Below are 57671 nucleotides of genomic sequence, written 5' to 3' on the forward strand. Positions count from 1 at the left end.
TGCCATGGGCGCTGGATATGCACTTGCAGATGTTCGCGCTTGAAAATCAGCAATGGCTGAATGACAGCAAATGTGCGGATAGCCAGGCGTTGCATGCGGCCATTGTGCAAGCGGATGAGGTTTGGGTAAGCAATGTGGCTGGTGCTGAATGGCAGCAGTCACTGGATGCGGTGAAAGAAAAAGTCACGCTGATCAAAGCGTCACCGGGCGCATTGGGTTTAAATAACAGTTACGGTATGCCGGCGCAATTAGGCAGCGACCGCTGGTGCAGTTTGCTGGCTGTTTGGCGATTGCATAAACAGGATGCACTGGTGGTCACTGCAGGCACGGCGATGACGATGGATGCCCTCATTATCCAACCTGATGCTGAAGAACGCACCGCCACTTTTGCAGGGGGTAGCATACAGCCGGGATTAAATCTGATGTGGCAAAGTTTACAGCAAGGCACTGCGCAGCTGGATTATGAATATCCGCACAATACCGCGCTAGCGAATGGCTTCGCCCGCAATAGCCAGCAGGCAATGTGGGCCGGTTGCGTGCAGGCATTGATTGCGCCGATGACCAGCCAGTTTATAGAGTTGCAATCCATGACCGACGGGCGTCAGCCCGCATTGGTATTAAGTGGTGGCGATGCGGTCATCTTGCAGAGATATTTACCAGATGCATTGTCATTGAATGCCATTATTGTGGATAATCTCGTATTAAAGGGGCTGGCCTGTTTGGCTGAAAGTACATAACAATGAAAAGACTATTCTGGATACTGCTGGTGCTAAATCTGGTCGTGTTTGCCTATTTCAAGAGCGATGCTTTGTCACCTGCAGTGAGTAGCCTAAAGCCTGAGGTTCATCCCGAACAAATCAAGCTGCTAAGCGCCAGCGCGCTGGAATCTTACCCCAAGCGTACGGTGGCTCCCGCGCAAGACACTTCATTGGTTGCCAGCCCGCCACCTGCTGAAGCCGGTACTCCCGCTGCACCTGCAACTGAATCTAAAGTTGCTGACAAAAAAGATCCAGTCAAAACAGCCGAAACACGTCCCGCAGCTCCAGGCGTCTGTTATGAATGGAGCAGCTTTAATACGGCGAGAGTCAACGAAGCCGTTAATCTGGCGCAACAATTAAATATCAAAACCCAGGTGGGCCAGACGGTATACGGTCCTGAAAATATCCGCTACTGGATTTATAAGCCACCAATGGCTACCGCCGAAGCGGCGCAAACTAAAGCGGATGAGCTACGTAAACTGGGCGTGGAAGACTTCTTTATCGTTCAGGATGACCCGAAATGGCGTAACGCCATTTCTTTCGGCGTGTTCCGCGATGAGAAACTGGCTGACAAATTGATGGAAGACCTGAAAGCCAAAGGTGTCAGGTTGCTGATCAAATCTACCCGCAATGGCGGGCAAGGACAGGCCGCTATTAAACTGCAACATGTGAATGCCCAGCAATTTTCCAGTTTGCAGAAATCACAATCGAAGTTCCCGGATGCCGTATTGAAGGAAATACCTTGTCAGTAATTCTTTAACGGATTCAACAAAAAGCCCGCATTCGCGGGCTTTTTATTGTGTGAAAACTTGAACTGTTAACGCTTTTTAGGCGGTAACATATCCGTAATTGTGCCTTCTTTAAGCTCAGCAGCAAAACATACGGTTTCAGATAAGGTAGGGTGTGCGTGAATGGTTAAACCCAAATCATGCGCATCAGCTCCCATCTCAATCGCCAGCACTGCTTCAGCCAATAATTCACCCGCATTGATACCGACAATGCCGGCGCCAATCACACGATGTGTGTCTTTATCAAAGATCAGCTTGGTTGCGCCTTCGGTACGTGCAATGGATAAAGCACGACCACTGGCTGCCCAGGGGAAACTGGCTTTTTCGTATTCTATGCCTTTGGCTTTGGCGTCGGTCTCGGTCAAACCGACCCAGGCGATTTCCGGGTCGGTGTAAGCGACGGATGGAATCACGCTGGCAACAAATTCAACTTTGTGGCCGGCAATGACTTCGGCCGCCACTTTCGCTTCATGCGTTGCCTTGTGGGCTAGCATAGGTTGACCAACGATATCGCCAATGGCAAAAATATGGGGTACATTGGTACGCATTTGTTTGTCGACAGCGATAAAGCCACGCTCATCGACTGCAACGCCTGCATGTTCAGCGCCTATATTTTTACCATTTGGACGGCGGCCGATAGATACCAGCACGCGGTCATATTTCTGGGCTTCTTTAGGGGCGTTGGCGCCTTCGAAGTCTACATAAATGCCATCGGCTTTGGCCTCAAGTTTTGAGACCTTGGTCGATACCATAATACTTTCAAAGCGTTTTTCCATACGCTTCTGCAGTGGACGGATCAAGTCTCGGTCAGCGCCAGGAATCAGCCCATCCATAAATTCAACGACGCTGACTTTGGTGCCGAGCGCGTCATAAACAGTGCCCATTTCGAGACCGATAATGCCACCGCCAACTACCAGCATCCGGCCTGGAATATCTGCCAGTGCCAATGCGCCAGTGGAATCCATAATACGTTCGTCATCCGGCGCGCCAGGGAATTTAGTTGCTTGTGAGCCTGCGGCGATAATGGCGTTTTCAAAACCGACCAGTGTCACTTTGCCATCTTCCGCAGTCACTGCAATCTGGTTAGGGCTGGTAAATTTGCCCAAGCCGGTGATGACAGTCACGCCACGCGCTTTTGCCATTTGTGCCAGGCCGCCGGTCAGTTTGTTAACCACGTCATTGGATTTCCAGTCACGCAGCTTGTCCAGGTCAATATTGGGTTTGCCGAAGCTCAGGCCGTGGTGTTCAGTTTCTTCTGCTTCGGTGATGACTTTAGCGGTGTGAAGCAATGCTTTGGAAGGGATACATCCTACATTGAGACATACGCCGCCCAAGGTTGGATAACGCTCAACCAGCACTACCTTTAATCCAAGGTCGGCCGCGCGGAAAGCGGCTGTATAGCCGCCTGGGCCTGAGCCAAGTACCATCACCTGGCAGGTAACATCATGATTGCCAGTAACAACGGCAGGTTGTGGAGCAGGCGTCTTGTTTTCAGTTGCTGCTGGAGCAGTTGCAGGAGCTGATGCCGGTGCAAGGGCTGCCGGTTTTGTTTCTGTTGCAGCCTCAGCGGCAGTTTCTATTAACAAAATCAGGCTGCCTTTGGCGACTTTATCGCCAACCGCAATTTTCAGTTCCTTGACAACACCCGCGTGAGATGAGGGAATATCCATGGAAGCTTTGTCAGACTCAACTGTGACCAGTGAATCTTCTTTAGCGATGGTGTCGCCGACGGCAACTAACACTTCGATGACATCGACGCTGTCAAAATTGCCGATATCCGGCACCACTACTTCAACCATTTGACTCATGAAAACCTTACGTTCAAAAGAATTCTGCTATTTTAACACCAAAAAAACGATATCAGTTTTAGCGTGTTCTGCTGGCTTAACGGTTAGTCACCGGAATTTTCCCATTTGCAGGTGCTGAAAGCAGGAGTGGTTTTTGCGTGCAGATTTCATGACCGTAATTACCGCCGGTATCATCAGGCTCATAATAGTCATTCTTGAATGACCAGAGCTTGCCTGCTTTGGTGAATTGGCCAAGGCCGGTAGAGAATTCTGCAAACTTAGCATCAGACAGTTTAAATGTCATGGCAAGTTGTTTATTGCGCGTAATCGCTTGCCCGGTGTAGCTTTGTTTGTTTTCGGTATGGGTGGCCAGATCATACACTGCGATTTGTGAAGTGCTGTTGCGCCGGTTTTTTTTCAGGTAGATGGTGACTTCATAATCGCCGACAGTGATGTTGTTACCTTTGCAAAGGTATTCACCACTGTAATCGATTGTCGGGGCAGGGGCCGCCGAAGCAGGCATTGAAAAAGCGGATAGCAAACAAATTGCTGTCAAACAGGATTTAACGTTCATATGACTTCTGAGATAATTATTTGGCGAGAAAGTGTTTAAAAGTATGCAGTTTAAACCATACTTTTTGAATATCGTTTCATCATAATTCCAATTGCCCAAATTACCAAGTCTCTTTTGCCAATCCCGGGTGATCGCTTAATCGCGTGTAAGGCGCATGCTAGGGATATTTGTGAGAGAATACAGGCTCTTTCTCAAGAATTAATTGTCAGAATCCACTATGGTGCAACGTTCGTTTTTCCGTATTCCAGCGTTATTTTGGGCAAGCCTGTTTCTGATTGGAACACTTATCTATATATGGCGACTGCAACAACCACAGCCATTGATCGAAGTGCCTTCAGACGTTCTGCCGTTGCAATGTGTTTCGTATGCACCTTATTACAAGCCTGGCATGAACCCTACGCTTAAAGGTACTTTTGTCGATCCGTTGCAGATTGAACAAGATCTGCAAGCGTTGTCCAAAGTCACCAAATGTGTGCGTACTTATTCCGTTTCCCAAGGGCTGGATTATGTACCCAAGGCCGCGCAGAAGTATGGGATGCAGGTGATTCTTGGAGCTTGGGTGGGCTGGGTCGATGCCGACAATATGAAAGAACTTGAGCTGGCAGTGCAACAGGCAAATCAATACCCTGACACGGTGCGTGGCTTGGTGGTCGGTAACGAGGTGTTATTGCGTGGTGAGCAGACTGAAGCCAAGATGCATGAATACCTGCAATGGGCCAAACAGCGTACCAAAGTGCCTTTAACCTATGCGGATGTATGGGAGTTCTGGTTGAAGTATCCGACACTAGAACAAGAAGTCGATTTCGTGACAGTACATATCCTGCCTTACTGGGAAGATAAACCAGTGGCGATTGACCAGGCGGTTGCGCATACGGCATCCGTGATGGGGCATTTAGGCACTGTGTTCAAAAAACCGTTATTGATCGGTGAAACTGGTTGGCCTTCACAAGGGCGTCAACGTTTCCGTGCCAAACCGAGTGTGGTAAACCAGGTGCTGTACGTACGCGGATTTTTGCAGGCCGCCAAGCAAACCGGCTGGCAATACAATATTATTGAAGCCATGGATCAACCCTGGAAGCGCGAACTGGAAGGTACGGTAGGTGGTTTCTGGGGTATTTTTAATGACCAGTTGCAACCAAAATTCAATTTGCAAGGTCCAGTATCAGAACGCTCTGATGGCTGGGTGCCTTATATCATCGCCCTGGTTTTAGCGGCCGGTGGTGTAGGTTGGGGATTCCACAAACAATTGCCGAATAGCCAGAAAACCTTGTTAGGCGTGGTGGCTGCCGGTTTAGGCCTGCACGGTTTTTTACAAGTCGATTATGTGCAACTGGCCGCACGCAATACATTAGAGTTTGCTGCTTTGGGCGGGTTTATACTGCTGGGCTGGGCTTTAGTGCTACTGCAACTGCGTCATTGGTTAGGCTTAACCCCAAAATCATGTATTGAGCAATGCCTGTTACGGCTATTTGCGATAGGCTTGTTTTTGACCAGTGCCGGATTGGCTTTTAATGGGCGCTATCTTGATTTCCCGTTAATTCTGTCATGGTTACCTTTGATTGCCTTGCTGATCTCGCTGCTCACTGTAGAAGAACCTGATGCGACTTTTGCACCGGGCCCGCAGACAGGTATCTGGTTCACCGTGGTGATGGTACTGCTCGCAGCAAATCTGTCTGTGGCTGTGGCGATGATGGAGCCTGGTAATCTCACCGCCTGGTGGTGGAGTGCCGTGTGCGGCCTCGCCTTGTTTGTATTGCCGGCCAAAAGCATGCAGCTGGGCCATAAAGCCGACTGCGCTAGATCCGTTTAAAGAACAAATTGTTTAAGAAGGTGTAATAAGTGATGGTGTCTTGGTTTAAAAAACTGGTTCCTGGCCTGGTATTTGCCATTCTGTTTTCTGCATTACACTTTGGGCTTTGGGCGCTGACTAACCGTGCGTTACCACTGATCAATGTCAAGCCCGCTGTCAATGGCTTCGCCTACAGTGGCTACCGAGGCAATCAGAGTCCACTGGATGGGCAACATCCGAACACTGCCGAACTGGCAGAAGATCTGGACCTGATGTCCAAACATACGAAACATATTCGTATGTATTCTTCACTCGATTTGAATGAGACGATTCCACTCGCTTCCAGACGGAATATGAAGGTCATTGCCGGGGCCTGGATCGATACCGATGGTGCCAAAAACACGCGTGAAGTGTCAGCGTTGCTTGAGAAGATCGAAAACTACAGCAACATTGATCGTGTGATTGTCGGTAACGAATCTTTACTGCGTAATGATTTACCTACGGAAGCATTGATCAAATACCTGGATTTTGTCAGGGAACACAGTACGGTCCCTGTCTCAACCGCTGAGCCTTGGCACGTATGGCTCAAACACCCGGAACTGGTTAAACACGTGGATTATATTGCAGTGCATTTGCTGCCCTACCACGAAGGCGTCCCTGTTGAAGGTGCTGTGCAATACACCATCGAGCGTTATAACCAGTTGATGGCGGCTTTCCCACGTAAGAAAATAGTAATCACCGAGGTGGGCTGGCCTAGCCGTGGGCCTTCTATCGGTGCTTCTGTTGCCAGCGAGGTGAATCAGGCGCGTTTTATCCGTGAATTCCTGGCACGTAATTCGATTGAAGACCTCGATTTTTATCTGATGGAAGCTTTCGACCAGCCATGGAAAGTAGCGCTGGAAGGGTGGGCAGGTGCCTATTGGGGCATGTATAACGCTGACCGCCATCAAAAATATTCCTTACAAGGCGCAGTCCCGCCAAACACGCGCTGGATTGCCAAGGCAACATGGTCAACCGTGCTGGCATTTATTCCGATGATGTTTATCGCCTGGCGCTTCAAGCACTGGGGCATTGGTGGTGTATTGTCGATGGCGATATTGTTCCAGGCGTGTATCACCACGCTGACCATCGCCTGGAACCTGCCGGGAGATTATTACTACACGCTGCGTGATTTTGTCGTGCTGATAGGCTTGATTCTTGCCATTGCGCTGACTTCGATGGTGCTGATGATTTATGCCGCAGAGTTCAGTGAAGTGATGTTCAAACCGCAATGGCGGCGCCTGTTCAAACGTGCCACGCCTTTGCCAGCGGATGAAGAGCTGTTCGTTTCTATCCATTTGGCCTGCTATAACGAACCGCCGGATATGGTGATTGCCACCATCGAGAGTCTGCGCAACTTGCATTACACACAATACGAAGTGATTGTGGTTGATAACAATACCAAAGACGAAGCCAAGTGGAAGCCGATTGAAGCGTATATGGCAAACCTGCCGGACAACTTCCATTTTTACCATTTACCCTCGTGGCCGGGCTTTAAAGCCGGGGCATTGAATTTCGCATTGGATAAAACACATCCGGATGCCCAGGTTGTCGGCGTAGTCGATGCAGATTATGTGGTAACCACTGACTGGTTGTCTGACCTGGTACCGCATTTCCGCGAGACACAAGTTGCTGTAGTACAGGCACCCCAGGCGCACCGTGAATGGGAAAACCAGTTCTTCCACCGCATGTGTAACTGGGAGTTCGAAGGCTTTTTCCGTATCGGCATGCATCACCGCCATGAGCGTAATGCGCTGATCCAGCACGGTACGATGACGCTGATCCGCCGTGAATCATTGCAAACGCTTGGCGGCTGGTCTGAATGGTGTATTTGTGAAGATACCGAACTCGGTTTGCGTTTGCTCGAAAACAAAATGGAGTTGCGCTATATCGATGAAACGTTTGGCCGTGGCCTGACGCCTGCAAACTTCAAGGCATTAAAATCACAGCGCAACCGCTGGGCTTTCGGCGCCATGCAGATCCTCAAGCACCATATGCCCAAGTTGCTGGGTAAATCGACCCTGGATTTCAGCCAGCGCTATCACTTTCTCACCGGCTGGTTTGGCTGGTTTGGTGAAGCGTTGCAACTGATATTTACCCTTGGCTCCGTGTTATGGACGGTTGCCATGCTGGTATTCCCGAAACACTTTAGTCTGCCGGTAGTCGTCATGATTGTGCCTATCCTGTGTTTCCTGGCCATCAAGGCAATTCTGGGGCCGGTGCTTTACCGTAAAACCATGCATTGCAGCTGGACCGATATTTTTGGTGCTTCGCTGGCCAGCCTCGGTTTATCTCATGCCATTGCCAGGGGGATTATCGGTGGCCTCACTCACAAAGCAGGCGTGTTCGTGGTTACCAACAAAACCAAGGGTAAACTCAGCAACTGGCAATTGATTGATCCAATTAAAGAAGAATTACTGATCCTTATCCTGCTGGTTTTAAGCGGTTCAGCCATGTTGTACGCGCGTGGGTTCAGTAATCTGGATGCGCAATTATGGGTTTCCATGCTGGCATTGCAATCGTTACCTTACTGGAGTGCGGTCGCTTGCCAGTGGATTTCAGAAAAGCGTTAGGAATACCGAAACACGCTAGCAGTTGCAGTCAAACGCTCATCAATTCAGAGATACGCGTGATTTCAGAATAACGTTAATCGATTCCAACAATCGATTAACGTTCTATTTAACTTAAGGTTTTGGCAGGTTAAAAACAACAACGAATAGCATTTTGTCAGAGGCCTTTTTTCAGGATGATGTTTGATGAATGAAAAACCGCTTATCTACAAAGGCCGCGCGGCGAGTAGTAACCAGGTTAGCCGCTTTGACCCGCACACCCGCGAATCGCTCGATGATGGCTGGGGCAGCCTGGATGAAGAGCCGCCACCGCTACGCACTGAAGTGATGCTGGACGCGGCCAAGTCAGTCATCAACTACATTCAATCGCCAGACTTACCTTTTGACCGCACCCTGAATCCTTACCGTGGTTGTGAGCATGGCTGCATTTATTGCTATGCCCGTCCTACCCATGCTTTTTTAGGCATGTCACCAGGGCTCGATTTCGAATCAAAATTACTGATGAAACCGGATGTGGTGGATCTGCTTAAAAAGGAATTGGCCCATCCCAAATACAAATGTGCACCGATTGCCCTGGCGATGAATACCGATGGCTACCAGCCGATTGAACGGGAATATCAGCTTACGCGCCAGGTGATAAAAGTGCTTAGTGAAGCGAATCATCCTTTCAGCATGGTCACTAAATCGTCATTAGTCGAACGCGATATTGATTTGATAGCGCCTATGGCTGCCAAAGGCCTGGCCACTATTTACCTCAGCATTACGACTTTAGACAGGCAGATTGCGCGCCGTCTGGAACCACGTGCTGCTGCGCCTGAACGACGCTTTGAAACCTTGCGCAAATTAAGCGAGGCGGGAATACCTACAGGTGTCATGGTCGCACCGGTGATTCCGGCATTGACTGATAGTCACATGGAGCAAATCCTCGAAAAAGCGTATCAGGCTGGTGCAAGAAAAGCAGGTTATGTTTTCCTGCGTTTGCCGCACGAACTGACTAATTTGTTTGAAGAATGGTTACAACAGTACTTTCCGTTAAAAGCACAGCATGTCATGAGCCTGGTTAAGCAAAGCCGTGGTGGTAAGAGTTATCAAAGTGATTTTGGCAAGCGTATGCGTGGCAAAGGAATTTTTGCGGATTTGCTGGCGAACAGATTCAAGCTAAGTTGCCAGAAACTGGGCATGTCCGGCGAGCGGACCGGTTTTCGTACAGATCTGTTTAAAGTGCCAGAATCCTGGCGTCATAAACCCACTAGCGCACAGTTGGTGCTGTTTTAAAGTTTTATATGTCTGATTTGCTATTTGTTTACGGAACGCTGCGTAAAGGTAATTCGAATAAGATGGCAGAATATCTTTCCGTGCACGCTGAATTTTTAACGGAAGGCTGGTTTCAGGGGCATATGTACCAGATCAGTTATTATCCCGGAGTGATTGCCTCTGATGATATCAATGACCGTGCATATGGTGAGCTTTACAGGTTAATTGATCCGGAAACCGCGTTGGCGATATTAGATGATTATGAAGAGTGCAGTGCGCAGCATGCGCAACCTGCTGAATACAAGCGTATCACCACACCTATTAGTACCATGGATGGGAACATATTCGAACAGGTCTGGATTTATCTTTATCAATGGCCAATCACTGACAAGCTACTTATCAAAGAAGGTGATTTTATGAAACTGCTTGTAGAATCTTAAAAAAATAAAGGGCGCTGAATGCGCCCTTTATTTTTGTAATGTCAAAGAATTACAGCAACAAACGTCTTACATCACTTAGCATCACACGCAGGTGGCTGGTGAATCTTGCGCCATCAGCCCCATCAATCACACGGTGATCGTATGACAGTGACAATGGCATGATCAGGCGTGGATCAAACCCGCCTGAATCTTTGTTATAGACTGGTTGCATCGCAGCACGTGAAACCCCCAAGATCGCCACTTCAGGGCAGTTGATGATAGGGGTGAACATGGTACCGCCGATACCGCCCAGGCTGGAAATGGTAAAGCAACCGCCTTGCATTTCTTCAACCTTCAGCTTGCGCTCACGGGCTTTGGCAGACAGGTCAGCCAGGTCGCGTGCAATATCCATCACATCTTTCTGGTTGACGTCACGTACCACTGGCACGACCAAACCATCCGGCGTGTCGCAGGCAAAGCCAATGTTGTAATATTGCTTGAGGATAAGGCTATCACCTTCAGGTGACAGTGATGCATTGAAGTTAGGGTATGTGCGCAATGCATTAACCACTGCCTTCATCAGGAAAGCCAGCAATGTCAGCTTCACGCCGCGCTTTTCAGCTTCGACCAGCATAGATTTGCGGAAATCTTCCAGATCTGTGATGTCAGCTTCGTCAAATTGGGTGACGTGCGGAGCGGTGACCCAGTTACGGTGCAAGTTGGCACCGGACAGTTTTTTGATACGTGATAAAGGTTTGTTTTCGATTGTGCCAAACTGGCTGAAATCGATTACCGGCATAGGCAATGTGCTTAAGCCTGTACCAATGCCCATATTTTCACTACGCGGCTTGGATAGCTCGCCTTTGACATAGGCTTGCACGTCACTTTGCACAATACGGTTCTTGGGGCCAGTTGCCTTAACCAATGACAGGTTCACACCCAGTTCACGCGCAAATTTGCGTACGGAAGGGCTGGCATGTGCCAGCTTGCCTGTTGCACCTACGCTGGATTCAGCAACCGGATTTGGTGTGGATTGCGGTTGCACGACCTGCGGCGCTTCAGCGATAGGGCGGCTAGGCTCTGGAATCGCGACTGTTTTTTCATCTACCTTAACCGTGGCCACTACAGGCGTAGCGGTTGGTTGTGGTGCTGATTTCTCAGCCGGAGCCGCTTCGCCAGCGGTATCCAAGGTAATGATCAACGCGCCTTGCTTGGTTTTATCGCCCACATTAATGTGGATTTCTTTGACGACACCAGCAAGGGATGAGGGGATATCCATCGAGGCTTTGTCAGACTCAACGGTGATCAAAGAGTCTTCTTTTGCCACCGTGTCACCCACGCTGACCAGGACTTCAATGACGTCTACACTGTCAAAGTTGCCAATATCTGGCACGAGAACTTCTTTTAAGCTCATGTGTTAAACCTTTTATAAAAACGCGGTACTGCACTAAGCAGCACCGATAATGGCAAATTAAATCGTTGTCGGGTTAGCGCGGCTGATATCAATATTGTATTTCTTGATCGCCTCAGTGGCTTTTGTCGCTGGCAATTTGCCGTCGTCAGCCAGGGCTTTCAACGCGGCTAATACGACGTAGTAGCGGTCAACTTCAAAGAAACTGCGCAATGCTTCACGGGAGTCAGAACGACCGTAACCATCTGTACCCAGTGTTACAAAACGGTTGCTGACGTAGTTGCGGATCTGGTCGGCAAATGAGCGCATGTAGTCGGTAGACGCAATCACCGGTCCTTCTGCATTAGCCAGTGACTGTGCCACGTAGCTTAGTTTTGGCTTGGCTTCAGGATTCAGCAGGTTTTGACGCTCGGCATCAATACCGTCTCTACGCAATTCAGTAAAGCTGGTTACGCTCCAGATATCGGCAGACACGCCCCAGTCTTTTTCCAGTAATTCGGCCGCAGCAATCACTTCACGCAGGATCACGCCGGAACCCATCAGTTGTACTTTTGGGCCTTTGGCTTTGGATTTACTGAAGCTGTACATGCCTTTCAGGATGCCTTCGGCACTGCCTTCCGGCATCGCTGGATGGCTGTAGTTCTCGTTCATCAGGGTGATGTAGTAATACACATCTTCCTGGTTTTGCACCATGCGGCGCATGCCTTCCTGGATGATCACGGCCAGTTCGTAAGCAAAGGTCGGGTCATAGCTGATGCAGTTCGGGATTGTCGCTGACATCAGGTGGCTATGGCCATCTTCATGCTGCAAGCCTTCGCCGTTCAATGTGGTACGACCTGCGGTTGCACCTAGCAGGAAGCCACGTGCACGGCTGTCGCCAGCGGCCCAGGCAAAGTCGCCGATACGCTGGAAACCGAACATTGAGTAGTAAATGTAGAACGGGATCATCTGGGTGCCGGTGACGCTGTAAGACGTCGCAGCTGCCAGCCAGCTGGCGAATGAACCAGCCTCGTTAATGCCTTCTTCCAGGATCTGTCCGCTTTGTGATTCCTTGTAGAACATCACCTGGTCAGAATCCTGTGGTTCGTACAACTGGCCGACAGAAGAGTAAATACCCAGTTGGCGGAACATGCCTTCCATACCAAAGGTCCGGGCTTCATCCGGCACAATAGGCACTACGTATTTACCAACCTGCTTGTCTCTCACCAAAGTGGACAGGATACGCACAAACGCCATGGTGGTAGAAATTTCACGCTCACCGGTAGCGCCTAGCATATTTTCAAAGGCAGATAGCTCAGGCACGGTCAGTTCGTTACCTTTACGGCGACGGGCTGGTACAAAGCCACCCAATGCCGCGCGACGTTCCATCATATACTTGATTTCCGGGCTATCTTCGCCTGGATGGTAGTAAGACAAGCTTTCTACCTGTTCATCAGTCAATGCCAGGTCAAAGCGGTCACGGAAAGCTTTCAGTGAAGAAATGTCCATGCTTTTTTGCTGGTGAGTAGTGTTCTGGCCTTCACCGGCGTCGCCCATGCCATAACCCTTCACGGTTTTCGCCAGAATGACGGTTGGTTGACCTTTGTGATTTACCGCTGCGTGATAGGCAGAATAGACTTTATGCGGATCATGACCGCCACGGTTCAGGCGCCAGATGTCTGCATCAGACATCGCAGCCACCATTTCGCGCAGCTCAGGGTACTTGCCAAAGAAGTGTTCACGCGTATACGCGCCACCTTTTTGCTTGAAGTTCTGGTATTCGCCATCCACGCATTCTTCCATGCGTTTGCGGAGAAGACCATCTTTGTCCATGGCCAGCAATGGATCCCAGTAAGAACCCCAGATGACTTTGATCGCATTCCAGCCCGCACCACGGAAGTTGGATTCGAGTTCCTGAATAATCTTGCCGTTACCACGCACCGGGCCGTCCAGGCGTTGCAGGTTACAGTTAATGACGAAAATCAGGTTATCCAGGCCTTCACGCGCGGCCAGTGAAATCGCGCCTTGTGATTCCGGCTCATCCATCTCTCCATCGCCGCAGAATACCCATACTTTACGGTCAGCAGTGTCTGCAATGCCGCGGTTATGCAGATATTTGAGGAAGCGTGCCTGGTAAATACCAGCCAGTGGGCCTAGCCCCATAGACACCGTTGGAAACTGCCAGAAATCAGGCATCAACCATGGGTGAGGATAGCTGGAAAGACCATTGCCGCCGGTTTCCTGGCGGAAGTTATCCATTTGCTCTGCTGTGATACGGCCTTCCAGGAAAGCACGTGCATACACGCCTGGGGACGAATGGCCCTGGAAATACACACAGTCGCCACCAAAACTTTCGTTTGCAGCGCGGAAAAAATGGTTAAAAGCAACGTCATACAAAGTAGCCGCTGACTGGAAGCTGGCAATATGACCACCGATGCCTGGCGATTTTTCATTTGCGCGCAGCACGGTCATGATTGAGTTCCAGCGGATCAGCGCGCGAATGCGGCGCTCCATCTCCGGGTCGCCAGGTAGTTTGCTCTGTTGATGTGTAGGAATCGTGTTGACGTATGAAGTCGTTGCTTTGTACGGCAAATGGCCGCCTGAACGGCGGGCCTGATCAATCATTGCTTCCAGCAGGAAGTGGGCACGTTCTGGCCCTTCATTCTCAATAACTGCGCTGAGTGCGTCTAACCATTCCTGGGTTTCTTGAGCATCAGTTTCATTGAGGTGTGCTTGCGAATGCGTTGCCATGCGTGAGGATTCTCCGAGTTTTAAGTCGCTGTGCGTATAATCCAGGTCTGTACTTACCAAATATCAGTGCCTGGAGTTGAGCAATTGTTGATTACCAAGAAGGGGTTCCGAAGTCGGATACTTGTTATTTTAATGGTATCACGTTGCGCGCCGCCATGGTGATGGCGAGGCCAACCTTTCAATCAGCCATAAGTGTCTCTTTTTTAGTGCTTTTGGTCAAGTTTTGCTTGAATTAACAATGCCTAACTACAGGTATTTGCTACGTTTATTTGATATTTTATATAAGAGTGTTTTCTGACTGTATGCATATTAACTGGTCCCATAATTTAGCCTTAAACGAATCATCCATACTGGATTTTTCGCAGCATGTATTACTGGTATTTGTTGATGTATTGCCAGCAACCATGCCATTTCAACCCTCGCTGGAAAATAAACTCAAACGCAGCCAATCCACGTTGAAGGATATAGAGGACAAGCCTGTTTATTTAGAATTGGCTGATGGGGCATTGATCAGTATGGTGCAGCTTAAAACTGCACAGTCAGTTTTTGAGCAGCAGACTTTGCTCAGGCAAGCACTTAAACCGCTGCTCGCCGAACGACCAACCAGACTTGCAATGGCTGTTTACGGGCAAGCCATAGATTCCGTTGCAAAGTTGGCCGCATATGTCGCGCTAGTGAATGCTCAGAATTTACCTGCGTTAAAGCGCGACGCTAAATTAGCCGGGTTAAAAGATATCTGCATATTTGGCATTGATGCATTGCCGTGGATGACTGAAGTAGAAGCTACTGCCGCCGCTAACACTTTATGCCGCACACTTACGCTAACACCGCCCAATCAGCAGACGCCAAAGTTATACAGGGAGCGCTTGCAGGCATTAGCCAGCGAGCAAAACTGGCAGTATGCCGAATGGAATGTCGAACAACTGAAAGCCATGGGCGCTGGCGCTTTTGTGGCGGTCGCACAAGGGTCTGAGCCGCAAGATGCCGCCATCGTAAAACTGTCTTACCGTCATGCACAAGCATCGAAAACCCTGGCATTGGTAGGCAAAGGTATTTGCTTCGATACTGGCGGCCATAACCTCAAGTCTTCAAAATATATGCAGGGTATGCACCAGGATATGAATGGCAGTGCGGTGGCAGTCAGCATTTTGCAAGCCATTAGCACCCAACAATTGCCGGTTAATGTGGATTGCTGGCTGGCCCTCGCGCAAAACCATATCGGGCCTAATGCTTATAAGCAAAACGATGTGGTGACGGCGCTCAATGGCATGACCATTGAAATTGTGCACACCGATGCCGAAGGGCGCATGGTGCTGGCAGATACCTTAACACTAGCCAGCCGTGAAAAGCCGGATGCGATCCTGGATTTCGCAACCCTGACCGGCAGCATGCAAACAGCTTTGGGCACGCGTATGAGTGGCATTATAGCCAATTCACAGGCCTTGGCGTCTCAAGTAGCTGAGGCGGGTATCGTCAGCGGCGAGCGCGTAGTTGTTTTTCCGTATGCCGAGGATTACGACAGCGAGCTGGATAGCGAGATTGCCGATATCAAGCAATGCACTATGGAAAGCGATGCTGATCACATCATTGCCGCACGCTTTCTGGGCAAGTTTTTAGAAGGCAACATCTCATGGTGTCACGTCGATTTGTCTTCTTGTGCGCACAAAGACGGGCTAGGTGCGGTAGCAAGTGAGGTCAATGGTTTTGGCGTTGCATTGACTTTGCAATGGTTAAAAACCTTTCTTGCCGAATAGTCTTTTAACCGCAGGCGCCGCAACGGGCCAGCCATTCGCGTCCCTTAAGCATCAGGTTCCAGTATAGCCATGGTAAAACATACTTCTTCAGCAACCAGGCAGAGCGGCGCGGTTTGGTGGAATCCCAGGGGAACGTAGGCACAATCTTGCCACCATACCCGAATTCGGCGAGGATGATTTTGCCTTTTTCTACCGTCAGCGGGCACGAACCATAACCGTCGTAGCGCGAAGGCAACGCTTTTCCTTCACGTTGCGCCAGCAGGTTTTCGGCAGCGATCACGACTTGCTTGCGCGCGGCTGCAGCGGTTTTGGCATTAGGCGTGCTGGTGCAATCGCCGACACCAAATACTTCAGGGTAACGGACATGCTGCAAGCTGTGCTGATCCACTTCCACCCAGCCATCCGCATTTACTAACGGGCTTTGCTTCAAGAAATCCAGTGCTGTTTGTGGTGGCACTACATGCAGTAAATCAAACGGTTTGCTGATACGGGTCACATTGCCATCCGCATCTTTCACATTGAACCAGGCCGTTTTGGCTGGGCCATCTACTTCTACCAATGTGCTATTGAGATTAAGGTTAACTTTATAACGGCGGATATATTGCATTAAAGGCTCAACGTACTCTTTTACGCCAAACAACGCCGGTGTTGAGCTATAGAATGAAGCTTTAATATGACCCAAGCGGTTTTTGCCTTGCCATTCTGCGCATGAAAGATAAAGTGCTTTTTGTGGAGCACCCGCGCATTTGATCGGCATGGGTGGTTGAGTGAAAATCGCCTCACCTGATTCCAGTTGCTGTACCAGTTGCCAGGTATAAGGTGCCAGATCAAACCGGTAATTGGAAGTAACGCCATTTTTGCCTAACGTCTCAGTCAGGCCTTTAATGCCTTCCCAGTTCAGCTTCAAGCCCGCCGCAACCACCAGTTGTGTGTATTGAATAGTGCCTAGCTTGTCTGTAACCACTTGTTTCTCAGTCGGCTGAAATTCCGTCACCGCTGCCTGTAACCAGGTAATACCGTCTGGAATAGCCTCAGCCATTGGCCTGACGGTTTTGTTGACATCAAATTCGCCTGCGCCTACTAATGTCCAGGCGGGTTGGTAATAGTGTTTATCGGAAGGTTCGATGATGGCAATGGTGAGTGATGGCGCGCGCTTTTTTACACTTGCCGCAAGTGCGCTGCCAGCGCTGCCGCCTCCCACAATGACAATGTCATAGGATATGTGACTCATAATATTTTTCCCTAAGTAATGAGGTCAGAATTCAAGATAAACGGAATTAAGTGTCTGTGCGAGCGAATTGCCGTTGCACGGTACTCGAAACTTTTATACATATTGCAAGTATGCCGGTTTCTGCATGCCGTGCGCCTGGCACTTCATTTTGCGGGACGACTTATTCAGGGAATCATTAACGTTTTAGCCAGCCTAGCACACGTGACGACAGGTTCTGTCCGTCACCGCCTTGCTGGCTGCAACAGTCTGGTTTGTTCATGGCGTCAGACTGTAATGTTTGCTGATAAACGTTATTGGCCCGGTTGCCGGTACGGCAAAAGCCAAGCGCTGACCCTTGATGCTGGCTGAGCAGGGCGCGTAACTGATTGACATGCTCAGGTTGAATCTGGTTGGGAATCACAGGTATATAGGCATAAGCCAGCCCTAATGCTCTGGCTTTTTCGGCAAGCGCTGCATTGGTTGGTTGTGCCTCTCCACCTTCATTATCCGGGCGGAAATTGATCACTAATTTGAAACCCTGACTGGCGACGGTTTCCAAATCGGCTTCAGTTAATTGACCGCTGGTACTAAAGCGTTGATCAATTTTTTTGATATCCATACTGGCTCCTGGGCATTCTTAAAACTGGATTGCGACGGCTTTTTGGCAAAACTCACGGTGCAGTACCTGTATGACAGACAGCGCAGCGGGGCTGCTGATACTGTAATACATATTTTTGCCTTCCCGGCGGGTAGTCACCAGTTGCGCTTCACGCAAGACGGTTAATTGTTGTGACAGGCTGGGTTGGCGTAAATTCAAACTGGTTTCCAGTGCACTGACAGACTTTTCACCTTGCGACAGCTGGCACAACAGCATCAACCTGTCGCTGTTTGCCATCACTTTCAAAAGACTGCTGGCTTGGTCGGCCGACGCTCTCAACTGCTCAAAAATATTTGCTGCAATTTCCGACATCTGCGTAATACCCCTATTGAAGATCATTATTTTTATATTATTTGAATGGATTCATTGATTCCCAGATCAATAGCCAGTGATACGAATCAATAAGGACAAGCAGAATATGTCCTGATGATTGTCACTACTTTGATAGCTGATGACTCAATTATGATAAAGTTTATCGCATAAAAGTGTGTCGTTGGAAGTTCTGCGTTAACGTGCAGACTCAAAATAAAAAACAAACTGGGGAACTGGATATTATGCAATCACTGTCATGGATGAGTCTGTTTCCCGAGCTGGAAGCACTTGAAGAGTCGAATAAAAAATTATTATTGCAATATGCCCGTATCGTAGAAGCGCCGGTGGGCACGATTGGTTACCAGGAGGGCGATCACTGTAGTGGCTATGTTTTACGCCTGAAGGGCCGTTCACGTGTTTACAAAATGTCTGCCAGCGGACGCGAAATCCTGCTTTACCGCGTAGGCGCCGGTGAAACCTGCGTCATTACCACCACCTGCCTGTTAGGCAATAGCCAATATCCAGCTTCCACTATTGTGGAGGAAGAGATCCAGGATGTGATTGTGCCGGATGCGATTTTTCAGCGCCTGATGATAGATTCCCCGGTATTTCGGCAATATGTGATGCAGAATTACGGGGCATTGATCAGCGACCTGATTGTGCTGCTGGATGAAGTGGCTTTTCAGACGCTGGATGCGCGCCTCGCTAAGTGTCTGCTGGATGTAGGCAATAACACCATTCAACGGACGCATCAGCAGATTGCCGATGAACTGGGCACCGCGCGCGAAGTCATCAGCCGCCAGTTAAAACGGCTGGAACAAAAGGGCTGGCTTTCAATGGGCCGCGGCGTGATTGAAATACAGCAGCGCGGCGAATTACTCAAACTCGCCAATAGCAGTCAGTAAAAAATCTGTATCTGCATCGATACAAATCCGCCACAGACCGATACATCTAGCAGTCGTCTCTCATGATTGAATGCACGTTATGCAAATAACTGCATCAAGCAGGTTTTGTTGAGAGGAAAAAGTGAATGCGAAAACTCATATCAGTAAGTGTTGTATTAATGGCAACCAGCCAGATGGCGTTTGCTGATCAAACGTTTATTGACAGGGCGCGCGTGCTGTCGGTCAGTCCGCAAGTGCAGCGTGTCAACCAGCCCCGCCAGGAATGTCAAACTGCCTATGTGCGCGAAAGTGTGTATGCGCAACCTCAGCGTTCTAACACTGGTGCCATTATCGGAGGGGTGGCCGGTGGTTTATTGGGCAGTACGATTGGTAAAGGCGGTGGGCGCGTCGCTGCGGCTGCAGTCGGTGCAGGTGTTGGCGCGATTGTGGGTGATCGGGTCGGTAACCAGAATGTATATAGCCAGGAGCGTGTAGTGACACGCCCGGTTGAACAGTGTGTAGTGGTTGACCAATGGCAAATGGTGACGACTGGCTATATGGTCAATTATGAGTATCAGGGCCGTCAATACAGCACTTTAATGGATAGGGACCCTGGTCCGGTGATGGATGTGACTGTTAGGATGAGGCCGCATTACACCCAGATTCAACCTGTACCGGTGATTTATCGTCCTGTGGCCTACGGTGCTTCGGATTTTCATCCAAGACCTGGCAAAGGGCATGGAGCACATAAGCCACGTCGTTATTGGGAGTAAAGCGGTAATTCGGGATGTGAGCGAAAGTTTTACCCTGAATGGATAACGCTCTGAAATGAAAAACGCGTCCCGGATAACGGGATCGCGTTTTAAGCTTTAAGCAACACAATTACCGCGCCACTGCCACCATCTGTCTGCCTGGCCTGCGCATAAGCAATCACTTCGTCTTTTTGCATCAGCCAGTTTCTCAACTTGTGTTTAAGCACCGGCTCTTTATTTCTAGAGCCTAATCCTTTGCCGTGTACGATGCGTACGCAACGCAAACCACGCTTTTTACAGTCAGCGATAAATTCAGATACATAAAGTCTTGCTTCATCACTGATTAATCCGTGCAAGTCGATATGTGCCTGCACTACCCAGTGACCACGCCGAAGTTTGCTTAAGATGACAGGCGATTGCCCATCACGCAAATAAAGTAATTCTTCGCCACTCTCCAGTTCATGCGCAGGAATATAGTGATCACTTAATGAATCCCTTAGCGCCTGTTGCTCATCACGAATCAATTGCCGGGGAATAGGTTTTGGTTTTTTTGGTGCATGCAGGATACGCTTGGGCTCTACCGGGCGTGCGCCTCTGACTGCTTCAAGGAACAGGTGAATGTCGTCGTCATCCTCTGTGTTTGGCAGGTCACTGGTCATGGCGATATATTTTACTAGCTCAAGACTGCATTCTAAAAGAAAAAAGCGCACCCTAGTTATATTAGCTTAGGGTGCGCTTTTTATTGGCTGCGTATTTGTGACTAAATATCCGGGCCGAACTTATTCCAGGTTTGTCAGATAGCGCTCAGCATCCAGTGCGGCCATACAACCGGTACCTGCGCTGGTCACGGCTTGACGGTAGATATGGTCCTGCACATCGCCTGCCGCAAATACACCTGGCACGCTGGTCGCAGTAAAGTTACCCTGGCGTCCAGCCTGGGTAACGATGTAGCCACCTTCCATATCCAGCTGTCCTTCAAATATCTGGGTATTCGGCTGGTGACCAATGGCAATAAATACGCCTTTAAGCGGCACATCCTTTGTCGTGCTGGAATTCACATCCTTCAGGCGCATGCCGGTCACACCGGTGTTGTCGCCCAAGACTTCGTCCAGGGTATGAAATGTTTCCAGCACTACTTTGCCTTCTTTGACGCGTTCCATTAATTTATCAACCAGGATCGCTTCAGCTTTGAATTTGTCGCGCCTGTGCACCAAAGTCACTTTGCTGGCGATGTTGGACAGATACAGGGTCTCTTCGACAGCAGTGTTACCGCCACCAATGACAGCCACTTCCTGGTTACGGTAGAAAAAGCCATCACAAGTAGCACAGGCAGAAACGCCCTTACCTGCAAACGCTTCTTCACTTGGCAGGCCTAGGTATTTGGCTGAGGCGCCGGTCGCAATAATCAGCGCATCACAAGTATATTCACCATTATCACCCACTAGGCGGATAGGCTTTTCTTTCAGGTGCGTGGTGTGGATATGGTCAAAAATCATTTCGGTATTAAAACGCTCAGCGTGTTTCTGAAAACGCTCCATCAATTCCGGCCCCATCACGCCGTCAGCATCCGCAGGCCAGTTATCCACTTCAGTCGTCGTCATTAATTGACCGCCTTGCGCCAGGCCAGTGATAAGGACCGGATTTAAGTTGGCGCGGGCCGCATAGACGGCTGCACTGTAACCGGCAGGACCGGAGCCTAGAATCAATAAACGCGCATGCTTGGTAGCCATACTTTTCTTTCTTTTTTGGTTTAATCTGTTCAATAAAATGGGGATGAAATCACTTGTTACAAGGTTTCATCCCCAGATTTAATAGCTAATTAAATTGCACCGCCTTTGCAATGCAAAAGAGGTTATTTCTCTAATAAGCTACGTAACATCCACGCAGTTTTTTAGTTTTGGCGTAACCTGAAGGTTAGCCTACACTGAAAGACTGCTTGGAGTTACTTTTCAAGCAAGCTTCTGAGCATCCAAGCAGTCTTTTGGCTACGGCCGTTTACTTAACATCGGCTTCGCCGAGTTAGCCTTCGCCGAAAAACCGCATACGTAGCTTATTTCTCTAACAAGCTACGTAACATCCATGCGGTTTTTTCATGCACTTGTAAACGCTGTGTCAGCAAATCAGCAGTCGCTTCATCAGCGGCTTTTTCTGCGGCTGGGAATACACTACGTGCAGTACGACAGACAGCTTCGTGACCGGCGACCAGTTCGCTGATCATGTCCTGTGCTTTTGGCACATCCACAGTTTCCTCGATAGAGGTCAATTTGGAGAACTGTGCGTAAGTACCTGGCGCATGTACACCCAGTGAACGAATACGCTCGGCAATTGCATCAACCGCCAGTGCCAGTTCTGTATATTGTGTTTCAAACATCAGGTGCAATGTATTGAACATTGGCCCGGTGACATTCCAATGGAAGTAGTGGGTTTTCAGGTACAAAGTGTATGTATCTGCCAACAGTTTTGATACGCCCTCTGCAATTTCGTGGCGGTCTTTATTATTAATACCAATATCCATGATGTCTCCTTGTTGTCGTTGAATGTATTTTAAAAGCTAGAGTGCCTGTGTGCAATTTGATTTTGTTATAATCATTTAAGTTCACTTGCGTAAAGAAAGAGATAACGCATTGTTTTTTAATAAAAAAAATGTATCCAATGCACGTTTGGAAAAAGTGTCGACAGAAAAACAGCTGCGCGACGCCAAATTGCTGCGCGAAGTCAGCTGGATTGCATTGGCTGCGCTTGGTGTATTTCTGGCAGTGATCCTTGCATCATACTCGCATGAAGACCCAGGGTGGACTCATGCGATCGGCGAGAATGACATTATTCATAATGCCGGTGGCACAGTCGGCGCCTGGATTGCCGATGTGCTGCTCTCTTTATTTGGTTTTTCTTCATGGTGGTTTGTGGTGCTGGCCTTTTATGTGGTGTGGTTGATGTATGAGCGACTGCATCTGGATGCCATTGAAAGACAGGACTGGTGGTTAAATGGCGTCGGTTTTGCGTTGCTGATATTGGCTTCTGCCGCGCTTGAATCCGGCCACCTGGTCAGCTTTCCTGCTGACTTCCCTTTAAAACAGGGCGGCGTCATTGGCAGCGGCATAGATCACCTGTTGCGCAATATGTTTGGATTTGCCGGTTCTACCATGCTACTGCTGGTACTGTTTGCAACGGCTTTCAGCCTGTTCACAGGCTGGTCGCTGATCACAATGAGCGAGCGTCTGGGTGAATGGGTGATTCAATTTCACCAATGGAGCACACTGAAGTTTCAGGATTGGCAAGACCGCAAAGTCGGGCGCCAGGCTTTGCAGGCGCGTGAAGAGTTTGTCGAGTCTGAACGTAAACGCGTTGAAGACCGCAAACCTGTAGAAATTGCCGTGCCTGAAGTACTGGTAGTGCCCAGTGAACGTGTGATTAAAGAAAAACAAACCGTTTTGTTTGAAGCCATTGAGCAGGAAGGCTTGCCAGCACTGCATTTGCTGGATGCCCCTAATCAATCTGTGGAATTACAATCGGCAGAAACCCTGGATTTCACCTCACGCCTGATTGAACGCAAGCTGATGGATTTCGGTATCGAAGTCAAAGTCGTGCTCGCCCAGCCTGGCCCCGTGATTACGCGCTATGAGCTGGACCCTGCACCTGGCGTAAAAGGTAGCCAGATTACCAATTTGTCCAAAGACCTGGCGCGGGCATTGTCAGTGATCAGCGTGCGTGTTGTCGAAACCATTCCCGGCAAAAGTTATATGGGTCTGGAAATTCCTAACCCCAAACGCCAGATTGTTTCCCTGTCTGAAATCATGGGCAGCCAGGCGTATGCCGATATGAATTCACCTATCGCGATTGCCATGGGTAAAGATATTGCCGGTAAGCCGATTGTGGCCGACCTAGCAAAAATGCCGCATGTGCTGGTCGCGGGTACGACCGGTTCCGGTAAATCGGTTGCTATTAATGCGCTGATCCTGAGCCTGCTCTACAAGTCAGAGTCCAATCGTGTGCGAATGATCCTGATTGACCCGAAAATGCTGGAGTTGTCCGTGTATGAGGGCATTCCGCATTTGCTGGCGCCAGTAGTGACGGATATGCGCCAGGCCGCTAATGCATTGAACTGGTGCGTGGCCGAGATGGAACGCCGTTACAAACTGATGTCTACTTTAGGCGTACGTAATCTGGCCGGTTATAACCAGAAAATCCAGGAAGCCAAAAAGCAAGGCGCTTCGATTCCGCACCCGTTCAGCCTGACACCGGATGAGCCGGAGCCGTTGGACGAAATGCCATTGATTGTTGTCGTGATCGATGAGTTGGCCGACCTGATGATGGTCGTCGGCAAGAAAGTAGAAGAGCTGATTGCCCGCCTGGCACAAAAAGCGCGTGCATCCGGTATCCATCTTGTATTGGCAACACAACGCCCTTCAGTAGATGTGATTACCGGTTTGATCAAAGCCAACGTGCCGACCCGGGTGGCTTTCCAGGTTTCGAGCAAAATTGACTCACGCACGATTCTTGACCAGATGGGCGCTGAAACGCTTTTGGGTCAAGGCGATATGCTCTACCTGCCACCAGGTAGCGGTTATCCGCAGCGTATCCATGGAGCCTTCGTTAGCGATGGAGAAGTGCATAATGTGGTTAACTTCCTCAAGGCGCAGGGTGAACCTAATTACATTGAAGGCATTCTGACCAATGAGACCGAAGGTGGCGACATCGATGGCGTGCTGGGTGGTGGCGAGGATGCCGGTGGCGAAAAAGATCCACTGTATGATGAAGCGGTTGCGATTGTGCTGAAAACCCGCCGCGCGTCTATTTCCTCTGTGCAACGCCAGTTGCGCATAGGCTATAACAGGGCGGCAAGATTAATTGAAGATATGGAGCGTGCAGGTTTGGTATCCGCGATGCAAAGTAATGGTAACCGTGAAGTATTGGTAAAAGCTGGAGGTGACCATGAGTAATCTTTTTAATAACCAAAAGCCAGGCGGTGCAGTTTTTTCACGGATACGTGCGCAATTCGGCGCTGCTCTATTAGTGATAGGTATGATTCCGCCATTGACAGCGTACGCCGATGGCGTAGATGATTTAAAGCAGTTTTACCAATCTACGCAATCGATGCGTGCCAAATTCACACAAACTGTATTTGACCAGAAGGGTCGCAAGCTGCAGGAAGTGAACGGTAATATGCTGCTGCAACGGCCTAACAAATTCCGCTGGGATTATCAAAAGCCTTTTGAGCAGCAAATCATCAGCGACGGCCACCAGGTATTTTTATTTGATGTCGATTTGCAGCAGGTCAGCGTTCGTACCCTGGATAAAGTGTTAGGCACCAGCCCGGCTGCCTTATTGGCCGGTGGACCAAATGTGGAGGAAAGTTTCCGTCTGACGCGGCTAGTGGATTATGAAGGCTTGCAACGCGTGCAAGCCAAGCCAAAACAAAAAGACAGTGGTTTCCAGGTGGTGATTATCTCGTTTGACCATGGCAAGCTCGCAGAAATGCGGCTGGTGGATGCCTTTAGCCAGAGTACGCATATTGTGTTTTCAAATGTTGAAGTCAATCCGTCATTAAACACTTCACAGTTCCTGTTTACCGTGCCAAAAGGGGTGGATGTGGTGGGTGAGTAAATCTTCACCACCGCATACGTAATATGTCTTCCCTGTTTGAGCCCGCAACGCCTTCTTCAGTACCGCTAGCCGAGCAACTGCGCCCCAAAACACTGAACGAAGTGGTCGGGCAAACGCATTTGCTGGGTGAAGGTAAACCGCTGCGTCGCGCGTTTGAATCCGGCAAATTGCCCTCCATGATTTTGTGGGGGCCGCCGGGCGTCGGCAAAACTACCCTGGCGCGTTTGATTGCACAGACTGCCGATGCGGAATTCGTACCTTTATCTGCGGTATTGTCCGGTATCAAGGATATACGTGAAGCGGTAGAGCGTGCCGAGCTGACATTGCAGCAAAGCGGCCGCAATACCATTCTGTTTGTGGATGAGGTGCACCGCTTTAACAAAGGCCAGCAGGATGCGTTTCTGCCATTTGTTGAAAGCGGACTCATCACTTTTATCGGCGCAACAACCGAAAACCCTTCATTTGAAGTAAATAGCGCGTTGCTAAGCCGTTCACAGGTGTTTGTGCTGTCCGCGTTGACTGAAGATGAGCTGGCTGAATTACTTGAACGTGCACGCCTCAAAATGGCGCCAAAGGTTACCCTTAATAATAAGGTCAAAGAACAGGTATTAGATTACGCCGATGGCGACGCCAGGCGCTTGCTTAACTTTTCTGAAGGGCTGTTCAACGGCGCCCTCACTGCCAATATAGATACCATTGACGAGGCATTTTTGCAGTCCAGTATGGCCAGCAAATTGCGCCGGTTTGACAAAGGCGGCGAAGCGTTTTACGACCAGATTTCCGCTTTGCATAAATCAGTACGCGGTTCCAACCCTGATGCAGCACTGTACTGGTTTGTACGCATGCTCGATGGTGGCGCAGACCCTTTATACCTCGCACGACGTATCGTTCGCATGGCGGTGGAGGATATCGGCCTGGCTGATCCTAAAGCACAAACGATGGCGCTGGAAGCCATCCAGATTTATGAGCGCCTTGGTTCGCCAGAAGGCGAGTTAGCACTCAGCAATGCAGTGATTTACCTTGCTGTGGCAGCGAAAAGTAATGCTGCCTATATGGCGTATAACCAGGCCAAAGCGTTTGTCTCGCAAGATAAGTCGCGGGCCGTGCCATTACATTTGCGTAACGCACCCACCAAACTGATGAAATCGCTGGATTACGGCAAAGAATATCGCTATGCGCACAATGAACCGAATGCCTATGCCGCTGGCGAGCAATACTTTCCCGACGATTTGCCAGCGCAGACATTTTACGAACCCACACCACGTGGATTGGAAGGTAAAATAAGCGAAAAGCTCAACCACTTACAAGAACTTGACCAGCAATACTTGAACAGCAAAGCGAAAAAATAAATGTTAGATATTCAACAACTTAGAAACGACTTGGACAATGTGACTGCGCGCCTGAAAGCGCGCAAGTTTGATTTTCCAGCTGATGCTTTTAAAGCCATGGAAGCCGAGCGTAAAACTATTCAGACCAATACCGAAAACCTGCAGGCCAAGCGTAACGCTGCTTCCAAGCAGATTGGCATTGCAAAATCCAAAGGCGAAGATGCCAGCGCAATTCTGGCAGAAGTTGCTGGACTAGGTGATGAGTTAAAAGCGGCTGAAGCGCAATTGAATGAAATTCAGGCCAATTTGCAAGCCTTGATGCTGAATGTGCCTAACTTGCCGCATGAAAGCGTGCCGGTGGGTAATGATGAAACGCAAAATGTAGAAGCCCGTCGCTGGGGTACGCCACGTAGTTTTGACTTTGAAATCAAAGACCATGCCGATGTGGGTGCACCATTAGGCCTAGATTTTGATACTGGGACAAAATTGGCAGCTGCGCGCTTTACTCTTATGAAAGGACAGATAGCTAAATTGCACCGTGCCCTTTCACAGTTTATGTTAGATATGCAGACTGAAAAGCATGGCTATACTGAATGCTATACACCATATATAGTAAATGAAGATACTTTAAGAGGAACTGGCCAACTACCTAAATTTGAGCAAGATTTGTTTCAGGTAAGCTTTGGCGGCACGAATTCCAAGCATACGGAGGAATTGAATCTTGATCAGATTAATCAAGATGGTTCTGAATCACGTATTTTGGAAACCAAGCGAAATTGGTACTTGATACCGACCTCAGAAGTAACATTAACTAATACTGTCCGCAACGAGATCGTCGCGCTGGAATCACTGCCGATAAAACTCACTGCACATACGCCATGTTTCCGCTCTGAAGCTGGTTCTTATGGCCGTGATACCAAAGGCATGATCCGTCAGCACCAGTTTGATAAAGTGGAAATGGTGCAGATCGTGCACCCTGAAAACAGTTACCAGGCACTGGAAGAAATGGTTGCCCATGCCGAAAACGTATTGCAGGCGTTAGAATTGCCTTATCGCGTTGTGTCATTATGTACTGGCGATATGGGCTTTGGCGCTGCAAAGACGTATGACCTGGAAGTGTGGTTGCCTGCGCAAAACACTTACCGTGAGATTTCTTCTGTGTCTAACTGTGAAGCTTTTCAGGCGCGTCGTTTGCAGGCACGATTCAGGAATGCCAATGGCAAGCCTGAGTTATTGCATACCTTGAACGGGTCCGGTTTGGCGGTAGGGCGTACGCTGGTGGCGGTGCTGGAGAATAACCAGAATGCTGACGGTAGTGTGACGATTCCGAAAGTATTGCAGCCTTATATGGGTGGCAAAACGGCTATTACAGTTTAGTTAACTTACAGCTTTTAAACTAATCTGCCTTGGCTATCAGCCAGGGCATTTTTGTATCGGCAATCCGGTACGGATCCAGGTTAGGTTCATAGACAGGATAGTATTTCTGCATAATCTGGTAATAGCTGCGCACCAGTTCAGTGTAAATCACCGGCGCGCCACAGCTGCAGTAGCCATGTTTGGCATTCACGTAATGCGCAGGGTCATTCAGGAGTTGATAGCCGCGTTTGACATCCGCCCAACTGTCTGGATTCAACCCCAGCCGTTGCGCAATAATGCGCGCATCTTCGAGATGGCCGACGCCATTGTTATAAGCTGCCAGTGTCATAAAGGTGCGGTCGGGTTCGGGAATGCGCGATGGCAGCCTGTCTTTCAGCCATAGCATAAATTTAGCTCCTGCCATAATGCTTTGCTGGGGGTCCAGCCGGTTAGTCACATTCATCATGTTAGAGGTTTGCTCGGTCAGCATCATCAACCCGCGCACATTGGTCGGTGATGTGCTGTAATTGTCCCAGTGTGACTCCTGGTAACTCAGTGCTGCCAGCAATCGCCAGTCTATGTCGGTGATTTCCTGAGCGCTTTTAAACAGTCGCACATATCTGGGTAGCAAAGTATTGGATTTACTTAAAAAAGTCGCTACATCTACCTGTTTCAGACGTTTGGTGTGGCCATAATAACGATCAAGCAGGTTACGCAAGGTGCCGTCTTTCTCTATCTTCTTGAAAAAAGCCTGTACCTGCTTCAGTTTTTCTTCACCGGAAAATTTATTCAGCGCCCAGGCAATTTTATCCACCGGACCCAGCATCAGCCCGGCATCCAGTTGCGGATAAAGATATTGCATGATGGCGAGAAGATGATTGTCGGCTACCGTGAAATCAATTTCATTGCGAGCCACGGCTTCTATCAATTGTTCTGAACTGAGCTTTTCAGTTTCGCGCCAGGTCAGTTGCGGATGCTGAGACTGTAGTTCGCGCATGCGTTCGACAAAGCTGGTACTTTTCGGCAATACAATTCTTTTATTGAATAGCGCATCTGGCTTGACTGGTTCACTGTTGTGGTCACGGTTGTAAACCACCATAGACTGCACCTGGTTAAAGGCAGGCCCAAACAGGAACTGGCGTTTGCGCGAAGCGGTAATGCTGATATCTGCCGCAGCAATATCTGCCTCGCCGCGCATCAGGGCAGGGAAAACCTTATCAAAGCTCTCCACGACAATAAATTCAAGCTTGTAAGGCGATCCGAGGAAGTCAACAAAACGTTTGGCTAGGTCATATTCCAGCCCTGCATAATTATTCTGGCTATCAATGAAATAGGTATCAGGGCTGTTGATGGTGACGAAGCGGATGGTGTAGGGGTCTGGCTTGGGTTTTTCTAACGTACGTTGCTTGGGCGAGTTGGCGTCGTTGCAGCCGAATAGCACCCCGCATAAACAGGCAATAAAAGCCCATTGCCATGCGTGACGTGCGGGAATACAGGGTAGAGAACGCATGCGATAGCGCGAAAAAAGCGATTAAGACCGCGTTTCGACCTTGCCCTGGTCGGCAATCAGTATTTTGCTTGCCAGCTTGGCGAAAATACCGTGCTCAACTACACCGGGGATATTGTTGAGCAAAGCATTCAACTGATGGCTATCGATATTGGCATCAAAGCGCATATCCAGCACCAGGCTGCCATGACTGGTGATACAGAGGCCATCTTTGGCCGCGTTAGCGCGTAAATCGCCAGTGCCGCCAATCGCCTCAATACTGCGTTTGGCTGCTTGCCAGGCAAACGGGATTACTTCAATCGGGATAGGGAAGTTTTCGCCGATACGGCTGACCAGTTTGCTTTTGTCGGCCACGACAATAAATTCTTTTGCTGCCTTTGCCAGCAGTTTTTCCATGACCAGGTCATAACCACGGCCTTTAAGCAGGCTATTATCGGAGGTGATTTCGTCGGCACCATCGACATACAAGTCAATCTGGCTTAACTGCGCCAAACTCAACACCGTTAATCCAACCGATTGTGCCTTGATCATGCTGATATTGGAGCTGGCAACTGTGGTGATTCGCAGGTTTTCCTCTTGCTGGCGGGCAGCCAGTGCCTCAATAAAGTAATTGGCGGTGGAACCTGTGCCCAACCCAACAATCATATCGTTCTTGACGTAGCTGGCTGCTTCCAGCGCGACGGCCTGTTTATCGTTCATATGGTTTCTCCGTGCCGGAAATGTGCCTAGATTATAGTCTAGGCAGCGTTATCGCTCGAGCGCCTCATTATAATGCCGGTACAGCCAGCGGACGCTTGCAGTTATAATAGCAAACTCGGCAGATTCGCCAAGAACTACTCACCTAACCTGAGCAATAAGATTTTATTCTTTTATGGCAGTTTCACTTCCCGTCGTCGGACATCCCCAGCGTTTTTCTTTCCATAGTCAGGGATTAGATAGTAAAGCATTGGCCGAATTGGCCTGTGGTTTAAAAGCAACACAATCGCCACTGGTGATTTTAACTGCCAATGCGTTTGAAGCGCAGCGCTTGATGGATGAGATTCCCTATTTTGCTAAAGGCATCGAAGCCCATTTGCTGCCGGATTGGGAGACACTGCCTTATGATGTGTTCTCGCCGCACCCTGATTTGATCTCAGAGCGTTTGTCTACGCTATACCAGTTAAGCCAAAACCAGAGTGATGTGGTGATTGTGCCACTTGCAACGGCTTTATTACGCCTGCCACCGGTGGCTTATCTGGCGGCACATACCTTTATGCTGAAAAAAGGCCAAAGGCTTGATGTAGACGCTCTGCGCAATCAATGTGCGCAGGCCGGTTACCATCATGTCAGCCAGGTCATGAGCCCGGGTGAATTCAGTGTGCGTGGCGGCCTGGTGGATTTATATCCCATGGGCAGTACACTGCCTTACCGTATTGATTTGTTCGATGACGAGATCGAAACCATACGCACGTTTGATATAGATACGCAGCGTAGTGTATATCCCGTCACCGAAATCCGTATGCTGCCGGCCCGTGAGTTCCCTATGGATGATGCGGGCATTACATTGTTCCGCAGTCAGTTCCGGGAATATTTTGAGGGCGATCCGCAACGTGCAAAAATTTACAAAGATGTGAGTAAAGGCACGGCCAGTGGGGGTGTTGAGTGGTATCTGCCACTGTTTTTTGAGCAAACCGCCAGCCTGTTTGATTACCTGCCCAGGCAAACCGTATTATGCCTGCATGGTGACCTGGATAAAGCCGCACAAACCTTCTGGGCCGATGCTAACAGCCGTTATCGGCTGATGGCTTACGATGCCGAAAAACCGATTTTGCGGCCCGAAACCCTGCTGCAAAAAACCGATGAGTTTTTCAAAAAGACGCATGCATTTGCGCTGGTGCATCAGCAGATACAAAACGTGACGACACTATCGCCGGTAGAAGTGGACCGTCGTGCTGAACAGCCATTGCATAAGCTACAGGGATTTATCAGCCAGTTTGATGGCCGCGTGTTAATCGCGGCTGAAAGCCTGGGTCGCCGCGAAACCATTGCACAGCTGTTCAGCGAACACGGCGTCACTTTTTCACTGGCTGAGGACTGGGCCGGGTTTGAGAAAAGCCAGTTTCCGGTCATGCTGGGCGTATCGCCTTTACACCAGGGCTTTATTGATGGCGAATTAGCCGTCGTTACCGAAGCCGAGCTTTATGCCAGCACTGTGCGCCAGCAACGACGCCGTAACCAGGAAAAAGCCCGCAATACCGAGGGTATGCTCAAAGACCTCTCCGAGCTGCGGCTGGATGACCCGGTTGTGCACGAACAGCACGGGGTAGGGCGTTATAAAGGCCTGGTCAATATCGATTTTGGCGAAGGCGAAACCGAGCTGTTGCTGATTGAGTATTTCGGTGAAGACAAATTATATGTGCCGGTATCGCAACTGTTCCTGATTTCACGCTATTCCGGCGGCCCGCCTGAAAGCGCACCGCTCCATCGTCTAGGTAGTGGCCAGTGGGAAAAAGCCAAGAAAAAAGCACTCAAGCAGATCCGTGATACTGCGGCCGAATTGCTGAATTTGTATGCGCAACGTGCCGCGCGCCGTGGACACGCCTTTACCCTGAGCCTGCAAGATTACGAAGCTTTCTGCGAAGGCTTCCCGTTTGAAGAAACGCCGGATCAGCTAGAAGCGATTGAGAACGTCATTAAAGACATGCAATCCGGTCGCCCGATGGACAGGCTGGTATGTGGCGACGTTGGCTTTGGTAAAACCGAGGTTGCGCTGCGTGCTGCCTTTGTCGCGGTGATGGGTGGCCGCCAGGTGTCAGTATTGGTGCCAACCACGTTATTGGCCGAACAGCATTACCAGAACTTTGTTGATCGCTTTGCCGAATGGCCGATCAAGATTGCCGAGATTTCCCGTTTCCGCAGCGCCAAAGAGCAGGCTGAAGCGTTGAAAGGCCTGGAGAATGGCAGCATAGACATCATCATCGGTACCCACAGACTGATCCAGAAAGACGTGAAATTTAAGAACCTGGGCCTGGCGATTCTGGATGAAGAGCACCGTTTCGGCGTGCGCCAGAAAGAACAGATGAAAGCGTTGCGCGCAGAAGTGGATGTGCTCACCCTGACCGCAACGCCGATTCCGCGTACTTTAAGTATGGCAATGGAAGGCTTGCGAGAATTCTCGGTGATTTCCACGCCGCCGCAAAAACGGCTGGCGATTAAAACCTTCCATACCGAATATTCCGAAGGCATTATCCGCGAAGCGGTGATGCGCGAATTCAAGCGCGGCGGCCAGGTGTATTTCCTGCATAACGAAGTGGATACCATCTATGTGATGAAGGAAAAACTGGAGAAGTTTTTACCTGAAGCGCGGATTGCGATTGGTCATGGTCAATTGCGTGAACGCGAACTGGAACACGTGATGCGTGACTTCTACCAGCAACGCACCAATTTATTGCTGTGTACCACGATTGTTGAAACCGGTATCGACGTACCAACCGCCAACACCATGATTATCAACCGCGCGGATATGTTCGGCCTGGCGCAATTACACCAGCTACGTGGCCGCGTTGGCCGTAGCCATCACCAGGCCTATGCCTATTTGCTGACTGATCCGCACCGTACAATCACTCCCCAAGCACAAAAGCGTCTGGATGCGATCCAGTTGCTGGAAGATTTAGGGGCTGGTTTCCACCTCGCCATGCATGACCTCGAAATCCGTGGCGCAGGCGAGTTGCTAGGTGACAGCCAAAGTGGCGAGATGCAGGAAATCGGTTTTACCCTGTATTCCGATATGCTGAATCATGCAGTGAAACAGTTGAAAGCCGGCAAGGAACCTGATCTTGATGCGCCACTGGGCGTGACGACAGAAATCAACCTGCATACGCCAGCCTTGTTACCCAGCAACTATTGCCCGGATGTACATGAGCGCCTGGTGCTGTACAAACGCCTCGCCAATTGTGAAGACGACGAAGCCTTGGATGTGATGCAAGAAGAGCTGATAGATCGATTCGGGTTACTGCCGGAGCCGGGAGAAGCCCTGATTGCCTGCCACCGCTTGCGTATTGCGGCCAAACCGTTGGGTATTATCAAGATTGATGCATCCGATGCCGCCATCCAGTTACAATTTAATATCAAGGCTGATCTTGATCCGATGAAACTGGTGAGCTTGTTGCAACGTGACAAACGCTGCCGCATGAATGGGCCGGATAAATTACGTGTTACAGTGCAGCTGGGAAATTTGAATCACCGGGTCGAATTGGTAAAAACGCTTTTGAAGGAATTCAGTTAATGTTAGAAAAACTATTAGCCGCCGTCGCCACCTGGATCATGGGTGTGATTTCCACCATGGGTTACGGCGGTATTGTATTGCTGATGGCGATTGAATCTGCCTGCATTCCGTTACCTTCAGAAATCATCATGCCGTTTGCGGGGTTCCTGGTCTCCAAAGGTGAAATGACCTTGTGGGGGATTGCGCTGGCGGGTGCGATTGGCTGTGTGCTCGGGTCGATTCCTGCCTATTACCTTGGCATGTACGGTGGCCGTCCGCTGGTAGAGAAGTACGGTAAATATGTGCTGATCAGCAAACGGGACCTGGATATGGCGGACCGCTGGTTTGCTAATCATGGCGAGATCATTATCTTTATTGCACGCCTGTTGCCAGCGGTGCGTACCTTCATTGCTTTTCCCGCAGGTGTAGCGCGCATGAACATGACGCGTTTTGTTGCCTATACCTTTGTCGGTTCACTGATCTGGTGCTGGGTACTGGGTTATATCGGCATGAAGGCGGGCCAACATTGGGAAGACCTGAAAGTCTATTTCCATGAATCCCATTACGTGATTGCTGCGCTGGGCGTGATATTTGTCGTCTGGTATGTGCGCCGGCATTTTAAGAACGAGCACGAAGTATCATAAAAAAAGCTGCCAACCGGCAGCTTTTTTATTACAGGCATCAGGCTATTTCCATGTGACTACCTGGTTAATATCGCGACGCGTTTTTGGCCTTGGATCCACTTTACGGTAACCAAAAGCGACCATGTACGCCAGGCCATATTCGTCCAGGTTCACGCCGAATTGTTCGGCCAGCAGCGCATCGGTTTCTTTCTGTTTAAAACCTTCAATCGGGCACGAGTCTATGCCACGCATGGCGGCTACTGTCATCATGTTGGCCAGCGGGATATAGCATTGCTTGCTGGCCCAGTCGAACAGTTTGCGGTCATCGGTAAGGTCAAAGTCTGATTGCTTAAATTGGCTGTAAAAGCCTAACCGCATGTCAGCTACCTCTTGCGGATGCTGCTGTACTTCGCGCATGAACTTGGGCAGGTATGGACCTTTAGGATCCAGAAACGGTGACTTCATGGCCAGGCACAATACAAAGTGGCTGGCAGTATCCAGTTTCAGCGGTGCACCCCAGGCATGCTGTTTCAGGCTTTCACGCAAAGCTTTGTCTTGCACCACAATAAAGTGCCACGGCTCAAAGCCAAACGAGCTGGGCGAAAGGCGGGCGGATTCAAGAATTAACTCAAATTCTTCAGCGGGGATTTGTTTGCTGGCATCAAACTCTTTGCAGGCATGGCGAAACTGGAAGGCATCCAGGATAGCTTGTTGTTCAATCATATTTAATCCTTGTTTATTTAACGCTTATTCGATGACGACTAGTTTACCGAGACTTAAAAATAAAATGGCTGTTTTGACAGGCAAGCCTTCCTGCTGGAATAACTGTGCGTAGGACGACAATTGCTCGGTAAATAGCCCAGCCAGGCTGTGCAAATCTTGTTGTTCAGTGACCGGCATGGATTTGTAATCCACGATCCAGCGTACACCATCGGCGACAAAGGTACGGTCTATGACCTTTTTACCATCCGCCAGTTGTTCAATCGCCAGCTCGGAAGCGGCGTGAGTGTGTGCTTGCAGCACCCATTGCCCGTCGTCAGACTGCAAAGTTGTGGTTAATAATCTGGCCGCTTTGGCTGTGGCTGTCTTGGCGTCATTGTCTGTGTAACCGCGCTGTTTAAACCAGCGCTGCATGGCAGCAGTGTGCATCAGGAATTGGTTATTTACACTATCGTGCCAGCGGGCAAGGCCTTGTTCGGCAATCAGTTGCAGGTACAGGTGGGCGAGGGTGCCGGTATCGGCTTCCAGTGCCGCCACTGTCGCATCCTCAGTAATTTGTCTATAAGCTGGGGTTGCCAGAGTATCGGCAACTTGCAATACAGCCGGTGTCAAGGCTTGCTGTACGCGGATGAGTTTAGGCACGAATTGCTGAATATCGGCGTCAGTTTGCGTATTTGTCGCGCGCGCCACAATGTCATTTTCAGGGGTAAACTGCGCATTCACAGCTGGCCATAACAGATGCAGGAAGGTGTTTTTACGCGGTTGGAGGTCACCGTTTTTATCCGGTTTTGCAGCGCCTAATAAATGTAATTGCCGTTCAGCACGCGTGGCAGCTACATACAGCACACGCGCATCTTCATAAGCGGCGCGGGTTTTGTCCAGGTCATTTAAATAATCATAAGCCGTTACTGTAGAAGCACTAGCCTGCTGGCGCTTGCGGGCCGCCGGCACATATGGCGCAGCGACAAGTTCGGTGGAGCCGTCAGCCAGCGTTACTTCTTCCCATATCACCAGCTTCGCATCATCTGGCGGGTTGCCGCCATCCAGGCCTGGCAGAATCACGGTATCAAATTCCAGGCCTTTGGATTTATGTATGGTCATGAATTGCAGGCTGGCATCGGCTTTTGCATCGGGCGCGGCATAGAGTTTTTTCACATCTTCAGCCAGTGCTTGCGGGCTGAACTGGTTGTGCTGCTCCAGCGCTGCGATACGCGCAAAAAATGCCTGTACGTCCTGCACATCATTTTCATTCCACAGGCATTGCGCACCGCCCAACCTTAACCAGGTGTTGTGCACCCAGCGGCTGACGCTAGAGCGGCCACGAAAGTCCAGCGCAGATTGCATGACTTGGTAGACATGGCGTGCGCGCTGTTGACCATCTGCGCTTAGCCTGGCAAGCACAGCCTCATCGGAAAGCAAATGCATCACACTGCGATGACTGTCCAGGCCGATCAGCGCATGCAGGTCAGCCAGAGTCAGGCCACACCAGGGCGCACGCAGCAAAGCCAGCCAGTGCACACGGTCGGCGCGCTGATGCAGCGCATAGGTCAATGTCAGCAAATCCTGCACAATCTGGCGGTTGGCGAGTTCTTCAATCTCAACTGCCTGGAAACTCAATTCACTCTGGTTACGGCGCATTTCGCTGACCAAGGCGTGCAGATGTCGGCGTGCGCGCACCAGCACGGCGATGGTGGCATCCGGTTTGTTTGCGCGCGTATCCTGGATGATACGGATGATCTGTTCAGCTTCCAGATGGCGGATATCGGCAGGTTCTTCATCCGCTTCAGTCACGGGGATTAATAGCGGATGTACAAATATCCCTGCACCTTCTGTATCAGCACGGGTAGCGACAAACGGCCGGTAAGCAATAGCGCCTTGTTGCGGCGCGTCTCTCGCGGGCAGCATGCCTTTAAATGTCTGGTTGATCCATTCCACCACCGGCGGCCGGGAACGGTTGTTACGCCAGAGTTTAAGCGGTGTCAGCTGGATGTCTCCTATGCCATACACAGCGGCATTGAGGAACAAACCGACATTGGCTTTGCGGAAGCGGTAAATCGACTGCATGGGGTCGCCGACCGCAAACAGGGTGCGGCCATCGCCTGGCAGCCAGCCACGCGTGAGTGCTTGAAGCAGGTCAATCTGCATCGGGCTGGTATCCTGGAACTCATCGACTAACAGATGCTGGATACGGTAATCCAGGCGCATCGCCAGTTCTGTAGAAACGCCACCTTCAACCAGTGCGGCCAATGCGCGCTGCGCTATCTCGACAAAATCCACTTCATTCTGCGCCTGGAAACATAACCATAATTGTGCCGCAGCAATATTTAACAGCTGGCTGAGCGCACGGATAATCGCATCGTCTTCACTATCCGGGTCAGGCAGCATGCGAATCCGGGCAATGCTGGCTTCGCTGTCTCCCTGTTGCGCCAGCCCATCCAGTATGTCTGTTAATGCTTCTTTGTAGGGTTTTGCTTCATCGGTGGCGGGCAAGCCCATGTTTTTATCCAGCCGTTTGCGCAGGCCACCGCTGGCGGTCAGTAACAAATCGGCCAGTGCACGCCAGCCGGGTAAGTCTTCAATAGTGGATGAAAGTGGTGCTTGCCAATCGAGTAAACCAGATATTGCATGATCAGGTGGAAGCTGGCTGGAAGCATAACGCGCAATGGGCATTAGCGCAGATTGCAAGCGGGCGGGTAAAGCCTGTGCCGCCTGCTGTAACTCACTTTCAATCAGATGTAACAATGCCAGCCGGGCAACTTCGCTTTGATTTATCTGATTGGGATCGCCGCCTGTTTGACTTAAATGCAACCATTGCTCACGTTTTGAGAGCATTGCCATCAACAGGCCTTCAAGGCGCGCCTGGTCGTTATCCATATAGCGCAGCACTAGTCGCACAGGCGCTCCCAGTTGCGGGTCATCCATGGTTTGCAGCGCTTGACCGGCCGCTTCACGATAATATGCCCAGGCATCTTCAGTCACGGCCGGTTGCGTACCAAAACGGCTTAACAAAGGCATTTGCCTTGCCAGGTTGGCGCACAGTGAATCAATGGTATAAATGCGTAATCTTGCAGGTGTTTCCAGCAAATGCCAGTTCAGCTCGGCTGAGCGCTGCAAGGCCTGCCGGCCTAGTTCAAAGGTGATCTGTTTATGAGGCGCTTCCGGCGTCACACCTGCCGCTGCCAGTTGCAGGCTATCAAGAATGCGCGCACGCATTTCGGATGCTGCTTTATTGGTGAAAGTAATCGCAATGATTTCTTCGGGGGCCTGCACGGTTTGGAGTAACTTGAGCACACGTTGCGTCAGCAGTTCGGTTTTTCCCGCACCCGCCGGCGCTTCGACAATAAAGGATTCTATATCCAGTGCGCGCTGGCGGTTAGCGGTGTCGTTAGCCAGGGCTTGTTGCAAGTCGAACTCAGAGATCGTCATGACTGCTCACCCAGGTGCCGGTGCTCAAACTGCAATTGCCGCTCAGGCAGCCGTAACAATGGCAACACATCGCAATAATCCAGATCCTTTTCGGATTCAAATACCACAGCGGCATCACCTGCTTTTAAAGCCTGGGCGGTATGGGTAATCTGCCGGCGCCAGTGTTGCAATATCGAAGGCCAGTCGGGAAATGCTTCCGGATCGAATAATTTGGTTTTTTCGTGGTTGAACGCCTTGATGCCCGAAACGATGTCATCTTCAGCGGCGACGCCGGTGAACCCGCCATCGGTCAGGCGCAACTTGCCAAAACAGACTGCGGCAATGTCTGCATCCTGCAAGATAAAGGCGGCATAAATCGGCAATTGCGGCTCGGTGATTTTGTCGCTGGCCCAGTTTTTATAATCGGGCGCGCTGCCGGTTTTGTAGTCAATCACCACCAGGCGGCCATCTGCCAACGTATCCACACGGTCTATCACCAGCTTGACCTGTATGCCTTCAATCAGGGGATTGAATTTTTTCTCTACCATGCTGACGCTGAAGGCTTGCGGGCGTTCGCGTTCGACTTCCCATAACCAGGTCAACGCCAGCTTGCTCAAGCGTTCAGTTTCCAGCTGGCAAAACACTTCGGAAAAAGGTTGCGAGAATTCCTGGTTAAACTCGCTGATGACTTGCGCTGATACCTGGTCCAGCTGACTTTTTAGTGTGGCTGGTTGAACAGCAGGCCAGTCCAGAGCCGGTTGTTGTAACCAGAATGCTGCCATGACTCGGTGGATTAGATCACCGCGCTGCATGGCATCCAGGCCATTGTGCGGAGTTTCCAGTTTGCGGGCTTTTAATCGGTATTGATAAAACGCCCAGGCCGGGCAAAGCGCTTGTGCGCGCAGTAAACCAGTACCGCCACTGACATGCTCACCGTCTTCAACCGGTGGCGCCTGGTGGTCTTCCAGCCATTGCCAGTCTTGTGCATTATTGTGTGCCAGCGTTTCGGCAAGGGTGGCTGCGCCTGGCGTAGCAGCCGTCTCCGGTATCGCGTAAATCAGCGGACTCAGGCGTAATAGCCGATCCCCCTCTTTGTTTGCATAAGAAAAAATTACCTGCCTGGCTGAACGCAACAGACGTTGGTGAATCTGGTTGGCAAAGTCAATTTGAACTTCGCTGCTGGCGTTGGGCGTGGCTGCCTGGCGTTGCAGTTCTGCGGGAATCAGCGCGTTGGTGCGCGACAAGGGGGGCCACACATGGTCATTCATGCCCATCACCCATACGCCATCCAGGGGTTGTGCGGAGGCTTCCAGCATGCCCATCAGCGTGATATTTGGAGAGCGTATCGTTTGCGGCTGGAAAATCTGCGCCTGGCATAATTGCGATAAACGGTGCAGGGCAGACATGGGATCCATGGCGCCCAGCCACGCATCCAGCGCTGCCAACTGGCCGAGTACACGCTGAAACGATTGCTGGCATTGATATTCGTGACTGGATAAACTGCGCTCGCCTGGCCAATGCGTGGCTTCAAGTAACTGGTTAAAACTGGCGACCCAGGCAGAAGGTGCTTGTTTGCGGGGTGTCTGTTTTGCCAGTGTGAGCAGTGCGCTCAGATCAGCTGTCAGCGCCGGACAAGTAATTGGGTGTATATCTTGCTGTTTACGCTCAACAAACCGCAAAAAAGTTGAAGCTTTTACCTGCAAAGGCAATTGCCTGCGCATCTCGGCATCCAGCGCTGCGCGTGGGTCGGCTTCGTGTTGCGCTTGTGACCAGTAGACGTTGCCAAGAAGGGCTGAAAGCTCGGTTTGCGTGAAAGGTGACTGTTGAAACGCTAGTCTCAGCAAGCTGAGTGCGGTATCTACAAGTGGCCAGCGGCTTAGCGGCAATCCTAGCGAAAACTCGTAACAACGCGGTGTTTCAGCATGCGCAGGGTGCATTGCCTCCGGGTGAAATACATCGTCTAACAAATTTGCCAGTGTGTCACGCAAGTTGTCGAGTTCCGGCACTACTATCGCCAGCCTGGCCAGAGGGTTGGCAGCTAAGTGCTGTTGTGCCCAGTGCACCGCGGCCCGGCATTCGTCCATCGCTTCCGCGAATGCCATTCGCTGGACAACATCAGCGGTGATGCCCGTTTCATAAGTAGCTACGCTGACGCCTTGTTTCTGGAGTTCATTTATAAATGCCTGCAAATGCGGGTTTATACGGTCAAACCCGGCTAATTGTATTTCGGCTGGTAATGAACAAGGGTGTTGCTGCAATTGTCGCAGCTGCCATGCCTGGTAACGTACACTTTCGAGGTAACCACTTTGTTTGCACAACAACTGGAATTGCTGGCGCCATTGCATAAACTGGCGTGTTTCCTCAGTTGCCGTCGACATGTCCAGGCTGATGCTCCATTCGATCAGGTAGCGGTTAGCCTCCATCGCAGCACTGGCCAGGCCACTGGTATTAAACAGCGTAGCCGCTTCATGACGGCTAAGGCTATGCTGGATCGCCTGCTCCCATAGCATGGCTTCCTGGGTGGCGGATAGCATGCCGAGTGGTGCATCGGCCACATTAATCTGCCCGCTTAAAATCGCGTGTTCGGTGAGCTGGTCAAGCCAGTCCTGTAATGGAAAAACCTCGGGCGCTCGCCATTGTGACAAGGCTTTTTGCTGTAATTGTGCGTGCAGGGTTTGGCGTATTCCCTGCGCCAGGCGCGCGGATGCACATAGAATAATGCGCTTGTTTTCAATGGGCTGGGAATGCATCCGGTAGATAAGTAAGTTTATGAGAATGAGTGGGTGAGCATTGTTACAGGCGGATTAAACTATAAATCAGCTTACATGGCATATTGTCGCGCTTAAATATGATGCAGGCAAATGAACTGTATGCGGCTTGGGATTAATCCGCATTATTTACCGATAATATCTCCAAGAGAAACTTGATGAACATGACTGGAATATAAAACTGGTTTCATTGCTTCGCCCGATGATTTTCTCAGGTAATATCAACCTTTACTGCTCGCTGATTTTAACAACTTTAATTAGGTGAATATCAAACATGGGGAAATTTATAAAAATAATATTTTGGCTGATCTTGTTTCCAGTGGTTTTTTTGACGCTTTACACCTGGGCATCCCTGAACTGGGTATATTCCTACGGTGAGCGGATCGGTTATGTGCAAAAGCTATCCAATAAAGGCTGGGTATGCAAAACCTGGGAAGGTGAGTTAGTGCTGGTGACGATACCCGGCACGCAGGCTGAAAAATTTCATTTTACGGTGCGTGATCCGGCTGTGGTATTGAAAGTAAATCAGCTGGCTGGGGAGCGTGCAAGGCTGTTATACAAAGAACACAGAGGCGTGCCTTCTAACTGTTTCGGTGAAACCAGCTACTTTGTCTATGACGCACAACCTATTGAAGATGAAAAGCAGTAATTATTTCAACGGTTAAAAATGGCCGTTCAACACTCGATGCTGCTCTGGAATTGGTCGTTTCGCAGCGCCTCGCAACACATATTTTTTAAACCCTCTCTTAAAGCCTTTGCTGGAAGAAATCTTGAACGGTTGTATGATGCGCAAGGACCGAATGAACAAGAGCAGGGGAACCTGAATAGAGTTGGTAATCAATGGCAGAGTACAAAAATTACATTACGCCGGAAGGCTACGCGGCAATGGAGAAAGAGTTTCAATACCTTATAAAGGTTGATAGACCGGAAGTGGTGCGCGTAGTAAGTTGGGCGGCGGGTAATGGCGACCGTAGTGAGAATGGCGACTATATCTATGGCAAGAAACGCCTGCGCCAGATCGATTCGCGCATACGCTTTCTGACCAAGCGTATGGATGCGGCCGAGATTGTGTATAGTCGTACACAAACCAACACCGAGAAAGTATTTTTTGGTGCCTGGGTGACATTGTTCAATCTTGAAGATGAGAGTGAGATCATCATCCGTATTGTCGGGCAGGATGAGCTGGATCCCGCGCAAGGGTATATTTCCTGGGTATCGCCTATGGCGAAAGCGTTGTTAGGTAAAAATCTGGGCGATGCTATACGGGTAGTTACCCCTGCTGCGGAAACAGAATACGAAATTATTGATATCCGTTATGAATAACAGCACACTGATGCATTTTTTGAACTAAAATTGCCAGGTTGCTCTCTTAAAATTACCATGAAAAAACGTCTTTGCATTTTCCTGATTTGCTGGTTGCCATGCTTTGTCATGGCCGCTAACGTCATGGCGATGCAAATGTTGCTTGTACAGGCAAATCCTGTTTCACAACAGTTGCATGACACACATGACACACATGCCAGTCACGAAATTGACGCGATGAGTGAAATGCCTTGTCATGAGCACGAAGCTGCCCATGACTCTGCTAAAACGACATCGAGCAAAGCGCATCATTGCGATGTATGCGGATTTTGCGCTATCAGCGGCGGCGTTGCGCATTTTCACGCCGTTCCCGTTTTAGCCATAACTGCTTCACGTTCGGCCACGCCATTATTTATGGCCGCGCCTGTCCATTCCCAAACCTATCCGCCCGCTATCAAACCACCCATATTCAGCTAGCAGGCAGGACAAATCCGTCTATCGGTTTGTCCGCTTTGTAGATCACGCTTTGTTCTAAAGCGTTTTTACCAAGTTGAATATGGAGGGCTTATGTCCAAGCAATACACCATTGCACCTTTTTCCGTTTTCTCATTGGGCGCCTTTTTCTTAAGCCAATTAGTTGTGCCGGCTCATGCCGCTGCACTGATGGGGTTTGAAGATAGTGCCATGTTGATGACCGAAATTGGTCGCTATAACCAGGAATGGATGTTGAACTACTCGCCCGCACTCGGGCATGCCATCGGCGTAGAGCAGATGCGCATGTCAGGTAAAGGCGAGCAGGCCACCACCATTACTGGCATCAATTACACCGGCTTGATCAAACGCTGGAACCTGCCAGCCGCACAAGCCAACATCTGGTTTAACGGCAGCGTCGGCGAATCCAAAGGGCAATATGATGGCTTTGCCTACACGCCAAGCGTGCAGTTTGATATGGAATCCACACGACTGTATTTTCTTGCCAAAGCCCGCATGATCCGTGCGCCCGGCATGAACTACGACACCGCTGCAGTCCAGGCCGGGTTTTCATTTTATGAAGCCGGCTTTGACGACACGCAGCCATGGTTCGTGATTGAAGCCAAAACCATGCGCAACAATGATCCCGGCTTACAGGTGACGCCTGCCTTACGCCTGATCAACAAAAATTACTTTCTCGAATTTGGTGTAACCAATCCATGGCAAGGAGAAGGCTTCGCGCCGCGCCTGAATGCCATGTTTGTGTTTTAACCACTCTATTTTTAAAGGATTTTAAAATGAAAAAATTATTGATTACCCTCATGTTAACCGCCATGGCACCTGCTGCATTTGCGGTCACTACGCTAAAAGCAGAAGTCAATGGCATGGTGTGCGCCTTTTGTGCCAAGGGCATAGAGAAAAAACTCAAAGCCTTGCCGGAAGGGCAGGCGGCATTTGTCGATTTAAAAAGCCGTGTGGTGGCTTTTCAGCTAAAAGATGGGCAAACACTGACTGATGAAAAGTTTAATAAAGTCATTCAGGATGCAGGATATTCGGTCACTAAAGTCGAGCGCGTCAACCAAACTGTTGCAGACATCCAGGCACAACTGAGTAAGTCCGGCAAAGAAAGTAGTAAGTGATGGCTAGCGAAATCAATCATTTGCAAACGACAAAACGGTTGAATCTACTCTCACTGTTTACGAGTGGATCAACACTGATTTGTTGTGCATTGCCTGCAACACTGGTGGCGATTGGTTCGGTGGCTACACTCACCAGTCTCGTCAGCCAGTATCCGCAATTGATCTGGATTAGCGAGCACAAGGCCCTGGTATTCGGCCTTGCCGCTGTCATGCTGTTATTGGCAGGCTGGCTGCAATGGCGTGCAAGATCATTACCTTGCCCGACTGATCCTCAACTCGCAACGCTTTGTATGAAGACGCGCCGGCAAAGCCTGTGGGTTTACTGGATATCTGTAACATTGTTTCTGATTGGTTCTTTTTTTGCGTTTGTGGCACCGCTGTTGATTGAGTAAATTATCACCTAAGGCCTATCGTTTTAATTAAGGATGGGATTTCAGCAACATTAAAAAAGCCGACGCGAAGTCGGCTTTTTTATCAGCTGCGTATCCTGAAATTGCTACTTCAGGATTATAAGAAATTATTTAGGTGCGGCTGGATCCGGCTCAGCAACAAAAATCTCTACGCGGCGGTTTTTTGCCCGGTTAGCTTCTGTGTCATTTGCCGCAACCGGCTCATGTGAACCGCGACCATCAATAGTGATGCGACTGGTTGCAATGCCGCGCTCGGACAGGTATTTACGGGCACTGGCAGCGCGATTAACTGATAACGGGTCATTGACGGCATCAGAGCCACTGCTATCAGTGTGTCCAATGATGTTGATACGTGCTGCCGGATTGTTTTGCAAACCGCTGGCAAATTTATCCAGGATAGGGCGGAAATTCGGTTTGATATCGGCTTTGCCTTTATCGAAGGATATATCACTTGGGATCTCAAGTTTCAGCTGATTGTCGCCGGTTTTGGTCACGGCAACACCGGTACCTGCAGTGGCTTGTTCCATTTCCTGCTTCTGTGCTTCCATTTTTTTGGACCAGATATTACCGGCAATGGCACCCGCACCAGCACCTATCGCTGCACCAATGGCGGCACCCTTACCACCACCAGCAACTGCACCGACTACACCACCGGCTGCAGCACCAATACCGGCGCCTTTGGCTGTTCCTTTTTGCGTTTCGCTCATATTCGCGCAGCCCGACATGCTGATTGCAGCCGTTAACACTGACACAGTAATTATTTTATGCATTTGTTTTTCTCCCGTAAAAGTTTTTGTAACTCCCGTTGGTCACAAATCTGCAAGACTAAGTTCAGTCATTCCGCCTCTTACAACGAATTTTTTTAACTGTTCCGAGTCACACTTTTATGCTGTTAACTGCATTATTAATGTTAATGATTCTTATTTTTAATGATTGAATAGTGATTTTCTACTTCAGGCTGAGCTTGAATTCTGTGATCGAAAGGTATTAGATGCACACCAACGCTGAGAAAAATGGTTCCAGACTTGCAGTGAGCTATGGCCGGACATTGGGCTATCTGTTTTGTGCAGTTGGCATTGTGTTTCTATTCAATGAAGCCTGGCAGTTAATTTCAAGCAAGCCAACCTTACGTATTGCGTTAGGTTCTGGTTCGATAGCAGCATTGGCAACTGCCTTAGGTGTTATACCTATGCTGGTTACCCGTGAACCAGGACGCCGTGTGCAAGATACTTTGATGGGATTTGGTGCGGGCGTCATGCTTGCAGCCTCCTGTTTCTCTTTAATTGTGCCATCTCTTGATATCGCTCAAACCCAAGGTATGAACCGCTGGGGTGCTTCGATGCTGACCGGTGCTGGCATATTGATGGGGGCAGGCTGTTTAATGCTGCTGGAACGTAAGTTGCCACACCAGCATTTTTTTGGAGGGGCGGGCACAGAAAGTGCGCAACGCATCCGCAGGCTATGGTTATTTGTATTTGCGATTGTGTTGCATAATATTCCCGAAGGGCTGGCGATAGGCGTTTCTGCCGCAGGTAATGATGCTGCACGTGCCGCCGCATTGGCAACCGGCATTGCCATCCAGGATGTGCCGGAAGGGCTGGTAGTGGCCCTCGCGCTGAGCAGTGTCGGCATGGGCAAATGGAAATCTGCATTGTTGGGTGCAGCCTCTGGCCTGGTTGAACCACTTGCCGCTGTGCTGGGTGCTGCGGTATTGATCTACAGCCAACCGATGTTGCCATGGGGCTTAGCGTTTGCAGCGGGGGCTATGCTGTTCGTCGTCAGTCACGAAGTGATTCCTGAATCCCATCGGCAAGGACATGAGCTATTTGCGACGACAGGCCTGCTGGTGGGTTTTGTACTGATGATGATCCTGGACACCGCACTGGCGTAAAGCCACATGATATCTGCCATACTGGGATATTTGCAGGGCCTGGAAAGCGATAACGCACGCAGGCAATGTACATTTGTATCAGAGGCTTAACTGCAAGCACTCGCAAACTCGCATGATTGATTGTCGTGAGAAAAACTTGCGCAAAAAATGATAAGCGATTGAAAATACATGGTTTTTAGGCAATCAAACCATATGTCCTCGCGTATAATCCCAGTTTTACTAAGCAAACGTTGAGTTAAAGTGTGTCATCGCACTCTCTGCGTGACATAGTGTTTTCGACACAAGATTTGCAAATACAAAAAAGCCACACATGATTCCCCCAATTATTCTGGATATTGAAGCCTCCGGCTTTGGCGTAGGCAGCTACCCGATAGAAATCGGGTATGTTGACGCCAGCGGGGCAACTTGGAGCGCGCTGGTGCAGCCGCAAGCGGGTTGGGTGCATTGGGATGACAAAGCTGAAAAACTACATCAACAATCCCGTCAGGCATTAGTTGAAAATGGGCAAACGCCACATGCGATTGCCACTCACCTGAACCTTACATTCAATGGACAAACGCTGTATACCGATGGCTGGTATCAGGATTTTGTCTGGCTGCACAGCTTGTATGATGCAGCAGGCTTGAATCCTTCTTTCAAGCTGGAAGATTTAAGCCTGTTGCTGACGATTGAGCAACAATCCGCCTGGCATGATACCGAGCAAACTATCCGCAATACGTTCGCATTACCTGAGCATCGTGCTGCGATGGATGCAAAAGCATTGCAACTGACCTGGTTGAAAACTGCTGAGTCAATGCCCGCCCTAGTGGGTTAATTGTCTGATGGGCTAATCTTCGTCGTAGGCTAAGTTTATTAGTTGATAGCAGCATTTCGCTGTTCAGGTACACTACCTCGATTTTTCTAGCTTCTTTAAAAACACTTCATGTCGTCTTTTACTTCTAAACGCTGGGATATGTTCTGCCAGGTCGTCGATAATTTTGGCGATATCGGTGTCAGTTGGCGCCTGGCCTGTCAGTTGGCGGATGAACACAACGTGACTGTCACTTTATGGATAGACGATTTAACCGTTGCAAAGAAAATTTTCCGGGCAGGGCATTCCAAAGTAAAGGTGCAGCACTGGCATGCCCAGGCAGATTTTCCGGAAATTGCTCCCGTTGTCATTGAAACCTTTAGCTGTGGATTGCCGGAGCGCTACCAGCAGGCGATGTCACCACAAACCCTCTGGTTGAATGTGGATTACTTATCCGCCGAAGATTGGGTAGAAGGATTTCATGGCCGGCCATCACCGCAGGCTAATGGCCTGGTTCGCTATTTTATTTACCCGGGGTTCAGCACGCAGACAGGCGGATTGCTGCGTGAGAGGTTTTTACCGACAATGAAACAACAGGCAGAACAATCCACACCATCGGCATGGCAGCAGTTGGGCTTGGCGCCAGCACCGAGTGTGATTAATCTTTCACTGTTTTGCTATGCGCATGCGCCAATCAGAGAATTACTGGATAGCCTGGCTGCATCACCATACCGAAGCAGGCTGATTGTGCCTGAAAGTGTGGCAACGGTAGTTTCACAAGCACTCAAGTTAGACGCGATTAAGTCTGGTCAAAGTGTACAGCACCAAAATTGTGAGATAACTGTCATACCTTTCCTGTCACAAATTGACTATGACCTGTTGTTAGCGCTTTGTGATGTGAATTTCGTCCGAGGGGAAGATAGCTGGATTCGTGCCATCTGGGCAGCAAAACCCATGGTTTGGTTACCCTATCAGCAATCTGAAAATACCCACCTGCAAAAACTGGATGCTTTTCTAAAGCATTACCTAGCGCTAGCGGATGATGAAGTGAAAGCGCAAGTGACATCTGTGATGCAGGCTTGGGCCACGGGTGCATGGTCTGACGAGCGTTGGCGCGCGTTTGTAAGTCATCGCGATCACATCACGCGACATGCGCAAGCCTATGCCTGCCAGTTGGCACAGCAGCCAGACCTTGCCACTAACTTGGTGATTTTTATTGAGAAATTGCAAAAAAATCGGGTATAATGCGCGGCTTTATTATTCCCACATTCAATTAAAGGCATTGTATGAAAATTGCTCAGGACTTACGCGTAGGCAACGTGATCATGATTGGTAATGATCCTATGGTAGTTGTGAAAGCCGAATATAACAAATCCGGCCGTAACTCAGCAGTGGTCAAAATGAAGATGAAAAACTTGCTGACTGAAGCGCCTAGCGAGAACGTTTATGCGGCACAGGACAAGTTTGACGTGATCGTACTGGAAAAGAAAGAAGTGACTTTTTCTTACTTTGCTGACCCAACCTATGTATTCATGGATGCCGAATACAACCAATACGATGTAGATGCTGAGTTTATGGAAGATGCATTGCCATACCTGGAAGACGGTATGCCATGTGAGGTGCGTTTCTATGAAGGTAAAGCGATTTCCATCGAATTGCCAACTACAGTAGTGCGCGAAATCACTTACACAGAGCCAGCGGTAAAAGGCGATACTTCCGGTAAAGTGATGAAGCCTGCAAAAATTGCTTCAGGTTTTGAAATTCCAGTGCCACTGTTCGTTAGCCAGGGTGACAAAATCGAAATCGATACCCGCACTGGTGAATATCGTAACCGTGTGATGAAATAATCGTAACGCTTACCCAGAGTTAAAAAGAAAACCCCAGGCTTGCCTGGGGTTTTTGTTATTCATGAGTCTTGGTTTGTGAATGTTTAGGGAAATGTTTATCTTAATCTTGGGAATGATTCACTATTGGTTATGATTTTTTTCACTGACAATCGCTGACAGCTTTACATCATCTCATCTTGAGGAGGGTTGCAATGCGTCATCAGCAGGTCAGCTATAAGCGAATCATTGTTATGTGTCTGTTGAGCTGGACGGTGCTCTCTATCGATGCAGCACTCGCGGCTGAAGCAGACGCGCGTTCCCTAAAACACCCCTTGGTCGGTTACTGGGAGTCAAAAATTCCCGAGACCGGTTGCCTGGAATCTTACTGGTTTAAAGAAGATGGCACAGCGGTGTTTACCAGTGGCGATGAGCAGCTCGAAGCCCGCTATGAAATAACCCCACAACCGGACGTGCAGGGATTCTTCAAACTTACTCACCGTGTGACCTTAAGCAATAAAGGACTGGACTGCACCCGCCAGACTTCCGAAATCAACACCGAGCAAACCAGCTATGTGCTTTTCCAGCCGGATGGCTACAGTTTCATTTCCTGTGACGATGATAACCCATCGTTAGAGGCCTGCTTTGGCCCGATTGAATTAAAGAATAATGCGAGCAGAAGTTTGCCCTGAGATCTAAGGGCTTAAGCTGCATGTGGCAATCGGCATTACTGCTGCTCAGGCGTACCATGCCAGTGATGGTGGCCAGTGTCGGGTTAACCCTCGGCCATTCTTCCCAGGCGCTGATTCATGGATTGACGTTTCCCGGTATGGCGATATCCACCGTGAAACTGAGTATCAAGCATGCTCATTTTTTGCAGTCCGTAGAAAAATGGGAATATTACGATTCCCTCTGTAGCGGAGTCATTGTTGGACGCAAACCGCTGACACTGATCACTGCAGCCCATTGCCTGAAAGAAGTGCAATTGAATGGCCCTAAAGGGCTGCCTGTATTATCCATCGTCCAACCGGAATTGCTCGGTATTGAGGATATCCGGCTGCAACAAGCATTCTACCGGCCATTTGCAGCCGTGGCTGAGGATTTAACCCAGGACATTGCAGTGCTGGTGTTTGAGGCTAATATCAAAAGCCCGATACAAGCTCTGCGCATCCGCCTGGATGATCTTTTGCCGGAGAGCATCATGATTTGTGGTTATGGCCGAGGATACGGCGAGGCTGATACAAGGCATCCCCGATGTGGTGAACGCAAACCCTTGCCTGACCTGTCAGACTTTTTTCAGGTACTGCCCAGGGCCTACCGCGAAATGGACGAAATGCTGCATTTGCAGGCGCAGACACAGTTCGCTTACACCCAGGAGTTGGTACATGCTGAAAAAGCACTACTGGCGGTGAATCGCCTGAATGACAGCGATCAATACGACCACACCATTCCCATGCCTACAGTTGGCGATTCGGGTGGCCCATGGCTAGTGCTGAATGCATGGGGACAATACGAGTTGCTGGCGATTACCAGTCTGGTAGAGCGCTTTTATAATCCAAGCGCACATTGGCCTTTTTTCCAGAAACAGGTGCCATTATCAGAATACCCCTATATCGCTTACGGCTTACGCTTGAGTCATCCTGAAGTATTGGGGTTTTTACGCTACGCGCAGCATAGCGGTGCCGACATACAATTCACTTCGGCACCGCTGTATCCTTTTATCGACCAGCACTAACTAGAGTGCTGAGTCTGGCTAAAACGTCTTAAGCGTTCAGTTTGCTATCGATCTGTTTTTCTGCTGCCAGCCAATGGTCAGTGCTAGGGCCATGGAAACCATGTTTTTCGGCAATATAGTATGCGGCTTCTTCAATCATCTGCAAGCGTTTAGCGCTGGTAACTATCGCAGGTGAACGGGTTTTCTTGCTAGTGCTCGTGGTCTTGCTGGCAGTCTTTTTGGCGGCGGGCTTGGAAGCCGCAGTTTTTGTTGTCACTTCTTTTTTGGCGGCAGGTTTTTTGCTGCTGTTTTCGGTACTTTTGCTGGTGGCCATCATATCTCCTTGATCTAGAGTGAAATAAAAGTGCGAGGCTTGTGACCTCATGTGAACCATCTTATAAAAATGTAACACTTGCCGTCAAGCCGTTAAATGAGCAGACTCTGAATTTGATGAGGAGTTCGCAGCTTTATTTTGGAATATTTCCTTTTCAAGCCCGGCTATTTATGATGTAGTGCATGCGCACCCGCAATTAAAGGAAATCCATGTATAAAAAGGCCCTGACGTCACTCACCATCCTGTTTTTCATGATGGGGTTTATTACTTGTCTGAACGATATTCTGGTGCCATACCTGAAAGCCATTTTTTCCCTCAGCTATAGCCAGGCGGCATTGGTTCAGTTCTGTTTCTTTGGCGCTTACGGGCTGACTTCTATACCATTCAGCAAGCTGATTGAACGTGTTGGTTACCAGAAAGGCATGGTGATCGGTTTTGCGCTGGCGGCAGTGGGGTGCTTGCTGTTTTACCCGGCAGTGATATTACATACCTATCCACTATTTCTAGGTGCCTTGTTTGTGCTGGCATCCGGCATTGTGTTGTTGCAGGTAGCCGCAAACCCTTGTGTGTCTGTTATTGGGCCGAAAGAAACGGCTTCTTCGCGCCTGACCATGGCGCAGGCCTTTAACTCACTGGGCACTTTTATTGCCCCGTTGTTTGGTGCCTATTTCATCCTGTCCGCACTTAAAAACTCCACGCATGCTGAAGGGGTTGTCTATCCTTATTTCTTTATTGCTTCTGTGTTGATCATCATCGCTGTGGTGCTTTCGCGCATCAATCTTACCGGCCTGGAAACCACCCAAGCCGATGAAAGCCGCTGGACTGAGGTCATCAAAGAAAAAAGCTTGTTACTTGGCGTAATAGGGATATTTGCTTATGTAGGGGCTGAAGTGGCGATTGGCAGTTTCCTGGTCAATTACGTGATGGACATCAGCCAGGTCACAGAAACGCAAGCTGCGCCATTAGTCGCTTTCTATTGGGGTGGCGCGATGGTAGGGCGCTTTCTCGGCATATTCACTCTGAAAGCGTTTGCGCCAGCCAGAGTATTGATGACCCACGCCTTGCTGGCAGTGATCCTGATTATTATCTCGATGCAGGCTACAGGCACGCTGGCGATTGGCAGTATGGTGCTGGTCGGTTTATGTAACTCTATTATGTTTCCCACCATTTTTACCCTGGGGATCAAAGACCTTAAAGCCGGGCAGGAAAAGAAAGGCTCTGGATTACTGGCGACTGCGATTCTTGGAGGGGCGATTGTGCCCTTGTTGACCGGCTTACTGGCTGATCGTATGGGGCTGCATCATGCATTTATCTTGCCAGTGATCTGCTATGTTTACATCGCGTGGTTTGGTTTTAAAGCGTTGGCTGGCAAAGCGCATTAAATCATTTTTTGTTAATCAGAAGCCAGCCCACGCAAGCCAATGCAATTTCCCCATGGATTTTGAAGCTGGCAAATGGCATAACCATTTTCAATGTGCAACGGGCCACGATACAGTTTGGCACCGACAATTTGGGCATGTGCCAAGGCTAGGTTAAGTTTTGGAACTAACCAATAAACGACAGAGCCGGCAGGTCCCGAAGACACTTTCTCATCAGCGTGGACGAATTCCAGTGAGATGCCATCGAGAGACAGGTATTCAAAATTGTCTGCTGCCAGGCGCTGCCGCTGAGCATTAGGAAATAATTGCTGATACCAGTTCAAAGCCTCCGGAACCGAGGATACATGAATCATCACGGCTGCAATTGGTTGCGCTTGCATTGAGGCCTAAGCGGATGTTCCACCCACGGTTAAACCATCAATCTTCAATGTAGGTTGACCGACACCTACCGGTACGCTCTGACCTTCTTTACCGCAGGTACCTACACCGCTATCCAATGCCATATCGTTACCAATCATGCTGACTTTGGTCAGCACATCAGGGCCGTTGCCAATTAAGGTAGCGCCTTTGACCGGGTAAGTGATTTTGCCATCTTCAATCATGTAGGCTTCAGCTGCGCTAAATACAAATTTACCGCTGGTGATATCTACCTGGCCGCCGCCAAAGTTAGCTGCATAAAGGCCTTTTTTTACTGACTTGATAATTTCTTGCGGGTCTTTATCGCCATTCAGCATATAAGTATTGGTCATGCGTGGCATGGGGATATGCGCATAGCTTTCGCGGCGCGCATTGCCGGTCAATCCCATGCCCATCAGGCGGGCATTCAGCGTATCCTGGATATAACCCCGCAGTATGCCATCTTCAATCAACACGGTGTTTTGGGGTGCATTACCTTCATCATCCATGGTTAATGAACCCCGGCGATTGGCAATAGTGCCATCATCGACAATGGTGATGCCTTTGGCCGCTACCTGCTGGCCTATCATGTTAGAAAACGCAGAGCTGCCTTTGCGGTTGAAGTCGCCTTCAAGACCGTGGCCAATCGCTTCGTGCAGCAGGATGCCTGGCCAGCCACTGCCTAATACCACGGTCATACTACCGGCCGGGGCAGGGCGTGCATCGAGATTCACCAATGCCTGGTGTACGGCTTTTTGTGCGTAATCCTGCAATACCTCATCGGTAAAGAAGCTGTAATCAAACCGGCCACCGCCACCACTGCTACCTTGTTCGCGACGGCCATTGTGTTCGGCAATCACTTGCAGCGAGAGGCGCACAAGCGGGCGAACATCGCCAGCCATCACGCCATCACTGCGGGCTACCATCACCACTTCATATTCGGCAGCAATCGAGGCCATTACTTGCGTCACGCGTGGGTCTTGCGCTTTTGCGTACCGCTCGAGTTTTTCCAGTAACTTGACCTTGGCATCGGCGCTCAGGCTGGCAATCGGGTCTTGCGGTAGGTAGAGTGGGGCGTGGCTACGGGTGAGTATGCTATGGCCGGTTTTTTCCTGGCCCAGATTAGCAATCGCACGCGTGGCATTGGCCGCTTCTTGCAAGGCATCCAGCTGAATATCATCGGAATAGGCAAACGCGGTTTTTTCCCCACTCACTGCTCGTACGCCTACACCCTGGTCAATATTGAAGCTGCCGGATTTAACCTGTCCTTCTTCCAGCCCCCACGACTCACTGCGGCTGTACTGAAAGTACAAATCGGCATAGTCAATATTGTGCGTCATCATGCCAGACAAAACTTTGCTTAAAGCTTCCTGGTCCAGCCCGGCCGGGCGGAGTAGCGTATCGTTGGCAGTGGTAAGTAGCGTTTGCATATGGATCAACTTAATAAAGAGTCGTTCGGCTGGTTAAGACTAATAGTTGGAATAAATTTGATGAAAAGAGTGCCGTAGCGCGGCTCAGCATTTTCATGAAATAGCGGTAATTGTTTTGTGTTTCAAAGCCGGCAGGCTCTGACGCAGGTTCTTAATATAATTGCGGTTGATGTTGGCAATTACAATCCCTGATCCACGTGGTAGTCTGTCCAGCACCACGCCCCAGGGGTCGACTATCATGCTGTTACCGTGGGTTTCACGGCCTGAAAGGTGGTAACCGCCCTGGGCAGAGGCGACCACATAGCAGATATTTTCAATGGCGCGGGCACGCACCAGCGTTTCCCAGTGGGCTTTGCCGGTGGTTTCTGTAAACGCTGATGGCAAAACAATCATATCGACTTCACCCATGGCGCGGAATAATTCAGGGAAGCGCAGGTCATAACAAATTGCCAAGCCTATGCGGCCAAAAGGCGTGTCAATCGCAACCACGCTATCCCCAGGCTCTATCGTGTTTTCTTCGTGGTAGTGCTCGGTGCCCATGTCCAGGCCAAACAGGTGGATCTTGTCATAACGGGCAACCTGATCACCTTTTTCGTTATACACCAGGCAGCTGTTGCGGATTTTCTTTGGCTGATTGCTTTGCATGGGTACCGATCCGGCAACAATCCATATCTTGAAAGCTTTGGCAGTTTTACTCAGAAAGTGCTGGATAGGCCCGTCATTCTGTTTCTCGCTGATAGCCACTTTGTCTGTATCTTTCAGGCCCATGATGCAGAAGTATTCGGGCAACACCACCAGCCTTGCGCCTTGTTCGACGGCCATCTCAATCAATCGCTTGGCCTCTACCAGATTTGCGGCCACGCTAGGGCTGGACGCCATCTGGATAGCGGCGACCTTGATGATATCCTCTTTAGCTGCGGATTTCAGTTTTTTAGTTTTATTGTCTGCCATGGCATCTTTTCCGTTGGTACTAAATAAATTTAGAATCTAAGTCAGTTTGACATCACTGAGCATTTTTCAAGGGTTGAACAGGCGTCTTAGTTGGCGCTGTTTTATCAATTTCAACCTCTTGTGGATTATCCCAGGTTCCCGTAATCATATATTCACTGGCGCTGATTTTGTTGAGTGGGTCTTTCAACAGTTTTTGCGCGACAAATGCTGCAACACCGACAATCGGACCCGCTGCCAGTGCAGCCAGGGAGACTGAGTCTGTGATATGCGGAGTCACTTTGACTTTAAGACGCTGGGTTTCAGTTTTTAAATTGGTTTCACCTTTCAGTCTGGCTTCGGCAGCCGGCCCGGTCATAAACAAGTCATCACTGCGCAAAATGCCATCGCGGATGTTGGCGGTAGAGGTGATCTTGTCAAACGCAAAGCCCTGGCTGAATAAATCACGGAAATCCAGCGTTAACCGGCGCGGCAAACTTTGCAAGCTTAACAACCCAAGCAACCGGCCCACCCCTGGCTGCACTTTAAGGATTTGGCCTTTTTCAAGTTGCATACTGAAATTACCATCCAGGCGCTCAACGGCAAATTGATGCGGGCTACCAGGCCAGCCAACTTGTCCGGCCATATTGCCGGTGCCACCTTTGACCATTTCACCGCTAGGCTGGAAGCGTTGCAAGGTTTTGCCCAGGTTGTTTGAAATCAAATTGAATTTAAGTGACGTTTGCGGGTTGCGTACGGAGTTACGCCAGGTGCCATCAGCGGTAAGCTGGCTATCAGGGCTATTAAGATTCATTTTCTGGATTACCCAGTTTTCACCGCTGTTAAAGGCCTTGATATCCAGGCTGCCCAGCTGTTTGTCGCCAAACTGGAAATCCTGTGCTGAAATTTCCACTTCGGGATAGGTCATGTTCAGGCGACGCACCTCAGTGGTTGCCGTAGTTGTTTCATCTGTATCCATACTCCTCGGCACTTTTAAATAACTTAATTTTGCGATCAACTTGTTATTCGGTTTGACGGATATCCAGTCTACATCACCAGCCAGTTCCTGGCTCTGGATCGTCATTTTCAGCCGGTCCTGGTCAGGGGTGACATTCAGTTTGATCTGGTGCAGGTTGCGATCAAACACATGCAATGTACCGGCATTGAGTTCAATACGGTTCAGCGGGATATCTGCAGTTCGAGCAACGTCAGTGTTTGAACCAGAGCCCTGACTGGTGTAAGCCAGCCACTCATCGACATCCAGTTTCTCGAAATCCGCACGCAGGTTGATGCCATCGGTGGATGGCATACGCGGTGGCGTATTAACCGAAATTTCGCCAGCACTGATTTGCGACTCCGAGCCGCTGGTAGTACGCAAGAAGTTGGCATGCAACCAGTCGTTATAATGAATGGCAATTTTGTCAGGCTGGTTGTTTTCCTGACGTAAGCGGATGGTTAAATTGGCCGGTGTTTCAACCGTTTTTTTCATCGGCTCGGGTAAATCAACCGCCATGCCAATCAACTGCGAGCGGATATCCAGGCGGACATTGTTAGGTGGTTGGATCAGGATATTACTTTTCCAGTCGGTGGTGCCATGTAACGCTTTAGTCAGCAAGTTGGTATCCATTTTTTTGAGCGCAACATCGGTGATGCGCCCGCTGCCTTGGATAATCACTGACTTATCACTTTGGGTGTTCAGGCTGATGGTTGCCGGGTTGTCAAACATCGACAATTGTACAGCCTGCGCCTGCAGGCCTTTTTCAGTAAATTTCAGGTGGCCGTTGATGTTGTTCATCTCCGGTAATGCGATTTGAGCATTTGCCGCGATGCGACCATTTTTAATCGCATAATCCCCTTGAAACCTGCTGGCATCCACATCGTTCAAGGGGATTTGTAAGGCCAGTTTCAACTCGGCATCACCGTTGGCTTTCAGGTAGTCGGTAAAGCCCATCGTTACTTCTCGTACAGGGCTGGTGTTCACAAATTTAACCCCTTGCTCGACACTGCCAACTACTGTTGCCTTCACATTGAGCATGGGCCAATCAGCATCAAGCTGTGGAATTTCAACGTGTGCCTGTGTGATGTGCTGGCCTACCGTAGTGCCGTTTTTCACCGAGATATCCATATGCTTGCCTTCAAACTTAAGCCAGGCATCTACGTTCTGGACCAAAGGCCAGCCAGTACCGTATTCCAGGCTGGCATGATCTACCTGGGCGGTAACTTTGAATATTCCCAGTGCAGGGTCTGCCTGGTGCGCTGCATTCACAAACGGAAAGTCTTTCATGCGGCCTTTGATCAGTACTTCGCCGCGGCGGATCTGTCCGGAGAGAATCGAGGTATCCAGCCAATGCAGCGTAGATTCACCAAGAATAAGCGGGTAATAGAATGGCGCGTGTTTGGCATCGCCACGCTCAATCTGGCT

The 57671-nt window shown here is 49.7% G+C and carries 49 protein-coding genes (2 of these 49 running past the window's edge); 28 read left to right on the plus strand and 21 right to left on the minus strand.

Translation table 11 applies throughout. The annotated features are described in order from the left end of the window. On the plus strand, nucleotides 1–737 hold the 3' portion of the coding sequence (locus tag LPA26_RS01235; RefSeq protein WP_229007026.1) for a type III pantothenate kinase. The gene continues 58 nt to the left of window position 1, outside the view; only the last 737 of its 795 coding nucleotides appear in the window; its start codon lies beyond the left edge, outside the window; its stop codon occupies nucleotides 735–737. Between the two features lie 2 nt (nucleotides 738–739). After that, nucleotides 740–1510, plus strand: a complete 771-nt coding sequence (locus tag LPA26_RS01240; protein WP_229007027.1) for an SPOR domain-containing protein — start codon at nucleotides 740–742, stop codon at nucleotides 1508–1510. A 65-nt stretch (nucleotides 1511–1575) separates the two neighbouring features. Here the strand turns inward: LPA26_RS01240 and lpdA are convergent, their stop codons facing one another. Further along, nucleotides 1576–3354, minus strand: coding sequence for a dihydrolipoyl dehydrogenase (gene lpdA, locus LPA26_RS01245; protein WP_229007028.1), 1779 nt, complete (start codon nucleotides 3352–3354; stop codon nucleotides 1576–1578). 76 nt (nucleotides 3355–3430) lie between these two features. Next, nucleotides 3431–3856 carry a hypothetical protein gene (locus LPA26_RS01250; protein ID WP_229007029.1) on the minus strand — a complete coding sequence of 142 codons (426 nt, stop codon included), beginning with the start codon at nucleotides 3854–3856 and terminating at the stop codon, nucleotides 3431–3433. 253 nt (nucleotides 3857–4109) lie between these two features. On the opposite strand from LPA26_RS01250, the gene LPA26_RS01255 reads away from it, so the two are divergent. The 4 genes from LPA26_RS01255 (at nucleotide 4110) to LPA26_RS01270 (ending at nucleotide 9999) form a co-directional block, all read left to right on the plus strand. Further along, a complete protein-coding gene (locus tag LPA26_RS01255; protein ID WP_229007030.1) occupies nucleotides 4110–5717 on the plus strand; it encodes a hypothetical protein in 1608 nt (535 codons plus the stop codon). 32 nt (nucleotides 5718–5749) lie between these two features. Next, on the plus strand, nucleotides 5750–8308 hold the full coding sequence (locus tag LPA26_RS01260) for a glycosyltransferase (protein WP_055871048.1): 2559 nt from the start codon (nucleotides 5750–5752) through the stop codon (nucleotides 8306–8308). 183 nt (nucleotides 8309–8491) lie between these two features. Continuing rightward, nucleotides 8492–9580 carry a PA0069 family radical SAM protein gene (locus LPA26_RS01265; RefSeq protein WP_229007031.1) on the plus strand — a complete coding sequence of 363 codons (1089 nt, stop codon included), beginning with the start codon at nucleotides 8492–8494 and terminating at the stop codon, nucleotides 9578–9580. Nucleotides 9581–9588: 8 nt separating this feature from the next. Next, nucleotides 9589–9999, plus strand: coding sequence for a gamma-glutamylcyclotransferase (locus LPA26_RS01270; protein WP_229007032.1), 411 nt, complete (start codon nucleotides 9589–9591; stop codon nucleotides 9997–9999). 49 nt (nucleotides 10000–10048) lie between these two features. On the opposite strand, the gene aceF is transcribed toward LPA26_RS01270, so the two are convergent. Further along, on the minus strand, nucleotides 10049–11392 hold the full coding sequence (aceF, locus tag LPA26_RS01275; protein WP_229007033.1) for a dihydrolipoyllysine-residue acetyltransferase: 1344 nt from the start codon (nucleotides 11390–11392) through the stop codon (nucleotides 10049–10051). A gap of 57 nt (nucleotides 11393–11449) precedes the next feature. Then, complete coding sequence (aceE, locus tag LPA26_RS01280; RefSeq protein ID WP_055871120.1) at nucleotides 11450–14119, minus strand: pyruvate dehydrogenase (acetyl-transferring), homodimeric type; 2670 nt, start codon at nucleotides 14117–14119, stop codon at nucleotides 11450–11452. A 302-nt stretch (nucleotides 14120–14421) separates the two neighbouring features. On the opposite strand from aceE, the gene LPA26_RS01285 reads away from it, so the two are divergent. After that, on the plus strand, nucleotides 14422–15873 hold the full coding sequence (locus tag LPA26_RS01285) for a leucyl aminopeptidase family protein (RefSeq protein ID WP_229007034.1): 1452 nt from the start codon (nucleotides 14422–14424) through the stop codon (nucleotides 15871–15873). Nucleotides 15874–15877: 4 nt separating this feature from the next. Here LPA26_RS01285 and LPA26_RS01290 read toward each other — a convergent pair whose 3' ends face one another. The 3 genes from LPA26_RS01290 to LPA26_RS01300 form a co-directional block, all read right to left on the minus strand. Further along, on the minus strand, nucleotides 15878–17104 hold the full coding sequence (locus LPA26_RS01290) for an FAD/NAD(P)-binding oxidoreductase (protein ID WP_229007035.1): 1227 nt from the start codon (nucleotides 17102–17104) through the stop codon (nucleotides 15878–15880). A gap of 175 nt (nucleotides 17105–17279) precedes the next feature. Then, a complete protein-coding gene (locus tag LPA26_RS01295; protein ID WP_229007036.1) occupies nucleotides 17280–17702 on the minus strand; it encodes a TIGR01244 family sulfur transferase in 423 nt (140 codons plus the stop codon). 18 nt (nucleotides 17703–17720) lie between these two features. Continuing rightward, nucleotides 17721–18053 (minus strand): helix-turn-helix transcriptional regulator, encoded by a 333-nt coding sequence (locus tag LPA26_RS01300; protein ID WP_055830005.1) that lies wholly within the window; start codon nucleotides 18051–18053, stop codon nucleotides 17721–17723. A 242-nt stretch (nucleotides 18054–18295) separates the two neighbouring features. Here LPA26_RS01300 and LPA26_RS01305 point away from each other — a divergent pair, with 242 nt between their 5' ends. Both LPA26_RS01305 and LPA26_RS01310 read left to right on the plus strand, forming a co-directional pair. Continuing rightward, complete coding sequence (locus LPA26_RS01305; protein ID WP_055829502.1) at nucleotides 18296–18958, plus strand: Crp/Fnr family transcriptional regulator; 663 nt, start codon at nucleotides 18296–18298, stop codon at nucleotides 18956–18958. 125 nt (nucleotides 18959–19083) lie between these two features. Beyond that, a complete protein-coding gene (locus LPA26_RS01310; protein WP_229007037.1) occupies nucleotides 19084–19710 on the plus strand; it encodes a glycine zipper 2TM domain-containing protein in 627 nt (208 codons plus the stop codon). Nucleotides 19711–19799: 89 nt separating this feature from the next. Here LPA26_RS01310 and LPA26_RS01315 read toward each other — a convergent pair whose 3' ends face one another. From LPA26_RS01315 to LPA26_RS01325, 3 genes are all read right to left on the minus strand, one after another. Continuing rightward, complete coding sequence (locus LPA26_RS01315) at nucleotides 19800–20348, minus strand: Smr/MutS family protein (protein WP_229007038.1); 549 nt, start codon at nucleotides 20346–20348, stop codon at nucleotides 19800–19802. Between the two features lie 120 nt (nucleotides 20349–20468). Then, nucleotides 20469–21419, minus strand: coding sequence for a thioredoxin-disulfide reductase (trxB, locus tag LPA26_RS01320; RefSeq protein ID WP_229007039.1), 951 nt, complete (start codon nucleotides 21417–21419; stop codon nucleotides 20469–20471). Between the two features lie 320 nt (nucleotides 21420–21739). Beyond that, nucleotides 21740–22204, minus strand: coding sequence for a Dps family protein (locus LPA26_RS01325; RefSeq protein ID WP_055829491.1), 465 nt, complete (start codon nucleotides 22202–22204; stop codon nucleotides 21740–21742). 109 nt (nucleotides 22205–22313) lie between these two features. On the opposite strand from LPA26_RS01325, the gene LPA26_RS01330 reads away from it, so the two are divergent. From LPA26_RS01330 to serS, 4 genes are all read left to right on the plus strand, one after another. After that, complete coding sequence (locus LPA26_RS01330; protein ID WP_229007040.1) at nucleotides 22314–24629, plus strand: DNA translocase FtsK; 2316 nt, start codon at nucleotides 22314–22316, stop codon at nucleotides 24627–24629. Between the two features lie 82 nt (nucleotides 24630–24711). Beyond that, on the plus strand, nucleotides 24712–25293 hold the full coding sequence (lolA, locus tag LPA26_RS01335; RefSeq protein WP_055830003.1) for an outer membrane lipoprotein chaperone LolA: 582 nt from the start codon (nucleotides 24712–24714) through the stop codon (nucleotides 25291–25293). Nucleotides 25294–25316: 23 nt separating this feature from the next. Next, nucleotides 25317–26642, plus strand: a complete 1326-nt coding sequence (locus tag LPA26_RS01340; RefSeq protein ID WP_055829485.1) for a replication-associated recombination protein A — start codon at nucleotides 25317–25319, stop codon at nucleotides 26640–26642. After that, on the plus strand, nucleotides 26643–27998 hold the full coding sequence (serS, locus tag LPA26_RS01345; RefSeq protein WP_229007042.1) for a serine--tRNA ligase: 1356 nt from the start codon (nucleotides 26643–26645) through the stop codon (nucleotides 27996–27998). Nucleotides 27999–28017: 19 nt separating this feature from the next. On the opposite strand, the gene mltF is transcribed toward serS, so the two are convergent. Continuing rightward, a complete protein-coding gene (gene mltF, locus LPA26_RS01350) occupies nucleotides 28018–29487 on the minus strand; it encodes a membrane-bound lytic murein transglycosylase MltF (RefSeq protein ID WP_229007043.1) in 1470 nt (489 codons plus the stop codon). Nucleotides 29488–29508: 21 nt separating this feature from the next. Next, the gene (rpiA, locus tag LPA26_RS01355) at nucleotides 29509–30183 is read right to left on the minus strand and encodes a ribose-5-phosphate isomerase RpiA (protein WP_229007044.1); all 675 of its coding nucleotides are present in this window, start codon (nucleotides 30181–30183) and stop codon (nucleotides 29509–29511) included. 172 nt (nucleotides 30184–30355) lie between these two features. Here rpiA and mfd point away from each other — a divergent pair, with 172 nt between their 5' ends. Together mfd and LPA26_RS01365 are read left to right on the plus strand one after the other, a co-directional pair. Next, nucleotides 30356–33748 carry a transcription-repair coupling factor gene (gene mfd, locus LPA26_RS01360; RefSeq protein ID WP_229007045.1) on the plus strand — a complete coding sequence of 1131 codons (3393 nt, stop codon included), beginning with the start codon at nucleotides 30356–30358 and terminating at the stop codon, nucleotides 33746–33748. Further along, nucleotides 33748–34371: a DedA family protein gene (locus LPA26_RS01365; protein ID WP_229007046.1), complete on the plus strand. Its 624-nt coding sequence runs from the start codon at nucleotides 33748–33750 to the stop codon at nucleotides 34369–34371. The genes mfd and LPA26_RS01365 overlap by 1 nt, the downstream gene beginning before the upstream one ends. A gap of 42 nt (nucleotides 34372–34413) precedes the next feature. On the opposite strand, the gene LPA26_RS01370 is transcribed toward LPA26_RS01365, so the two are convergent. From LPA26_RS01370 to LPA26_RS01380, 3 genes are read right to left on the minus strand one after another with little or no spacing between them, the layout of a single operon-like run. Further along, nucleotides 34414–35073 (minus strand): NAD(P)H-dependent oxidoreductase, encoded by a 660-nt coding sequence (locus tag LPA26_RS01370; protein ID WP_229007047.1) that lies wholly within the window; start codon nucleotides 35071–35073, stop codon nucleotides 34414–34416. Between the two features lie 24 nt (nucleotides 35074–35097). Beyond that, nucleotides 35098–38496: an exodeoxyribonuclease V subunit beta gene (locus tag LPA26_RS01375; RefSeq protein WP_229007048.1), complete on the minus strand. Its 3399-nt coding sequence runs from the start codon at nucleotides 38494–38496 to the stop codon at nucleotides 35098–35100. Continuing rightward, nucleotides 38493–41225 (minus strand): PD-(D/E)XK nuclease family protein, encoded by a 2733-nt coding sequence (locus LPA26_RS01380; protein WP_229007049.1) that lies wholly within the window; start codon nucleotides 41223–41225, stop codon nucleotides 38493–38495. The genes LPA26_RS01375 and LPA26_RS01380 overlap by 4 nt, the downstream gene beginning before the upstream one ends. Before the next feature lie 292 nt (nucleotides 41226–41517). Between LPA26_RS01380 and LPA26_RS01385 the strand changes: the two genes are divergently transcribed. The 6 genes from LPA26_RS01385 (at nucleotide 41518) to LPA26_RS01410 (ending at nucleotide 44547) form a co-directional block, all read left to right on the plus strand. Beyond that, nucleotides 41518–41892 (plus strand): hypothetical protein, encoded by a 375-nt coding sequence (locus LPA26_RS01385; protein WP_369814181.1) that lies wholly within the window; start codon nucleotides 41518–41520, stop codon nucleotides 41890–41892. A 191-nt stretch (nucleotides 41893–42083) separates the two neighbouring features. Further along, nucleotides 42084–42566, plus strand: coding sequence for a transcription elongation factor GreB (gene greB / locus LPA26_RS01390; RefSeq protein WP_229007050.1), 483 nt, complete (start codon nucleotides 42084–42086; stop codon nucleotides 42564–42566). 57 nt (nucleotides 42567–42623) lie between these two features. Beyond that, nucleotides 42624–43022 carry a hypothetical protein gene (locus LPA26_RS01395; protein ID WP_229007051.1) on the plus strand — a complete coding sequence of 133 codons (399 nt, stop codon included), beginning with the start codon at nucleotides 42624–42626 and terminating at the stop codon, nucleotides 43020–43022. Nucleotides 43023–43112: 90 nt separating this feature from the next. Beyond that, on the plus strand, nucleotides 43113–43787 hold the full coding sequence (locus LPA26_RS01400) for a hypothetical protein (RefSeq protein WP_229007052.1): 675 nt from the start codon (nucleotides 43113–43115) through the stop codon (nucleotides 43785–43787). 26 nt (nucleotides 43788–43813) lie between these two features. Further along, nucleotides 43814–44155 carry a heavy-metal-associated domain-containing protein gene (locus LPA26_RS01405; RefSeq protein WP_229007053.1) on the plus strand — a complete coding sequence of 114 codons (342 nt, stop codon included), beginning with the start codon at nucleotides 43814–43816 and terminating at the stop codon, nucleotides 44153–44155. Then, nucleotides 44155–44547, plus strand: coding sequence for a hypothetical protein (locus tag LPA26_RS01410; RefSeq protein WP_229007054.1), 393 nt, complete (start codon nucleotides 44155–44157; stop codon nucleotides 44545–44547). Before LPA26_RS01405 ends, LPA26_RS01410 begins: the two co-directional genes overlap by 1 nt. A gap of 125 nt (nucleotides 44548–44672) precedes the next feature. Here the strand turns inward: LPA26_RS01410 and LPA26_RS01415 are convergent, their stop codons facing one another. Then, on the minus strand, nucleotides 44673–45335 hold the full coding sequence (locus tag LPA26_RS01415; protein WP_055871191.1) for an OmpA family protein: 663 nt from the start codon (nucleotides 45333–45335) through the stop codon (nucleotides 44673–44675). Nucleotides 45336–45556: 221 nt separating this feature from the next. On the opposite strand from LPA26_RS01415, the gene LPA26_RS01420 reads away from it, so the two are divergent. The 6 genes from LPA26_RS01420 to LPA26_RS01445 all read left to right on the plus strand — a co-directional run bounded on the left by LPA26_RS01420 (nucleotide 45557) and on the right by LPA26_RS01445 (nucleotide 50804). Beyond that, nucleotides 45557–46456 (plus strand): ZIP family metal transporter, encoded by a 900-nt coding sequence (locus tag LPA26_RS01420; RefSeq protein ID WP_229007055.1) that lies wholly within the window; start codon nucleotides 45557–45559, stop codon nucleotides 46454–46456. Between the two features lie 310 nt (nucleotides 46457–46766). Then, the gene (locus LPA26_RS01425) at nucleotides 46767–47270 is read left to right on the plus strand and encodes a hypothetical protein (RefSeq protein WP_229007056.1); all 504 of its coding nucleotides are present in this window, start codon (nucleotides 46767–46769) and stop codon (nucleotides 47268–47270) included. Between the two features lie 108 nt (nucleotides 47271–47378). Further along, nucleotides 47379–48491, plus strand: coding sequence for an elongation factor P maturation arginine rhamnosyltransferase EarP (gene earP / locus LPA26_RS01430; RefSeq protein WP_229007057.1), 1113 nt, complete (start codon nucleotides 47379–47381; stop codon nucleotides 48489–48491). Nucleotides 48492–48532: 41 nt separating this feature from the next. Beyond that, a complete protein-coding gene (gene efp / locus LPA26_RS01435) occupies nucleotides 48533–49093 on the plus strand; it encodes an elongation factor P (RefSeq protein WP_055829430.1) in 561 nt (186 codons plus the stop codon). A gap of 191 nt (nucleotides 49094–49284) precedes the next feature. Then, nucleotides 49285–49761 (plus strand): hypothetical protein, encoded by a 477-nt coding sequence (locus tag LPA26_RS01440; RefSeq protein ID WP_229007058.1) that lies wholly within the window; start codon nucleotides 49285–49287, stop codon nucleotides 49759–49761. A 20-nt stretch (nucleotides 49762–49781) separates the two neighbouring features. Then, nucleotides 49782–50804: a trypsin-like serine protease gene (locus LPA26_RS01445; protein WP_229007059.1), complete on the plus strand. Its 1023-nt coding sequence runs from the start codon at nucleotides 49782–49784 to the stop codon at nucleotides 50802–50804. Nucleotides 50805–50832: 28 nt separating this feature from the next. On the opposite strand, the gene LPA26_RS01450 is transcribed toward LPA26_RS01445, so the two are convergent. Further along, nucleotides 50833–51117 carry a DUF2934 domain-containing protein gene (locus LPA26_RS01450; protein WP_229007060.1) on the minus strand — a complete coding sequence of 95 codons (285 nt, stop codon included), beginning with the start codon at nucleotides 51115–51117 and terminating at the stop codon, nucleotides 50833–50835. A 209-nt stretch (nucleotides 51118–51326) separates the two neighbouring features. Here LPA26_RS01450 and LPA26_RS01455 point away from each other — a divergent pair, with 209 nt between their 5' ends. Continuing rightward, the gene (locus tag LPA26_RS01455; protein ID WP_055871206.1) at nucleotides 51327–52499 is read left to right on the plus strand and encodes a sugar MFS transporter; all 1173 of its coding nucleotides are present in this window, start codon (nucleotides 51327–51329) and stop codon (nucleotides 52497–52499) included. 11 nt (nucleotides 52500–52510) lie between these two features. On the opposite strand, the gene LPA26_RS01460 is transcribed toward LPA26_RS01455, so the two are convergent. The 4 genes from LPA26_RS01460 to LPA26_RS01475 form a co-directional block, all read right to left on the minus strand. Continuing rightward, nucleotides 52511–52876 carry a hypothetical protein gene (locus LPA26_RS01460; RefSeq protein WP_229007061.1) on the minus strand — a complete coding sequence of 122 codons (366 nt, stop codon included), beginning with the start codon at nucleotides 52874–52876 and terminating at the stop codon, nucleotides 52511–52513. Between the two features lie 6 nt (nucleotides 52877–52882). Then, nucleotides 52883–54322, minus strand: coding sequence for a metalloprotease TldD (gene tldD, locus LPA26_RS01465; protein WP_229007062.1), 1440 nt, complete (start codon nucleotides 54320–54322; stop codon nucleotides 52883–52885). A gap of 93 nt (nucleotides 54323–54415) precedes the next feature. Further along, on the minus strand, nucleotides 54416–55273 hold the full coding sequence (locus LPA26_RS01470) for a carbon-nitrogen hydrolase family protein (protein WP_229007063.1): 858 nt from the start codon (nucleotides 55271–55273) through the stop codon (nucleotides 54416–54418). Between the two features lie 52 nt (nucleotides 55274–55325). Continuing rightward, nucleotides 55326–57671, minus strand: the 3' portion of a protein-coding gene (locus LPA26_RS01475; RefSeq protein WP_229007064.1) for a YhdP family protein. 1521 nt of this gene lie beyond the right edge of the window; only the last 2346 of its 3867 coding nucleotides appear in the window; the start codon falls outside the window, past its right edge; its stop codon occupies nucleotides 55326–55328.

It is taken from the genome of Methylophilus sp. Leaf408 (assembly GCF_916856905.1).
GTDB lineage: Bacteria > Pseudomonadota > Gammaproteobacteria > Burkholderiales > Methylophilaceae > Methylophilus.

Bases quoted from the DNA above. Each gene is read 5' to 3' on its own strand.
- LPA26_RS01240 (WP_229007027.1), top strand. From the start codon at position 740: ATGAAAAGACTATTCTGGATACTGCTGGTGCTAAATCTGGTCGTGTTT.
- lpdA (WP_229007028.1), bottom strand. From the start codon at position 3,354: ATGAGTCAAATGGTTGAAGTAGTGGTGCCGGATATCGGCAATTTTGAC.
- LPA26_RS01250 (WP_229007029.1), bottom strand. From the start codon at position 3,856: ATGCCTGCTTCGGCGGCCCCTGCCCCGACAATCGATTACAGTGGTGAA.
- LPA26_RS01260 (WP_055871048.1), top strand. From the start codon at position 5,750: ATGGTGTCTTGGTTTAAAAAACTGGTTCCTGGCCTGGTATTTGCCATT.
- LPA26_RS01265 (WP_229007031.1), top strand. From the start codon at position 8,492: ATGAATGAAAAACCGCTTATCTACAAAGGCCGCGCGGCGAGTAGTAAC.
- LPA26_RS01270 (WP_229007032.1), top strand. From the start codon at position 9,589: ATGTCTGATTTGCTATTTGTTTACGGAACGCTGCGTAAAGGTAATTCG.
- aceF (WP_229007033.1), bottom strand. From the start codon at position 11,392: ATGAGCTTAAAAGAAGTTCTCGTGCCAGATATTGGCAACTTTGACAGT.
- aceE (WP_055871120.1), bottom strand. From the start codon at position 14,119: ATGGCAACGCATTCGCAAGCACACCTCAATGAAACTGATGCTCAAGAA.
- LPA26_RS01285 (WP_229007034.1), top strand. From the start codon at position 14,422: ATGCATATTAACTGGTCCCATAATTTAGCCTTAAACGAATCATCCATA.
- LPA26_RS01290 (WP_229007035.1), bottom strand. From the start codon at position 17,104: ATGAGTCACATATCCTATGACATTGTCATTGTGGGAGGCGGCAGCGCT.
- LPA26_RS01295 (WP_229007036.1), bottom strand. From the start codon at position 17,702: ATGGATATCAAAAAAATTGATCAACGCTTTAGTACCAGCGGTCAATTA.
- LPA26_RS01300 (WP_055830005.1), bottom strand. From the start codon at position 18,053: ATGTCGGAAATTGCAGCAAATATTTTTGAGCAGTTGAGAGCGTCGGCC.
- LPA26_RS01305 (WP_055829502.1), top strand. From the start codon at position 18,296: ATGCAATCACTGTCATGGATGAGTCTGTTTCCCGAGCTGGAAGCACTT.
- LPA26_RS01310 (WP_229007037.1), top strand. From the start codon at position 19,084: ATGCGAAAACTCATATCAGTAAGTGTTGTATTAATGGCAACCAGCCAG.
- LPA26_RS01315 (WP_229007038.1), bottom strand. From the start codon at position 20,348: ATGACCAGTGACCTGCCAAACACAGAGGATGACGACGACATTCACCTG.
- trxB (WP_229007039.1), bottom strand. From the start codon at position 21,419: ATGGCTACCAAGCATGCGCGTTTATTGATTCTAGGCTCCGGTCCTGCC.
- LPA26_RS01325 (WP_055829491.1), bottom strand. From the start codon at position 22,204: ATGGATATTGGTATTAATAATAAAGACCGCCACGAAATTGCAGAGGGC.
- lolA (WP_055830003.1), top strand. From the start codon at position 24,712: ATGATTCCGCCATTGACAGCGTACGCCGATGGCGTAGATGATTTAAAG.
- LPA26_RS01340 (WP_055829485.1), top strand. From the start codon at position 25,317: ATGTCTTCCCTGTTTGAGCCCGCAACGCCTTCTTCAGTACCGCTAGCC.
- serS (WP_229007042.1), top strand. From the start codon at position 26,643: ATGTTAGATATTCAACAACTTAGAAACGACTTGGACAATGTGACTGCG.
- mltF (WP_229007043.1), bottom strand. From the start codon at position 29,487: ATGCGTTCTCTACCCTGTATTCCCGCACGTCACGCATGGCAATGGGCT.
- rpiA (WP_229007044.1), bottom strand. From the start codon at position 30,183: ATGAACGATAAACAGGCCGTCGCGCTGGAAGCAGCCAGCTACGTCAAG.
- mfd (WP_229007045.1), top strand. From the start codon at position 30,356: ATGGCAGTTTCACTTCCCGTCGTCGGACATCCCCAGCGTTTTTCTTTC.
- LPA26_RS01365 (WP_229007046.1), top strand. From the start codon at position 33,748: ATGTTAGAAAAACTATTAGCCGCCGTCGCCACCTGGATCATGGGTGTG.
- LPA26_RS01370 (WP_229007047.1), bottom strand. From the start codon at position 35,073: ATGATTGAACAACAAGCTATCCTGGATGCCTTCCAGTTTCGCCATGCC.
- LPA26_RS01375 (WP_229007048.1), bottom strand. From the start codon at position 38,496: ATGACGATCTCTGAGTTCGACTTGCAACAAGCCCTGGCTAACGACACC.
- LPA26_RS01380 (WP_229007049.1), bottom strand. From the start codon at position 41,225: ATGCATTCCCAGCCCATTGAAAACAAGCGCATTATTCTATGTGCATCC.
- LPA26_RS01385 (WP_369814181.1), top strand. From the start codon at position 41,518: ATGGGGAAATTTATAAAAATAATATTTTGGCTGATCTTGTTTCCAGTG.
- greB (WP_229007050.1), top strand. From the start codon at position 42,084: ATGGCAGAGTACAAAAATTACATTACGCCGGAAGGCTACGCGGCAATG.
- LPA26_RS01395 (WP_229007051.1), top strand. From the start codon at position 42,624: ATGAAAAAACGTCTTTGCATTTTCCTGATTTGCTGGTTGCCATGCTTT.
- LPA26_RS01400 (WP_229007052.1), top strand. From the start codon at position 43,113: ATGTCCAAGCAATACACCATTGCACCTTTTTCCGTTTTCTCATTGGGC.
- LPA26_RS01405 (WP_229007053.1), top strand. From the start codon at position 43,814: ATGAAAAAATTATTGATTACCCTCATGTTAACCGCCATGGCACCTGCT.
- LPA26_RS01410 (WP_229007054.1), top strand. From the start codon at position 44,155: ATGGCTAGCGAAATCAATCATTTGCAAACGACAAAACGGTTGAATCTA.
- LPA26_RS01415 (WP_055871191.1), bottom strand. From the start codon at position 45,335: ATGCATAAAATAATTACTGTGTCAGTGTTAACGGCTGCAATCAGCATG.
- LPA26_RS01420 (WP_229007055.1), top strand. From the start codon at position 45,557: ATGCACACCAACGCTGAGAAAAATGGTTCCAGACTTGCAGTGAGCTAT.
- LPA26_RS01425 (WP_229007056.1), top strand. From the start codon at position 46,767: ATGATTCCCCCAATTATTCTGGATATTGAAGCCTCCGGCTTTGGCGTA.
- earP (WP_229007057.1), top strand. From the start codon at position 47,379: ATGTCGTCTTTTACTTCTAAACGCTGGGATATGTTCTGCCAGGTCGTC.
- efp (WP_055829430.1), top strand. From the start codon at position 48,533: ATGAAAATTGCTCAGGACTTACGCGTAGGCAACGTGATCATGATTGGT.
- LPA26_RS01440 (WP_229007058.1), top strand. From the start codon at position 49,285: ATGCGTCATCAGCAGGTCAGCTATAAGCGAATCATTGTTATGTGTCTG.
- LPA26_RS01445 (WP_229007059.1), top strand. From the start codon at position 49,782: ATGTGGCAATCGGCATTACTGCTGCTCAGGCGTACCATGCCAGTGATG.
- LPA26_RS01450 (WP_229007060.1), bottom strand. From the start codon at position 51,117: ATGGCCACCAGCAAAAGTACCGAAAACAGCAGCAAAAAACCTGCCGCC.
- LPA26_RS01455 (WP_055871206.1), top strand. From the start codon at position 51,327: ATGTATAAAAAGGCCCTGACGTCACTCACCATCCTGTTTTTCATGATG.
- LPA26_RS01460 (WP_229007061.1), bottom strand. From the start codon at position 52,876: ATGCAAGCGCAACCAATTGCAGCCGTGATGATTCATGTATCCTCGGTT.
- tldD (WP_229007062.1), bottom strand. From the start codon at position 54,322: ATGCAAACGCTACTTACCACTGCCAACGATACGCTACTCCGCCCGGCC.
- LPA26_RS01470 (WP_229007063.1), bottom strand. From the start codon at position 55,273: ATGGCAGACAATAAAACTAAAAAACTGAAATCCGCAGCTAAAGAGGAT.